The organism is Streptomyces sp. NPDC053560 (genome assembly GCF_044544605.1).
In the GTDB taxonomy this organism is placed as follows: domain Bacteria; phylum Actinomycetota; class Actinomycetes; order Streptomycetales; family Streptomycetaceae; genus Streptomyces.
Window position 1 is genome coordinate 59,111 of the sequence record NZ_JBITXI010000011.1, and the last position, 46,204, is coordinate 105,314.

Genomic DNA, 46,204 nt, shown 5'->3' on the forward strand with positions numbered 1-46,204 from the left:
GGGCAAGAGCGGGTAGGCGCCCGGGGGCCCCATCCCCCTGCCCGGGCGGGGTCCACAGGGGCCCCGCCCCCCTCCACACGCCCCCGCCCCCCGGGGCCGCGGACGGGCGGCGGCTGTCCGCGAAGGGACAGCCGCCGCCCGTTCTTCTTCTCCTGTGGTCACCCGGTTCTCTTACGGGTACCCGGCCGACCGTCGGGAGTGATCGGCCGGCCGGAGCCTGCGTACAGCCGCTCAGCCCGCCATCGGCAGCGAGTCCCCCTGGACCGCCTGGATGTCCAGCTCCACCCGGAGGGTGGTGCCGATGGCGGCGATGCCTGCCGCGACGACCTGGTTGTAGTTCATCTTGAAGTCCTCGCGGCGCAGCTCGGCGGTGGCGCTGAACGCCGCCCGCGTACCGCCCCACGGGTCCGGGCCCGTGCCCAGGTACGAGAGGTTCAGGTCCACCGGCCGCGAGACGCCGTGCAGCGAGAGGTCGCCATGCACGGTCCAGCGGTCCGGCCCGGCCGCCTCGAGACCCGTGGAGCGGTAGGTCAGCTCCGGGTAGGTCTCCACGTCCAGGAAGTCGGCGTTGCGCAGGTGGCCGTCGCGCATGCCGTTGCCGGTGTCGATCGACGCGGCCTTGATGACCGCCTCGACGCGCGACTTCTCCAGGTCCTCCGAGATGTCGATGCGGCCCGCGAACTCGGTGAACCGGCCGCGCACGCTGGAGATCCCCAGGTGCTGCGCGGACGCCGCCACGGACGAGTGCATCGGGTCGATCGTCCACGGTCCGGGCGGGGGCAGCTCGGCGCCGCCCTGGCGGGCCAGCGTCAGGTTGCCGACGTCCATCCGGCCGCTCGCCGTCACGATCGAGGTCGAGGCGACCGGCGTGTAGCCCACGGCCGTCACGATCACCGTGTAAGGGCCGGGCTGCAGCGGCGTCGCGTCGCGCACGACGCCGTCCTCGTCGGCCGTTGCCCGCAGGACCTGCGTGCCCGTCATGTCCGTGACGGTCAGCACCGCGTGCTTGACCGCCCAGCCGTCGCGTGTCCGGACCTGTGCCCGAACGCCCGCGCCTGTCGAACTCATACCCACTCCCGATGTCGTGCTTGGTACATGTGGGCCCCGGCCGGCGGCGAGCAGGCCGTCCCCTGCCTTTGATGCCCGCCGCCGCCGGGGCCCTGTGGTCCGGTCCGGGGCGCGTCTCCGCTCAATGCGCGCCCCCGACCGGGGCTGTGCTCACGGGGCGAGATGCCCCGGCCCCCGTTGGCTCTATCGCCGTGGTGGTGTCAGTCGCCCGGGTGGGCGAGTTCGACGTCGTAGCCGTCGGCCCCGCTCGCGTCCACCGACAGCGCGTTGGCCACCGGCGGATAACCGCTGGCGATCACCGTGTAGTCGCCGGTGTCCAGGTCGGTGAAGGCGTACGCACCGTCCTCACCGGTCGTGGAGGTGGCGACCACGTTGCCGGCCGCGTCGACCAGCGTGACCCGCGCGTCCGGCAGCGGACGGCGGTCCGCACCGGCCCGGACGATGCCCTGGACACGGGCGCCGGACTGCAGCGCGATCTCCAGGCGGGTGATGCCCTGGCCGCTGACCTCGACCGGCTGTGCCGTCGGCCGGAAGTCGGTGGCGTTGACCGCGACGGTGTACGTACCGGCGGCCAGCTCGTCGAAGGCGAAGGAGCCCTCGGTGCCGGTCTTGCCGGTCGCCAGCACCTCACCGCGGATGTCCGTGACCACGACCATCGCGCCGTCCACCGGCTCGCCGGTGACCACGCTGCGGACCAGGCCGCGCAGGCCACTGGTGCCGCTGAGCAGGATGTCGTAGCCGACCGGCTGGTCACCCACGACGACCGTGGACGCCTGCGGCTGGTGGCCGTCGGCGGCCGCGATCAGGACGTACGAGCCGGCGCCGGGGGCGTTCAGCACGTACGAGCCGTTGGCCTGGGCCACCGAGCGGCCCAGCTGGCGGCCGCTGAGCGAGATCAGCGTGACCGCGGAGCGCGCCACGGGCCGGCCGTCGGCGTTCCGGACGAAGCCGGTGATGGCCGGGCCCTCCGGGGTGCCGGGGTCGCCGGCGGAGGCGTACGCCGCCAGGCGCTGACCCTGCGCGGCCGCGGCCGGCTGGGGCTGGGCCCAGGACGGGGCGTGCTCGTCCGGGGCGACGGACGGGGCGCCGACCAGGGCCGGCTCCAGTGCCTCGGTCGAGGCGGCGGAAGCGGCGGCCGGGGCCGTGGCGGCAGCGGCGTCCGTGGTGGCGCCGGACGCGGTGGCGTCCGAGCCGTCGTCGGAGGACTGGGCCAGTCCACCCTTGGTCTTCAAGGCGACCTCCTTGATGAAAAGCGTCAGAAGGAAGGCGAGCAGCGCGCAGGGGGCGGCGATCAGGAAGATGTCGGCGACAGCGTGCCCGTAGGCGCTCTCCATGACCGTCCGGAGGGGCGCCGGGAGGGCGTCCAGGTCCGGGATGCCCCCGCCGCCGGCACCGGACTGAGCCGCCTTGGCGGCAGCCGGTCCGAGGTCGGCCAGGCCGTCCTTGACGTAGTGCGTGACTCGGGTTGCCAGCACCGCGCCGAGCGCCGAGACACCGACCGCACCGCCGAGGGAGCGGAAGAAGGTGACGACGGACGAGGCGGAGCCGAGGTCCTGCGGGGCGACCTGGTTCTGCGTGCAGAGGACCAGGTTCTGCATCATCATGCCGATGCCGAGACCCATCAGGGCCATGAAGATCGCGACGTGCCAGTACTCGGTGTCGTACCGGATCGTGCCCAGCAGGCCGAGACCCGCGGTCACGAGCACACCACCGGAGACCAGCCAGGCCTTCCACTTGCCGGTCTTGGTGATGACCTGGCCCGACACGGTCGACGAGATGAACAGACCCGCGATCATCGGGATGGTCATCACGCCGGACATCGTCGGCGACTTGCCGCGCGCCAGCTGGAAGTACTGGCTGAAGAACACGGTGCCGGAGAACATCGCGATACCGACGAACAGCGAGGCCAGCGAGGCGAGCGTGATCGTCTTGTTGCGGAACAGCCGCAGCGGGATGATCGGCTCGGCCGCCTTGGTCTCGACCAGGACGAAGATCAGCGCGAGCACCACGGCACCGCCGACCATGGCAGCGGTCTGCCAGGACATCCAGTCGTACTTGTCGCCGGCCAGGGTGACCCACACCAGCAGCAGGCAGACCGCCGCGCTGATGAAGAAGGCACCCGCCCAGTCGACCTTGACGCCCTCGCGCTTGACCACGGGGAGCTTCAGGGTCTTCTGGAGCACGATCAGCGCGATCACCGCGAAGGGCACGCCGACGTAGAAGCACCAGCGCCACCCGAGCCACGAGGTGTCGGTGATGACGCCACCGAGCAGCGGCCCACCAACGGTGGCAACGGCGAAAACAGCACCGAGATAACCGCTGTACCGTCCCCGCTCACGCGGGGAGATCATCGCGGCCATCACGATCTGGGCCAGGGCGGAGAGACCGCCCACGCCTATGCCCTGCACGACACGGCAGGCGATCAGCATGCCGCTGTTCTGCGAGAGACCGGCGACGACGGAGCCGCCGACGTAGATGACGAGCGAGAGCTGCACCAGCAGCTTCTTGCTGAACAGGTCGGACAGCTTGCCCCACAGCGGGGTCGTCGCGGTCATCGCCAGCAGCGAGGCCGTCACGACCCAGGTGTAGGCACTCTGCCCGCCGTCCAGATCATGAATGATCTGCGGGAGCGCGTTCGACACGATGGTCGAAGAAAGAATGGCGACGAACATACCGAGCAGCAGCCCGGACAGCGCCTCCATGATCTGACGGTGCGTCATGGGGGCTCCGGCGGAGGCGGCACTGCCGCCTCCGTGCTTGGCGTGGCCGCCCCGCACACCGGCTGGTGTGGTTGTAGCCATGTAATTCCTTCTCATCCTGCTGGTGTACGGGTGGTGTGGTCGTGTCCCGCCCGGGTGCGGCAGTCGCCGAAACTCTCGTGCAACTTCGCGAGCAGCTCGTTCAGCCGGCCGACGTCGTCGTCGGACCAGTCGTCGAGGTACCGGGCGAGGGAGTCTGTGTAGCGGACGGCCAGCTCGGCGAGGAGCTCCCGTCCGCGGGGTGTCAGTCGAAGCAGCCTGGACCGCTTGTCCAGAGGGTCGGGCTCCCGCTCGATCCAGCCGCGCTCCGCGATGTGGGCGACGTGCCGGCTGGTCACCGACATGTCGATCATCAACAGCTCGGCCAGCTTGCTCATCCGCATCTCGCCGTACCGGTCGAGGATGGTGAGCACGCCTACCGAGGCGGGCGGGCAGTCGTGGGGCAGGATGCGCCCGAGCTCGCGTTTCACGGCACCGATGGCGCTGAGTTGCCTGGCCAGCTCCTGGTACTGACCCTGCGCTGCCATGGGCACCTCCACACATCTTTTGTTGCTTGAGGCAACCATAGAAGCATTTGGTTGCCACAGGCAAACGAATCTTGGGTTCACGAGGTAAAGGAAACCAAAAAGATGTACCGTGCATGAGTCAAGGGTGTGGCGGTACTCCGTAAACCCGCAGGTCAGGGCGGTGTGTAGACGCTTTCACCGGGGCATACGGAGCCCCTCGCGCACCCGCGACACTTTTGCGGCGCTCCGACCGGCTCCATCCCCCGTCCCTCTCCTTCAAGGAAACGGCCGCACTCCGGTTGGCTGGGGGTGTCCCCCTACCCACCGGTTCGCTAGGGTCTCGGCCTATGGCGAACAACCCGCAGACGCCCGACGGCAACCACGACCCGGCCGGCAGCACGCAGATGTTCCGCGCCTTCGTCGACGAAGGCGCCCCCCAGTCCCCCCGCGCCGCCGCGGCCACCCAGCAGACCTCCTCGGGCCCCCGCGCGGGCATCATCATCGGCGTGGTCGTCGCCGTCGTGATCGTCGCCGCGGCGGCGTGGCTGGCCCTGGCCTGACGCCTCGTCCCCGAGGGGCTTGCGCCCCTGCTCCCACCGTCCCCCTCTCCGCCCCTGTACGACTTCAGGGCTTCTCCCGGACCAGGCGCCCACCTCGGCCCCGGTCCGGGAGAAGCCCTTACGCATCTGCCGCAGTCGCCCCGCGGGCCTCCCTCAGTCGAACTCCCCGTCCCGCACCCCGCCACAGAACGCGGTCCACTCCTCCGCCGTGAACCGCAGATCCCCGCGCTCCGGATGCCGCGAGTCCCGCAGCGCCACCGCCCCACCCGCCACCTCCGCGACCTGCACGCACGCCCCGTCGGCCAAGCTCCTACTGCTCTTCCGCCACCGCACGTCCGTCAGGTCCAGCCCATACAGCTCATCCTTCGCGGCACTCACCGAACTCGCTCCTCTCGTAGCCCCCCTCCCTTGACCTCACCCTGACCCGCCCTGCCGGGCCGCGCACCACGACAGGGGCCGTTCAGCAGCCCCTCCGCACGTTGCGGCTACTGCGGCGTCCGGGGCAACCGCCCACCCTGGCTCTCGGCAATCCGCAACGCATCCCGCAACGCCTCGACCAGCCCGTACGCGAGGCACCGCAGCTCATTCGGCCGCGCCCGCCGCTCACGCCCCACCGCACCGAGCACGTCCTCGGCCCGCTCGACCAGTCGAGCCCCCATGGCAAGCTGCACAGCCTCCACCTCATCGGCCAGCCGCGCCACGTACCCACTCCCGTCCGCCCCGGTCGACAGATAACACCGCCGCCCATCACTCCCGGCCCAGGGCAGCAGCCGTAGCTGTTCCGGCTCGCTCATGCGGCGTACGCCGCGTACACGGAGAAGCCGCCGTCATACGCGAAGAGCCGAGCGGCCCGCTCCCGAGCCTGCCGCTCACAGGCCACGAGGTACGGCCGCACGAGGCGGGCCGCGTCCCCGTCGATCAACTCGTCGTGCCGCCTCGGTGGTTGCGAACGCGGGGGAGGAGGGCTGGCCGTTCGGGAGTGGCTGACCGTCGTAACGGACCGGGAGAACAAATCTCCCAGCCACGCCACGGCCCGGACGATACGGTGACGCATGTCGGCGCTCCTCTTTCAGGCTTGGCGTTGACCACACCCCGGGGCTGTTGCCGCAGCCGCCGGGGCCTCGAGTTCTTAGCTCTGGTGCAGTCTGCTACCCCTAGCTCGCCTAGGCACCGTAGCTACGTCTCGCGTGGTATGGCGTGGACTGCTTACCTTGGTCCCGTGATGGAGTTTGCACCGGACGAGCCGCGATGGCGCCAAGTGGCAAGGATCATCCGCGCGCGCATAGAGGACGGCACTTACCCGCCCGGCACGCGCGTGCCGTCCGTCGCCGAGATGCTGGAGGAATTCGGCATCGCCACGTCCACCGGCCAGAAGGTCCACCGTGGACTGCGTGCGGAGGGCCTGATCCAGACCCAGGTCGGCATGGGCTCCTTCGTGACGAAGACGGCAATGGAGAAGCTGGCCGCGAGTCCCCAGGACGGATGAAGGCCGCCCCGAAGAAACGCTTCGGTACGCCCGGGCGAAGTACCGTCCGGCTGTGACGGACTTCGAACCGGGACGCCCCCGCTGGCAGCAGGTCGTCGACGTGATCCGCCGCCGCATCGCCGAGGGCACCTACGCCCCGGGCATGCGCGTACCGTCTGTCCTCGCCCTGTCGGCAGAGTTCGGCATCGCCAACTCCACCTCCCAGAAGGTGCACCGCGGCCTACGCGCCGAAGGCCTGATCCACACCCGGCACGGCACGGGCTCCTTCGTCTCGCAGCAGCTCCCGGAAGACGCATGAGCACCAGCCCACCGGAGTTCGACCTGACCCGCCCGAAGGGGGTACAGATCACCGAAGCGGTACGGCAGCGGATCGCGAACGGGGTGTACCCGCATCATCACCTGATCTCCGAAGTCCAGCTGGAGCAGGAGTTCCGCGTCGCCCGGGTAACCGTCCGCAAGGCCACCGCAGCCCTTCGAGCGGAGGGCCTGATCGTCACGACGCCCGGCATGGGGTCATTCGTAACCAAGAACTCGTGCGAGGAGAACAGGCCCGCCGCACGAGAGTGACGGCCATCTGAGCCAGGGCGTCACCGTGCCGGCGCACCGTCCGAGGGGCAAGCCGTGCGGGCCTCGGGCCGTCGGTGTTCCACTCCGGGCCCGGGCCGTCGGCCCGACCGCTAACGTATGGACGCACCCGCCGCACTGGAGGACACCGTGAGCGCGCAGCCCGACGGCCCGCACGGACCGCTGATCCCGATGCCTGACCACACGCCCGACGCTCTGCGGGCCGCCGTGTCACGCATCGCTCCGAGTCGGGTAGCTGCCCTCACCCAGCACCTCTTCGAGGCGACGACGAACGCACAGCAGACGCAGAGCCTCGCCCCTCTCCGCGCCTTCGTACACTCCTGGGCCGTCTTCATCGCGATCGAGCGGTACCCCGAACGCGCCGCCCGTCTCCATGAACTGGAGCGCATCGTCGATGCGGGGGACCAAGACCCCACAGAGGCCATCGCCGAGATTCGGCGGATCCGCGAGGCGGCGGAGAAAGAGGCCGGGCTGTGACCGGTGACTGGACGTGGGAATACAACCCGAGCAAGGACTACGTCGCCGGTGGCCTACCGCTTGGTGCGACAGCAGAGGTGGAACGCCTGGCGACCGAACTCGCCGCGCTCGGGCGCGACGCGGTCAAGGTAGGCAGGCCCATCGACCGCGAGGGCGGCCTGCGGGAGTTCGACATCCTCGGCGGCCGCGGCTTCATCAGCTTCCTCGCCGTACCCCGCCACGAGCGCATCTACATCTGCAACATCACCTGGTACGGCTGACGCCCCACCGCTCTGCCACACGCGCAGCGAATACGAGCGCCCCAGAGGAGCGCGCACCAGCCGCCCCCGCTCGACCGTCATTCATCCTTCATGCCGGCCAAACCGATTGCCCCCACGCGGTCTCGAACTCCCCGTGCTCGATGATCTCCGCAGCGAACTCACTCTGCCCCGCCACGTCCTCGATCCTTCCAACCGGGACCTCGCTCAGGCCGATCTCACCGGACTCATGCAGGCAATCCGCCTTCAACCTGCGCCTTCCGCACTTCATACCCATCATCCCCCGCCTCGCTGTAGAACACGACAGCCTCATCCGCAAACTTGTAATCCCAGCGAACCTTCCATTGCTCCACGCGCTCAACCCTGTCCGGGGGTAACACCAGCGGCCGCTTTCTGGCTTGCTCCTGGGTTTTTTCGGGTCTTGTTCGCGCCTAGGTGTTCCCGCGCTGTGATTCGCTCGCGAATGCCGTCAGTTCTGAAGGAGATCGTCGATGTAATCGCTCAGCTCAACAGGAATTTTCGCACGGTCAATTTCTCGCAAGCGCTGGATATTGTCTACGCTCAACAGGCCGGTTGAGCCAAGTTCCAGAATCGCGTGGAGCTGGGCCTCCAGAGTTTCGTAGTTCTCTTCTGAACTGGCGCAAAGCGAGAGAACTCCGGCCAAGATCTGTACCTCTGTGCGCGAGTAAGACCCTACGAGATCGGTGACCGTGTCCGCTCCATACTCTCGCAGCTGCGGATCATTGGCGCAGACATTGCGCAGAATGTCCAGCATTTGTGACGCTTGAATGGTCATTGACGTCTCGCTGTCTTTCAATACGGTAGAGGGTACTGAGTGGGCCAGGGGATGTGAGTGCCGTTGGCGGCTTCTGCATTGTAGTTCGGACTGTTGGGATTGTGTACTTGCCGGTGGTACAGGTTCCCTTCGACGTCCTGGTATTTTCCGCCGATGGATATCCTGTAGATGTCCCCGTTGGCTGCATGTGAACCTTCTGGCGCTTTCCCGTCAGGTCCATGCACTCGCATTCGTACAGTATTTCCTGTTTCAGGATCCTTCCATTTGTACTCTACCCCCTCTTGTGCACCGCCGTTCGGGTCCGGAGTGAGCTCACGAATGTGGGCATCAGATGGAACGACGTCCATAGGATTCCTGTCACGCAAATCCCAGCCACCGTTCGGCTTGCGCTCCGGTGCTTCTGATGCTTTCTTCGGACAGTCGTCAGGGGAGAGCCCCAGGCTGTCGCTCCAAATATGAGGATTATGGACGTAGGTATCAGGATTGGGTGCCGGAGTCAGGCCCAGCGGATCTGACGTGACGTACCGGGCAGTCGTCGGGTCGTAATAGCGGTAACAGTTGTAATGCAGCCCGGTTTCGGGGTCGAAGTATTGACCTGGGAAGCGGAGGGGGGTGTACGCAGTCGCGTTTGCGTTCCAGGTTGTGGTGCCCCAGAGGGTGGTTCGGGTGTGCCAGGCTATTTCGCCTTCGGGGGAGACCAGTTCGGTGGGGGTGCCGATGAGGTCGGTGATGATGGCGAAGAAGCGGGAGTCGATTTCGGATTGGGGGGCATCCGCCGCGCTTATTCGTTCGGTCTGGGCGATGGGGGCGAGGCCGTTGTGGTCCCAGGTGAGGGTGATGGGCGGGGTCGACGGCCCGCCTGAGGTGGTTTGTTCGGTGAGGGTGGTGCCGTCCCAGGTGAAGTCCACCTGTTCCAGAACGGCGGTGCCGTCTGAAGACAGGCGCTGCTTGGACGTGCGGCGGCCGAGCGGGTCGTAGTGGTAGTGCCAGATGGTGCCGTCGGGGGTGGTTACCGAGGTCAGGCGGTCCTCGGTGTCCCAGGTGTAGTGCCAGGATTCGCGCTTGCCGGAGAGGTGGCGTTTCTGGCGCAGGGTCAGGCGGCCCGCGGCGTCGTGTTCGTAGCGGATGCGGCCGGCCTGGGTGAGGCGGGTGCCGGTGTAGGTGCGGGCGCCGGTGGCTTCCGAGTTGGCGTGCGCGCCGGGCCATTCGGCGGATGTCTGGTTGCCGGCCTCGTCGTAGGCGTAGGTCTCGGTCCAGTTGTGGGCGGAGACCGCGGTGACGCGGCCGACGGGGTCGAGGGTGAAGCGGCGGGGGCCGTTCAGGAGGTCGTCGTTGCCGGTGAGGTAGCCGTCGGGGCGGTAGGTGTACGACCGGTGCTGGAGCGGGTTCGTTTGCGCGGTCGCGCCATCCGCAGCGGCACCTGATGGCGTCGACGTGCCTTCCGCGGAGGCACCTGGCGGCGTCGCGCCGTACAGGGACTGGGACGACAGGCGGCCCGCCGGGTCGTACGACTGGTGGAGGGTGATCAGGCCGTCCGTGAGGCTGCGGGTTGTCTCCTGGCCCGCGGCGTCGTGGGTGAAGTCGAGGGTGCGGCCGGAGGTCGTCAGGGACGTGCGGCGGCCGGCGGCGTCGTAGGTGTACGAGGCTTCGGCGCCGGTGGGCGTACGACGGTGGGTGCGGCGGCCCAGCGGATCGTACGTGTAGGAGATGGTGCGGCCGTTGACCGTTTCGGCGGTGATACGGCCCAGGGGGTCGCGGGCCCACGCCACCTCGCTGTCCGGCGCTGTCGCGCGGAGGAGGCGGCCGCTCGGGTCGTGGGTGTAGCGGGTCGTCGTGCCGTCGGCGGTGCGCTTGGCTGTCGTACGGCCGAGCTTGTCGTACTGGTAGACGGTGGTGTGGCCCAGTGGGCTGGTGCGGGCGGCGAGGCGGCCGGCCGGGTCCCGTTCGTACGTCACCCGGCGGCCGTCGAAGTCCGTCTCGGCGGCAAGGAGACCGGCGGGGTCGTAGGCGTACGACCACTCCAGACCCTGCGGGTTGGTGACCTTGGTCAGCCGGAGCTGTGCGTCGTACTCGAAGGAGTAGCGCACACCGTTCGGCTCGGTGCGGGCTGTGAGCAGGTCGAAGTGGGTGTACTCGTAGCGGGTGACGCCGCCGTTCGCGTCGGTGTGGGTCAGGCAGTTGCCTTCGCCGTCGTACGTCCAGGACTCGGTGGAGCCGTCGGGGGCCGTGCGGCGAGCAAGGCGGCCCTCCACGGTCCAGGCCAGGCGGGTGGTGGCGCCGAGGGGGTCGGTGTGTGCCATGACGCGGCCGAAGGCGTCCCGTACGTAGGTCGTCGTGCCGCCGAGCGGGTCGGTGATCTGCTCGGGGAGACCGCGGGAGTCGCAGCGTACGAGGGTGGTGTGGCCCTCGGCGTTCGTGATCGAGGCGAGATGCCCGCGGTCGTCGTACGTGAATGTCGTGACGGCCCCGGACGGGTCGGTGGCCGACGTGCGGCGGCCGGCCTCGTCATACGTCTGGCGCCAGACGGCACCGTCCGGATCGGTGACCTCGACCGGCAGACCGAGGGCGTTGTAAGTGGCGGCCGCCCGGGTGCCGTCGGGGCGGACGACGCTCGTCAGTTCGCCGCCGGCGGTGTAGTCGTACGCGGTGGTGCTGCCCAGCGGATCGGTGACCGACAGCACTCGGTTGTGTCGGTCGCGCTCGGTGCGGGTGACCGCCCCGGTGGGGCTTATTTCGGCGACGACCTGGGTGCGTTCGTTGATCAGGAAGCGGGTGGTGTGGCCGAGCGAATCGGTGACCGAGGTGACGCGGTGCCCGGTGGCCTCGTCGGTCTCGTCGTAGCGGAAGGTGTTCCGCATGTGGCCCGCCACGCCGGACTGGAAGACACAGCGGTGCCGGTCGTCGTACTCGTAGTCGAAACGGGAACCGTTCGTGTCCGTCCAGGACGTGATGCGGTGCCGGTCGTCGTAGCCGAAGCGCAGCGGGGTACCGGAGGAGCCGGTCACCTCGGTGAGGTCGCCGTCCGTGTAGCCGTAGCGAACAACCTCGACGTCACTGTCGGACGCGTCTTCGGCGCCGGCCAGGTGCAAGGCGGTGATGCGACCGTCAGCCGTGCTGACGCGCACTCGGTAGCCGCCGCTGTGCGCGATCTCTCTGGGGGTACCCGCGGCGTCGTATGTGAAGGTGATCCAGTGGCCGCCGCGATGGGAGATTTGTTCGAGCAGGGCGACGCCGTCCTCCGCACCGTCGGCGGGCGGGGAGAAGAACCAGGTACGGCCGGTGCCCGGGTCGGTGACCAGGTAACCACCATCGGCCTCCCGCTCCAGCGCCCAGCCGTCGCCTTCCTCGGACTGCGTGGCGACGCCCGGGACCGGGTGCGGGTAGGACAGCAGGGAGCCGTCCTCGCGTACGAAGACGACACCCCGGGTGTCGATCTCCAGGCGCACGTCCACGGTGGAGGCCCACGACGGGCCGAACCACCGGCCGGCACGATATGACGACTCGAAAGTGCGGCGGAATACCAGCGGAAGGCCGGCGGCCGGGAGACTCAGGTCGGTCTGCGGCAGCACCGTCCGGCCGGTGGCCATGTCGACCGGGTCCTCCCGGCAGACCTTCTGGTCTTCGGCCCGCTCGGCCGCGCCCTTCTCGGCCTCGTCCGCCTGCTCGCGCGCCGTGCGTTCCCCCGCGCCCTCCACCGCATCCCGCCCCTCGCGGCGGAGCGCGCCCTCTCCGACGTCGTCGGCGAGCCGGGCAGCCTTCGCCGTCCGGGACCCCGCGCTCGCCGCCGCGCCCGCGCCGCCCGTAGCGATGTCCAGGGCGACGTCGAAGAGGAGTCGCCCCTTGGCCTCCGACGCGTCATGGCTCCAACCCGTGCCGACGATGGCGGCCGGGAGGCGTTCCGGGTGGTTCGCCATGCCGACCAGGCCCGCGGCCGTGGAGTTCAGCGTCATCGCGTACTCGGCCGGGTGCGAGACGTTGTACGAGTCCATCGGGCTGATCGAGCGGGCGAAGGACAGCAGCCCGAACGCGCCCTTCGTGAAGCCGCCCGCCGTGTGCAGGAGCTCGGTCGGAGCTCCCTGGACCTTGTCGTACGCCTCCATGCCCAGCCGGTCGGTGAACTCCGGCTCGGCGGGGGCGTGGGCCAGGGCGGCGTCCACGTGGGTCACCGCGTGGGCACCGGCCGTGTTCCGCTGCTTGCGGGCGTGCTTCAGTTTGTCCCTGGCGGCGTTGCGCAGCGCCTCGCCGGGATCATGGGTGAAGTCGCCCGGATCGGTGGGGCGCTTGCCCGGATCCTTGCCCGCCTCCTGGGCGTCCTTGTAGGTCTGGAGGTCCTTCGCGTACGCGGTCACGTCCCTCGCGTGCGCGGCCCGCGCCTTGTCGGTCGCCTCCTGGCCCTTCTTGTACTCGTTGATCGCCACCTGGGCCTGCTGCTGCGCCCAGTGCACGGTCTCGGCGAAGTCGGACAGGGCCTTCGACGCCTTTTCGCAGGCGTCGGCGGCGTGCGCCCACTTGGCCGGGTGCATGGCGAACTTCTTGCGGAAGGCGTCGGCGGACTTGCCGCGCCACTCACCCGAGTCCAGCTGCCGCATCCCGGAGGCGACCTTGTCGAACGCCTTCTGGAAGTCGCTGAGGTTCTTGGCCGTGGCGCGGATCTTGTCGGCGCTGCCGTGCACCAGCTTCTTGGGGTCCTCGGTCTGGCCGAGTTCCCACTCCTGGACCTCCGCGCCGAGATGGTTGGCGACCGAGTCGCCCTTGCTGCGGACCCAGTCGGCACCGCTGCCCCAACCGGCGTCGTCCATGGTGTCCGCCAGCCGGCCGCTGTAGTGGTCGATGCCCTGGCCGATGGCCTTCTGGCCGTCCTCGTACGCGTCACCGACCTTGTCGGCGACATCGTTGACCCCGTCCTTGACGCCGTCCGGTATCCAGTCGTCCCAGCCCATCAGCTGTTGCTTCCCCCGTGCTCGGTGCGGCCCTCGCCGCGCTCGCCGCTCTCCCCGTGCGTGCTGCCGCCGTCGGCCTTCCGGTCCGGGCCGAAGGCTTCGTCCGCCGCTGCCTGGTACTCGTCCCCGTAACCGGCGAGCTGCGCGAACGCGCTGTGCTGGCCGCCGATCATCCCGTCCGTGGTGAGGTCGTGCGCCGTCGCCTTCCAGGTGCCCTCGGCGTCCTGTCCGGCCTGCAGCATGGACTTGGCGCTGTAGTCGGGGTTGGCGAGGTTGTGGATCGGGTTGTCCTCGAGCGTCTGGCCCCAGCCGCGCTTCTCGGCGTCCTCCTCGGACAGGTGAGGGTTGCCCATCGCTGCCGTCCAGCCGACCTTCATCGTGCCCTGGACGTAGCCGTCCGCCTCGTGCAGCAGGCCCGCCGAGAGGCCCACCCCCTCGGCGAGGTCCAGGGCCTCCTTCACGAGGGAACGGACACCCCACTCCCAGCGCTCGCAGAACGTCTCGAACTTCGCGGTGAGGTCGGCGTAGCCGGTTTCCATGCCGGTCAGGGCGAGCTCGGAGAAGCCGCGGCCGACCTCGGCGGCGCCCGCCTGACCGATGGCCTGCAGCTCGTCGATGGCACCGTTGATGCCGCTGGTGATCTTTTTGATGGCCGAGGGCGAGACATGGAGGTCCTTCAGCTCGTCGCTCATCCCGGGCTGCTCGCCGCTCATGCCGTGGCCTCCCCCGGTGCCGTCGCGAGTGCTTCACCGTTGGCGCCGTCCACGGCCGCCTCGTCGGGGACGATGCCGCGTACGGGTGGGAACAGCACGCAGCCGCCCGTCTCCGCGTCCGCGACGTCCAGAGCCACGCCCGTCGGCTCACCGGTCGCCGGGGCCACCACGTCCAGCAGCCGGGCGCCGTACACGGTCAGGAACTCCAGGCCGTCCGCGGGCGGCGGCTCCCAGCCGGCGGCGACGGCAAAGCGGGCGAGGGCCTGTCTGTCGCTGAAGGCGTAGACCCAGCGGATGCCGCCGTAGACCGCGGTCATCAGGTCGCCGTCGAGCGTCGGCACGATCACGGCCGTACGGCGGAACCCACCCAGCCGGGCGGCGAACGCCCGCTGCTCACGGGCGACCGCGTTTTCGTCTTCGGCGTCGGGGGCGACGGCAGGGCTGATGTCACGGTCGGTCGGTGCTGCCGCCGTCGGCGCTTCGACCGTACGGACCGCTCGCTCCTCGCTCGCCTGCCGCTCCCGCGCTTCCGCCTCGGCTTCGGCCTGCCGCAGCAGGTCCTCCAGGCGCGTACGGCCGTCCCCACCCGCAGCACCCGAGGTTGCCCCCGCCCCACTGGTACTCATGCATCACATGTTCGCATTCGCGCCTGACAGCCGACCAGAACGGCCTGGCGAGAGCTGCCTTGTGGCATCACTTCCAGGTGGCGTCGGCGTCTTTTGTGGTGATGTGCATGCCGAGCGGCACTCGCCACGCGTCCACGCACACCTTCCACGTGTGCTTCTTCGACTCACCACCGGCGATCGGGACCGGGAGCTCGCGGGTCGACTTCCGGGTGTCCCAGTCGATTCCGAGGCCGCCGATGATGTGCGTGGCGAAGGTGATGGTGCCGGCCGTCACCGGGCGGCTGCCGGTGTTGTGGAGCTGAACGGTTACTCGCTCGCACCAGCGCACGTCGGTCTTGGCGAGGGCGGGGATGCCGACTTCCAGGTGGGCGGGGCTGTTGTCGGGGGGAGTGGGGGAGGGCGAGGAGGGCTCGGTGTTCGGGTCGGCCGGGGCGTCGCTGTCGGCCGGTGCGTCCGGCCCGTCCGGCCCGTCCGGCCCGTCCGGTGCATCCGGTGCATCCGGTACGTCCGGGATGTTGCCGGAGGGCGGCTGCGGGGGGGTCGGGCGTTCTGGTGTGCCGGCAGGGGGGACTGTGCCGTCCGGCGTGCCGTCAGGGCGTTCGCCGTACCGTCCTTCGGGGGCAGTGGTGCCGGTGTCGGTGTCCGGGCCGTCCAGCGGGATCAGGGTGACGTTGTCCGTGGGGGCGACGGGCTTGTCGGGGGCTCGGCCGTCCGCCGATCCCGTCGCGATGTACCCCGGGCCCTCCCCGCCGCCGCAGGAGGCGAGCGGCGTACCCAGTAACAGCAGTGCACCCGCTGACGCGCCAACTGTCCTCCGTCGCATGGTCGGCAGTGTGACTGACGGGACGTCAGATGTACAGGCATGCGGCAGGGAACGGGGGAGAGCGGGCATGGCAATGCCCCGGGCCGGGAGGGACCCCTGGTGCCCGGGGGTGCGTCGCGTCGTCAGTCCGTGGTCAGGCCGTCACGGAGTTGGGCGAGGGTGCGCGTGAGGAGGCGGGAGACGTGCATCTGGGAGATGCCGACCTCCTCGCCGATCTGTGACTGGGTCATGTTCGCGAAGAAGCGGAGCATGATGATCTGGCGTTCCCGCGGGGGGAGTTTGGCCAGGAGGGGCTTGAGGGACTCGCGGTACTCGACGCCCTCCAGCGCGCTGTCCTCGTAGCCGAGGCGGTCCGCGAGGGAGCCCTCGGTGCCGTCGTCCTCGGGGGACGGGGAGTCGAGGGAGGAGGCGGTGTAGGCGTTGCCGACGGCGAGGCCGTCGACGACGTCCTCCTCCGATACGCCGAGGCACGCCGCCAGTTCGGAGACGGTGGGGGAGCGGTCGAGCTTCTGGGACAGCTCGTCGCTGGCCTTCGTGAGTGCCAGGCGCAGCTCCTGGAGGCGGCGCGGGACCCGTACCGACCAGGAGGTGTCGCGGAAGAAGCGCTTGATCTCGCCGACGACGGTAGGCATGGCGAACGTCGGGAATTCGACGCCGCGTTCGCAGTCGAACCGGTCGATCGCCTTGATCAGGCCGATCGTGCCGACCTGGACGATGTCCTCCATGGGTTCGTTGCGGCTGCGGAAGCGGGCAGCGGCGTAACGCACCAGCGGGAGGTTCAGCTCGATGAGCGTGTCGCGGACGTACGTACGCTCCACGCTGTCCTTGTCGAGCGTGGCCAGCCGCAAGAAGAGGGAGCGGGAAAGCGTACGGGTGTTGAGGGCGTCGTCGTCATGCACTTGCGGTGCTGGTGCGGGAAGCACCTTCGAGCTGCCCAGTTCTACGGACATGCCACCCCCTTGAGGTCGCGGTCGGGTCGCCGCTGCGCCTCTTCTGCCCCATGCGGAGCGAAGAGTTCAGCCTCCACCTGAATACCGGAGGCGGCGCCACGGCAAACGCGGTTCCTGCAGAATGTCACATGTCGGCAACACGCTGTAGCGCCAAGTCGACATATCCCCGCAGGAAGGAGTGGCGTTACCGGGGTGGTCGTACCTCGTCCCGGTGAGGCATCGATCCTGTTTGCGGATCTAGGCGTCGATCCTGTTTGCGGATCTCAGCCGGGCGAAGCTCCGGGAGAGCAGCCGGGAGACGTGCATCTGGGACACACCCAGCTCGGCGCTGATCTGGGACTGCGTCAGGTTGCTGTAGTAGCGCAGCAGGAGGATGCGCTGCTCCCGTTCGGGGAGCTGGACCAGGAGGTGGCGCACCAGGTCGCGGTGTTCCACGCCGGCCAGCTCCGGGTCCTCGTAGCCGAGGCGGTCCAGCAGGCCCGGCAGGCCGTCACCTTCCTGCGCGGCTTCCAGGGACGTCGCGTGGTACGAGCGGCCGGCCTCCAGGCACGCGAGGACCTCCTCCTCGCCGATCTTCAGGCGCTCGGCGATCTCGGCCGTCGTGGGGGACCGGCCGTGCAGCACGGTGAGGTCCTCGGTGGCGCCGTTCACCTGTACCCACAGCTCGTGCAGGCGGCGCGGTACGTGGACCGTGCGGACGTTGTCCCGGAAGTACCGCTTGATCTCGCCGACGACGGTCGGCATGGCGAAGGTGGGGAACTGCACGCCGCGGTCCGGGTCGAACCGGTCGATCGCGTTGATCAGGCCGATGGTGCCGACCTGGACCACGTCCTCCATGGGCTCGTTCCGGCTGCGGAAGCGCGCGGCCGCGTAACGGACCAGGGGGAGGTTCGCCTCGATCAGCGCGTCCCGCACCCGGGCGTGCGCGGGGGTGCCCGCCTCCAGGCCCGCCAGCTCGGCGAAGAGGACTTGCGTGAGCGCCCGGGTGTCCGCACTCCTGCTCTGGCGGGATGGCGCCTTCGGCGCAGTACGGGCCGTCACGGTTCACGCCTCCCCTTCGCAGGACTGGGCTTTGTGTCGGACTGGGCTGTGCTGAAGCGGATGTATCCGGCAAAAGCGGTCATAGCATCACAAGACATGTGCAGTGTGTGCAAGCACCGCATAACGCCGTGTTGAGCGGCAGTTGATACGGCGAGGGGCAGGTGGGGGCCGCGGGGAGGGGATGAGGAGTGGTCGGCGGCGGGCGGTGCGGGGGTGCCGGGGAGCGGCCTCTCGGAGCCGCCGGGAGGCGGGTGGACATGAAGAAACCCCTCGCCCGCTGGGGCGAGGGGCACTGTCGGCCCGTGGCGGGCCGGCGTCGGCGCGACCCGGACGCGGCCGGGCGGTGCCGTGGTCCGGACGCTGCCGGACCGGCGGATCAGATCTCGTAGTCGGCGATCACCCAGGTGGCGAACTCCGCCCACTGGCGGACGCCCGCCTGGTGGGCGGGGTGCTCCAGATAGCGCGTCAGGGCGTCCTTGTCGGCGACGGCCGAATTGATCGCGAAGTCGTACGCGATCGGGCGGTCGGTGACGTTCCAGCCGCACTCCCAGAACTCCACGTCGGGGATGAGGCCGCCGAGCTCCTGGAACGCCTTCACGCCGGCCGCGACGCGCGGCTCGTCGCGCGCGACGCCCTCGTTGAGCTTGAACAGGACCAGGTGGCGGATCATGGGCGGGCCTCCGTGAGTGCGTACGTACGGGCGTGCGGGCCCGCTGGATCGTTTCTGCCGGACTGGCGGCGGGCGCCCGGCCCCTGTGCGGACGGGCCGGTGCGAGGGGCTCTGCCGGTCGGCTACTGGATCAGCGAGGTCATGAACTGACCGACGCCCTGGGCGGCGTCCGAAATGCCCTCGAACCCTATCTGGACGAGATCGGCGGCCCGGGTGGGGGACGTGACGATCGTGTACAGGACGAAGACGACGACCACATACAGCGCGATCTTCTTCGTTTCCACCATTCGTCCCCGTCTCCCCTACGGCCTTTGCCGACAGCTCCCGCCCGGTGCGGTCGGGCGAGTGTAACCACACCGGCCCCAACGCAGCAGCCGCGTCCGGGGCGGCCCCCTGGCCCCGGGGTCGCTTTCGCGACGACTCCACGCCGCCCTCACCGGCGCCCGAGGACGAAAGTCCCGGTGATCGGGGGCGTTCGGCGGACTGTCGGGCCGGGGGGCGGCCGCAGGCCGGACGGTGCGCCCGCGGGCCTGGCAGGAGTCCGCGGGCGGGACCGGGCCTCGCTGCGGGGTCCGCACCGTGCTCCTCCCGGCCGCGGTGCGGGCCAGAGGCCCGGATACGACGAAGGGCCCGACTCTGCTGAGTCGGGCCCTTCGTGCGAGCGGTAGCGGTGGGATTTGAACCCACGGAGGAGTTGCCCCCTCACGCGCTTTCGAGGCGCGCTCCTTCGGCCGCTCGGACACGCTACCGAGGCAGAGCCTAGCCCATGAGGGGCCGTGTGCCGAAATCGGTTCCGGGAGGCAGGCGCGCGGACCTCCCGGAACCGCGCTCAGCAGCGGTTCGCCGTACCGCCGAACCGCTCTCAGCGGCCGCGGAAGAAGTCGGTGAGGAGCGCGGCGCAGTCCTCGGCCAGGACGTCGGTGATCACTTCGGGGCGGTGGTTGAGGCGTCGGTCACGTACGACGTCCCAGAGCGAGCCGGCCGCGCCCGCCTTCTCGTCGCGGGCGCCGTAGACCACCCGGTCGACCCGGGACAGCACGATCGCGCCCGCGCACATCGTGCAGGGTTCGAGCGTGACCACGAGGGTGCAGCCGGTCAGCCGCCAGTCGGTGGCGCGGCGTACGGAGGTGTCGTCCTCCCCGGCAGTCCTGCTGTGATCCTCCCCGGCAGCGGAGATGGGGGCCTCCGCGGCGGCGGCCGCGTGGGCCTCTTCCTGGAGCGTGCGGGCCGCCGCCCTGATGGCGAGCACCTCGGCGTGGGCCGTCGGATCGCCGGTGGCCTCGCGTGCGTTGTGGCCGGTACCGATCACCCGCCCGTCCGCGGACAGCACGACGGCGCCCACCGGGACGTCTCCGGTCCCGGGGGCGAGCGCGGCCTCCGCCAGGGCCTGCCGCATGGGCGCGGCCCACGGGTCGCGCAACGGATCGGGTGCGGGGGCCGGGGCGGACTGTGCGTCGGTCATGACAACAGTGTCGGCGACCGCGGCGGTGCCGAGGACCGGCGGAGGCGGCCCCGCGGCGGGCGGACGGGGAGCGGCCGCGGTGCGCCGCTCCCCGTCCGTCACCGCACCGCCTCCAGTACGTCCGTGCAGCCCAGCGCGTCGGCGATCTCGCCCAACGCGTCACCGTTGCTGTCGAACGTCAGCAAGTCCTTGCCGGTGACGCCGAGGTCGTCGAGGAGGTCGACGTCACCGAGCGGCCCGGCCGGCAACCGTTCGTCGGCCTCGGCCTCCTCCGCCTCGTCCTCGGCGCCCTCGGGCTCACCGTCTTCCGTACCGTCCAGATTGGTCAGATCGTCGAGGTCCTCCGGGGCTTCCTCGTCGCGGCCGATCAGTTCGTCGGTCAGCATGGCGCCGTACGAGCTGCGGGACGCGGCGGTGGCATCCGAGACGAAGACGCGCGGGTCGTCCTCGCCGTCCACCCGGACGACGCCGAACCACGCGCCCTCCTGCTCGATGAACGCCACCACCGTGTCGTCGTCGACCGCTGCCTGCCGGGCCAGGTCGGCCAGGTCGGCAAGCGTCTCCACATTGTCGAGCTCTGTATCGCTCGCTTCCCACCCGTCTTCGGTGCGCGCGAGCAGTGCGGCGAAGTACACCGTGACTCTCCCACTGGTCAGAGGCGTATCCGGGCCGGGCGAGGGCGGCGCGTGAGCGCCCGGAGTCCCCGCCCCAATCGGAATCGTGGCAGAAACAACGCGTTCGCGCGGGGTCTTCGACGCTGCGTCGTGCCCGGGTTCTGCGAGATCCGGTCCGTGAAGGGGCCGGATGGGTGCCGTATCGGGGCCGGATCCGCCCCTCGGAGGGCCGGACGGGACCGGATGCGGGTGACGGAAGCAGCGCCCGAATGGTGGCGCGTAAACGGTCCATATGTGGCGCGCGGAGGCCCTTGTGGCGGCGTGCACGGCGGGCAGGTGGCCCTGCGGTGACGCGTACGGGGCTTCGCGGTGACGCCCAGGAGCCCCGGTCGCGGCGGGTCCGGGGTGGCGGCGCGGACGGGTGGAGGCGGTGGGCGCGGGTCCGGTCGGGTGGTCCCGCGCCGTTGCGCTACCAGCGGAACGTGCGCATGCGCATCGCCTGCCGCATCCGGGCGGCGCGGGCGCGCCGGGGCTGGACGCGGTCGCGCAGCTCCTTGGCCTCGTTCAGCTCACGGAGGAACTGCGCCCGGCGCCGGCGGCGGGCCGCGTCCGGCTCGCCCTCCCCGCCGGCCGCCCGCGCGTCCATGGCCACCTTCTGCGCCGTGTCCTCGGGGCGTGGGGCCTCGGCGGCCGCCGGGTCCGGCGTCCCGCCGGGCGGTCCGGTCTCCCGGCCGCCCGTGGTGCGCCCCGCCGGGCGGTCGGGTCTGGTACCGCCCCCGTCGCCTCTCGCCGCACCGCGCGCGGCACCGGACCTGCGCGCGGCCGGCCGCGGGGTGCGCGAGCCCCCGGAAGGGCCGGGCGGGGACAAACTTCCTTCGGGCCGTGCGTCCTGATGGTTCTGGTGCGGCTGAGTGTTCTGGCGCGTCTGACCGCTCTGGCGAGTCTGGTGGTTCTGGCGAGTCTGACGGTTCTGCCGTGCGTCCTGACGGTTCTGCCGTGCGTCCTGACGGTTCTTCTGGTCGGGCATGAGCGACACCGCCTCGGGCCGAGGTCCTCGCCCGGAGGCCGGCCGGCGGTCCGGGCGTCTGTGCCCACTTTCCCCCGAAGTGCGGGGTTGATGCGAATCGATTGACGTTGGCCGAGGGGCCGGGCGTGGATGGCCGGTCTCCGTACGGACACCGGCGGGCGCCTCGGGGTCCCGGCCTCGGTTACTGTCGATGTCATGCGGATCCATGTCGTCGACCACCCGCTGGTGGCGCACAAACTCACCACTCTGCGCGACAAGCGCACCGATTCCCCCACGTTCCGGCGTCTCGCCGACGAGCTGGTCACCCTGCTCGCGTACGAGGCGACCCGCGATGTGCGCACCGAACAGGTCGACATCGAGACCCCGGTGACGGCGACCACCGGCGTCCGGCTCTCCCACCCCCGCCCGATGGTCGTGCCGATCCTGCGCGCGGGCCTGGGCATGCTGGACGGCATGGTGCGGCTGCTGCCGACGGCCGAGGTCGGCTTCATGGGCATGGTCCGCAACGAGGAGACGTACGAGGCGCAGACGTACGCCACCCGTATGCCGGAGGACCTCTCCGGGCGGCAGATCTACGTCGTGGACCCGATGCTCGCCACCGGCGGCACGCTGGTCGCGGCGATCAAGGAACTGATCCAGCGCGGGGCCGACGACGTGACGGCGCTCTGCCTGCTGGCCGCGCCCGAGGGCGTGCAGGTCATGGAGAAGGAGCTGGCCGGTACGCCGGTGACGCTGGTCACGGCCGCGGTCGACGAGCGGCTGAACGAGGACCGCTACATCGTCCCGGGCCTGGGCGACGCGGGCGACCGCATGTACGGGACGGCCGGCTGAGGCCAGGATCCGGCCGGGCACGGGCCCGGCCCGGGCAGGCCGGGAGCACGCCGGAGGCGCGGGCGCCGCGGGGCGCTCAGCAGCCCGGCGTGCCCGGCTTCTCCTTCGGCGGGGCGGTCAGCGCGGCGAGCGCGGCCTCGGCGTCCTTCTCCTTCGCCAGGGCCTTGAACTTGTTGCCGATGATCAGGTCGACCTCGCCGCCCTTGCGGCCGTCGGTCTTCCGCTCGACCCCGGCGGCCACCTGCGTGCCCAGCACCTTGAAGGAGCTGTCCGTCGCGGCCGGCGCGCCGAGGAGCAGGCCGGTGCCCTTGACCTTCTTGTCGTAGGCGGCGGGCGCGTTGCCCACCTCGCCGATCGTGAAGCCGCGCTTCTTGAGCGCGTCGGCGGTGCTCTTGGCGAGCCCGCTGCGGGTGGTCGCGTTGAGCACGTTGACCTTGACGGCCCTCGGCTTGGGCAGTGGCTTCGCCGTGCTGCGCGGTTTGGCGCCGTCCTGGCCCGCGGGGCACTTCGGTTTCTCCTGGGCGGCCTGCGCGGTGCCGCTCTGCCCGGTGAAGACGTCGATGAGCTGTACGGCGCCCCAGGCGCCGACGGCCAGCACGCAGGCGGAGGCCACGACTGTCATGGCGATCCTGCGGTCACGGCGGGGACGGCGCATCCGCGGATACCTGTCGCCCGTGATGCGGTACTTCTTACCGCCCATGCCGGGGGGCGTCAGCATGCTCATGTCCGCAGCGTAGTGCGGTGATGGCGCTCTGCCTATTAAATGATCTGTTCGTGGCGCGAGACCTGACCCGAAAGGGCCAATACCGGGCGCCACGGCTACGTTCCGTGAAGCTCGGGGCCGGTCTGCCGCCGGGCTCCGGCGCGCGTCAGTCCAGTTCGAGGACGCGGGCGTGCAGTACCTGGCGTTGCTGGAGGGCCGCCCGGACCGCGCGGTGCAGCCCGTCCTCCAGGTACAGGTCGCCCTGCCACTTCACGACGTGCGCGAACAGGTCGCCGTAGAAGGTGGAGTCCTCCGCGAGCAGCGTTTCCAGATCGAGCTGCTGCTTGGTGGTCACCAACTGGTCAAGGCGTACCGGGCGCGGGGCCACATCCGCCCACTGGCGGGTGCTCTCCCGGCCGTGATCGGGGTACGGCCGCCCATTTCCGATGCGCTTGAAGATCACACGGAAAGCCTACCGGTCACCCGGCCTCGGGCGCAGCCATGTCGCACGGGTGCGAAGTGGTGGTAACCGGCGCAAGAGGAGCAATGCGCCCGGTGTCGCCCGAGTACGGCGGAGCGTTCCGCCGGGACGGGCCCGGCGGAACGCGGCGGTACGGGGCCCGGCCGGAGATCGGGGGGCGTTCCCCGGCCGGGAGCTGTCACCAGAGGAGGGCGTCGGCCGGGTTGTCCTGCCAGTACGTCACCTTGGCGGCGCCCGGCTGGATGAAGACCGGGCCGCCCTTGACGGTGACGGACTTCAGGGCGGTGTCCCGGTTGACGGCCACCTCGATCCTGCTGGTCTTGAAGCCCTTCTCCGACGAGTCGGCGGCGGAGAGCGTCAGGCCCGCGTAGGCCGTCTCGCCGGGCGCGATGGTGACCACGGCCTGCGGCTGCGAGTCCTCGACGACCGGGGTGACCGCCTGCTGGTCCTTGTGGAGCCGCAGGAGCGGGTAGGTCTCGGCCGAGAAGTCGCAGGTCTTCTTCGAGGTGTTGGTCGCCTTGATCAGGACGTGGTTGATCGGGCGGCTGACGGTGCCGGCCTCGAACTTCAGCGCCGACGCCGCGCAGGGCGCGATCTTGGCGGGCGCCGGGCGGGCGGTCTGCGCCAGGGCGGGGCCGGCGGTCGCGGCCAGCGCGCCGGCGGCGATCAGGGAGGCGACGGCGACCTTGGCTGTCTTCTTCATGGTGGGTTCCCCCGTGACTGGTGACTTCGATGGCTGGTGGTGGTGCGCCGGCTGGTCCCTCCGGCACGACAACCACTCTGCCCCCGGGCGCTATTGGTCCGCTAACGTCCGGCTAACGCCGCCTATCCACTGCCAAATAGGATGAAGGCGGGCGGGAGTACGGAGAAACCGGGCGGGGCCGCGTGCGACGAAGCCGGGTGGCCGACGGACGGCCACCCGGCTTCGCGGGGGGCGGACCCCTGGACCGCACGGTCCACAGGTCCGCCGTCGGGGATCACATCGTGGAGACGTCGATGACGAAGCGGTAGCGGACGTCGCTCGCCTGCACCCGCCGGTACGCGTCGTTGATCTCCTCGGCGGAGATCACCTCGATCTGCGCGCCGATGCCGTGCGCCGCGCAGAAGTCCAGCATCTCCTGGGTCTCGGGGATGCCGCCGATGGACGAGCCGGCCATCGCCCGGTTGTTCTGGATCAGCGCGAAGGGCGACGTGCGGAGCGGCTGCTCGGGCGCGCCGACCTGGACCAGCGTGCCGTTCGTGCGGAGCAGGCCCAGGTACGCGCCCAGGTCCAGGTCCGCCGAGACGGTGTTGATGATCAGGTCGAAGGTGTTGGCCAGCTCCTCGAAGGTCGCCGGGTCGGAGGTGGCGCGGTAGTCGGAGGCGCCCAGCTTCAGGCCGTCCTCCTTCTTGCGCAGCGACTGGCTGAGGACGGTGACGTCGGCGCCCTGGGCCGCGGCGATCTGCACGGCCATGTGGCCGAGGCCGCCGAGTCCGACGACCGCGACCTTCTTGCCGGGGGCCGCGCCCCAGCGGGCGAGCGGCGAGTACACGGTGATGCCGGCGCACAGCAGGGGCGCGGCGACGTCCAGCGCGAGGCCGTCGGGGATGCGGACGGCGAAGTCCTCGGTGACCACCACGTGGGTGGAGTAGCCGCCGTAGGTGGGCTCGCCGTCGCGGCCCGTGGCGTTGTACGTCATCACGGGGCCGGAGCCGGTGCAGTGCTGCTCGAATCCGGCCTTGCAGTTGTCGCACTCCCGGCAGGAGTCGACCATGCAGCCGACGCCGACCCGGTCGCCCACCTGGTGGCGGGTGACCTCCGGGCCGGCCGCGGCGACCACGCCGGCGATCTCGTGGCCCGGGACCATCGGGAAGGTGCCCGGACCCCAGTCCGAGTCGACCTGGTGGATGTCGGAGTGGCAGATCCCCGCGTATTTGATCTCGATCAGGATGTCGTGCGCGCCGAGCTCGCGGCGCGGGATGGTGGTGCGCTCCAGGGGTGCCTTGGGCGCGGGTGCTGCATACGCGGTGACAGAGGTGTGTGTCATGACATCGAGCCTGCGGCAGAACGGAAAGCGGAGCCAGGCCACCCGTTTACGTACGAACGCCGTTGGTACCAATGCCAGTGACACCCTCGCCGTACCGCCGCGACCTGCGGTTTCGCAGAGTTGTCCACAGGCCACCGCGCGTTGTCGCCGAGATGCGGATACTTGGCCGTATGGACCAGCGCACCGAATTGAGCGAGTTTCTGCGCACCCGCCGTGCCCGTCTTCAGCCCGAGGACGTCGGACTGCCGCGGCACGGCGGGCGGCGACGGGTGCCGGGGCTGCGGCGGGAGGAGCTGGCGCAGCTGGCCGGCGTGAGCGTGGCGTACTACGTCCGCCTGGAGCAGGGCCACGGGCAGAACGTCTCCACGGCCGTCCTCGACGCGATATCCGGCGCGCTGCGGCTGAACGCCGCGGAGCGGGCGCACCTCAGCCACCTGGTCAAGCCGAAGGCCAAGCGTGCGCGCGGGGCCGGCCGCCCGCAGCGGGTGCGGCCCGCGCTCCAGCAGCTGCTGGACGCGATGGAGGGGATACCGGCGTACGTCGCGGGCCGCCGCCTGGACGTCATCGGGTGGAACCGCATGGCGTGCGCGCTGCTCGGTGACTACGGCGCGATGGAGCCGGAGCAGCGGAACGTCGCCTGGCAGGTCTTCCTGGACCCGGCGGCCCGCGACTTCTACGTCGACTGGGAGCGCAAGGCCGCCGACATCGTCTCCTACCTGCGGCTGGACGCCGGCTGTCACCCCGACGACCCCGAGCTCGCCTCGCTGATCGGGCGGCTGTCGCTCAAGAGCGAGGAGTTCCGGCAGCTCTGGGCCACGCACGACGTGCAGGACAAGGGCTTCGGGGTGAAGCGGCTGCACCATCCGGTGGTCGGGCCGCTGACCCTGTCGTACGAGACGCTGCGGCTGCCCGCCGACCCGGACCAGCAGCTGATCGTCTACAACGCGGAGCCCGGCTCGGCGTCGGCGGAGTCGCTGCGGCTGCTCGGCAGCTGGGCGGCGGAGGGCCCGGCGGACCGCTCATCGGCGGACCGCTCGCCGGTGAGCCAGGACTCCGCCGAACGACAGGACGCGGGGGGCTGACCCGGGGGAGCGGGAGGGGCGGCGGCCGGCCGGGAGGGCTGAAGCCGCCCCCGGGGGCAACACCGGCCGGTCCCTCGGGGAGAGCGCCGGACCCGGGCCCTACTTCGCCGCCGCCTTCTTCGCCGCCCGCTTCATCTCCTGCTTGTAGGCGCGGACCTCGGCGAGGGATTCCGGGCCGGTGATGTCGGCCACCGAGCGGCGGGAGTCCTCCTCGCCGTACGCGCCCGCTGCCTCGCGCCAGCCCTCGGGGCGCACGCCGAACTGCTTGCCGAGCAGGGCCAGGAAGATCTGGGCCTTCTGCTTGCCGAAGCCGGGCAGGTCGTTGAGGCGTTTCAGCAGCTCGGCGCCGGTGCCCGCGTCCCGCCAGACGGCTTCCGCGTCGCCGTCGTAATGCTCGACGAGGTACTGGCACAGCTGCTGCACCCGCTTGGCCATGGACCGCGGGTAGCGGTGCACGGCCGGCTTGCGGGCCAGCAGTTCCTCGAACGCTTCCGGATTCTGGGCCGCGATGGCGGGCGCGTCCAGGTCGTCGCCGTTCATCCGCCGGGCGATGGTGTACGGCCCTGTGAACGCCCACTCCATCGGCACCTGCTGGTCCAGCAGCATGCCCACCAGCGCGGCGAGCGGACTGCGGCCGAGCAGTTCGTCGGCTTCCTCCTGCTGTGCGACCCGCATCCTCACGTTCATGTGTTGATGATCCCTTCCGGCGCCGGACGTCGCATGTCCGGGCAAGCGTTTTCGTGCGACGATCCCCTGCATGCCGACCTTGAGCGAACTGATCCCCGCCGAAGCCGTGCGGCTGGACGTGGCGGCGGCGGACTGGCGGGAGGCCGTACGGGCGGCCGGCGATCTGATGGCCGCGACCGGTGCCAGTACCGGTGAGTACACCACGGAAATGATCGAGAACGTGGAGGAGAACGGGCCCTACATCGTTCTGGCGCCCGGCTTCGCCTTCGCGCACGCCCGCCCTTCGCCCGCGGTCCTGCGGACCGGTATGTCGTGGGTGCGGTTGGCCGAACCGGTGGAGTTCGGGCACGAGGCCAACGATCCGGTGACGCTCGTCGTCGGGCTCGCGGCGCGGGACTCCGGCGCGCACACCGACGCGATGGCCGCGCTGGCCCGGCTGCTGGCGGACCCGGAGAGCGAACGCGCGCTGCGCGAGGCGCCGACGCCCGAGGCGGTGCACGCAGTACTGGCGAGTCTGGACGCCCCGGAGCAGTCCGCGCCGTCCGCGGAATCGCCGGAGTCCGAGCGGTCGGCGGAGGCCGGGCCGTCGGCGGAGTCCGCACCGTCGCCGGAAGCCGAGCGGGCGGCGGAGCCGACGCGCCCCGAGGAGCGGCAGCCGGCCGGTGGCGGCGTCCCGCACAAGATCCTCACCGTCTGCGGCAACGGCCTGGGCACCAGCCTCTTCCTGAAGAACACCCTGGAGCAGGTGCTCGACCGCTGGGGCTGGTCCCGGTACGTCACCGTCGAGGCGACCGACACCATCTCCGCCAAGGGCAAGGCCGGCGAGGCCGTCGCCATCCTCACCTCGGGCGAGATCGCCAGAACGCTCGGCGACATCGGCGTCCCCGTGAAGGTCGTCGAGAACTTCACCAGTACGGGTGAGGTCGACCGCATCCTCCGCGACACCTACGACGTCCAGTAACGAAGGAACGCACCATGGACTGGCTCGTATCGATCGCCAAGTTCCTCGTCAACGAGGTCCTCAGCCAGCCGGCGTATCTGGTCGGCCTGATCACGGCCACCGGCCTCGTCGCCCTGAAGAAGTCCGCCGGTCAGGTCGTCGGCGGCGCCATCAAGGCGACGCTGGGCTTCCTGCTGATCGGGGCCGGCGCCGATCTCGTCGTCACGGCCCTCGCTCCGCTGGGCGAGATGATCCAGGGGGCGACCGGCGCGCACGGCGTCATCCCGACCAACGAGGCGATCGTCGGCATCGCGCAGCAGCAGTTCGGCGCCCGGGTCGCCTGGCTGATGATCGTCGGCTTCGGCGTCAGCCTGCTGCTGGCCCGCTTCACGCCGCTGCGGTACGTCTTCCTCACCGGCCATCACATGCTGTTCATGGCGACCCTGCTGACCATGGTGCTGGCCACCGCCGGCCAGTCCTCGGCGGTCGTGGTGCTGGCCGGCGGCGTGCTGCTGGGCATCCTGCTGGTCTCGATGCCGGCCTTCGCGCACCCGTGGACCAAGCGCATCACCGGTGACAACACCATCGCCATCGGCCACTTCGGCACGGCCGGGTACGTCGCCGCCGGCGCGACCGGACAGCTGGTCGGCGGGCGCAGCCGCAGTACGGAGGACATGAAGCTGCCCGAGGGGCTGCGCTTCCTGCGCGACTCGATGGTGGCCACCGCGCTGTCCATGGTGCTGATCTACGTGATCCTGGCGATCCTCTTCCTGGCCAAGGCCGGCCGGGAGACCGCGTTCAAGGCGTTCGGCTCCGACGGCGGCGCCGCCGCGACCGGCATCGGCAACTACCTGATGCAGTCGGTCATGCAGGGCCTGCAGTTCGGCATCGCCGTCGCGATCATCCTCTTCGGTGTGCGGACGATCCTGGGCGAGCTGGTCCCGGCGTTCCAGGGCATCGCCAAGAAGGTCGTGCCCGGCGCGCTGCCCTCGCTGGACGCGCCGATCGTCTTCCCGTACGCGCAGAACGCCGTCCTCATCGGCTTCCTGTGCAGCTTCCTCGGCGGCCTGGTCAGCCTCGGACTGCTGTCCGCGCTCTTCCACCCGTGGTTCGGCCTCGCGCTCGTCCTGCCGGGCCTGGTGCCGCACTTCTTCACCGGTGGCGCGGCCGGCGTCTACGGCAACGCGACGGGCGGCCGGCGCGGCGCGGCCCTCGGCGCCTTCGTCAACGGCGTCCTCATCACCTTCCTGCCCGCGCTGCTCCTGAAGGTGCTGGGCGCGTTCGGCGAGGAGAACACCACCTTCGGCGACGCCGACTTCGGCTGGTTCGGCTCGCTGATCGGCAACGCGGCGAAGGTGGGCGGCGCGGGCGCGGTCGTCCTGATGCTGGCCATCGGGGCGGTGGTGCTGGCCGGTGCCGTGGTGGTGCAGAAGCGGGTGGTGGAGACCGGCTGGGACCCGGGCGCCCGCCGGGACGCCGTACTGCCGCGGACCGGGGCGCCCGCGGCAGCGGCCCCGGCCACCACCACGACCGCGTACGCGAAGATCGCCCCGCCGGCCGGCGCGCCCACCCCGCCCCCGCCGCCGGAGTCCGACTGAACGACGAGGCCGGACGACCGCCGCCCGGCCGGGTGTCCGGTGTTCTCCGTTCAGCTCGTGTGTTGTTGCTCCAGCGGGCGCATCAGGAGCAGCATCGCGTCGTCGCGGGCGCGGGAGTCCCGGTGGCGCGCCAGGTCCGCTTCGAGCGTGTCCAGGACGACGGTGGGTTCGTGGCCGCAGAGTGAGGTGAGGCGCTCGGCGAGGGGGTAGAACTCCCCGTCCTGGTTCCGGCATTCGGCCACTCCGTCCGTGCAGAGCAGCAACCAGTCGCCGGGCGCCGGGCGCACCACCGTGGTCGGGCAGCGGTCCGCCACCATCCGCATCAGGCCGAGCGGGGCCGTCGCGTCCAGGCCGTCGAGCCACTGCGCCCGGCCGGCGCGGATCAGCAGGGGCGGCGGGTGGCCGCAGTTCAGCAGCTCGATCCGGCCGTCGTCGTGCACGTTGATGAGCAGCGCGGTCACGAAGCCTTCGCGGTGGTGGATGCGGGTGACGGAGGTGTCCATCCGCAGCGCGATGCCCGCCAGGCTGGGCTCGTGGTGCGCGAGTTCCCGCCAGATGTGCAGCGTCTCGGCGGCCGTCGCGACCACGTCCAGGCCCTTGCCGGACACATCGCCGATGAGCAGCCGTACGCCGAAGGGGGTGCGCTCGGCGCCGCAGATGTCGCCGCCGACCGTGGCACCGGGGGTGGCCGCGAGGTAGCGCGCCTCCAGCCGGACCCCGCCGACCCATTCGGGCGGCCGGGGCAGCACCGCCGCCTGGGTCACCTGGGCGAGCCGGCCGAGGCAGGCGATCTTGGTCTCCTGGCGGCGGCCGCGGCGGGCGGCGGCCCGGACCAGCGCGGTCACCGCGAGGACGCCCGCCAGCGCCACGGCGACGTTCAGCGGCCGGGCGCCCCAGCCCAGCGCCGCCACGCCCGCGAGCGCGGCGGCGCCCGCCCACAGCACCGACCGCCCGCTCGGCCGTCCGATGGCGGGCAGCGCGGCGACGGCGGGCATCAGCGGGAGGAAGAGCGGAGCGAGGTCCCGGGTGCGGCCCACTGCGACGCAGAGTGCCGCGAGTAATAGCGGAAACGTTCCTCGAACCAGCCTCACGGGTCTTCCGGGCGGCGGTGCGGCCGGAACGCAGGGTGGGACGCGTTCGGCCGGCGGAAGCTTCGGCATGACAGACCTGCCCGCTGAACGGCTGAAGCTCCTCAGCTTAGCCAGCGCACGATGCACGGGTCGTGCATATCGTTGAAATTGCAGGTGAGTGAGGTGCGTAAAGATCACTCGCGAGTCTCGGTGGGCGCGGCGCGGGCAGGAGCCGCAGGCGTCAGGAGTGGTTGACCGACCACGCCAGGAAGCGGTTCGTTACCGCGCGCTCCTCACCCGACCGGATCAGCTGCTGCCGGCCGTACGCCCGGGTCGCGTGCCGCATCCGGAAGGCGGTGGTCTCGGCGCCGTCAGGCACCGGCTCGATCAGCGACTGCCACGACAGGCCCGTGAAGGCCGCGGCGAGCGGACCGGGCGGCAGCCGGTGGTCGCCGCACACTTCCAGCGCGTGGGACAGCTCGAAGCCGCCGGGGAAGACGCTGCACCGCGCCCAGAGCAGCTGCTCCTGCGCCGTGCAGAGGCGGCGGCTCCAGCCGAGGGAGTCGCGCAGCGTCCGGTGCCGGCCGGGCAGGCCGGGCGCCGAGGCCGGCAGGTCGAGGGCGTCCTCGGGCCGGGCGAGGCAGGCGAGGACGTCGTCCGCCGAATGGTGCCCCAGCTGGTCCGCCGCGATGAGCACGGCCAGCGGCAGGCCCTCCATCAGCGCGCAGATGCGCCGGACCGTGCCGGGTGCCGGCTCGGCGCCCAGCCGGCGCGCGTGCGCCTCGAACAGCCCGGCCGCCGCCTCCAGCGGGAGGGGCGGCAGCGAATACAGTCCCGGCGTCTTCAGCGGGGTGCGGCTGGTGGCCAGGATGTGCAGGCCGGGGCAGGCGTCGATGAGTTCGGTGAAGACCTCGGTGCACGGCGCGGCCAGGTGCTCGCAGGTGTCCACGACCAGCAGGGCCGGGCAGTCGCCCAGCGTTTCGGCGAGAGCGCTCAGTTGGGGCTTCCCGGGACAGCCGTCGAGGCGCAGCGCCCGGGCCAGCCGGTGCGGTACCAGGTCGGGATCGCCGAGCGAGGCCAGGTCGGTACGGCCGACCACCGCCTCCGGGGCGAGCGCCGACCGCCGGGCCACCGCGCCGGCGAGTGCGCTCTTGCCCACGCCGCCGGGCCCGGTCACGGTCACCAGGCGGGTGTGCCGCAGCAGCTCCTCGACCTCTGCCAGTTCCGGCTGCCGCCCGGCGAACGTGAGCGGGCCGCTGCACTCCGAGTACTCCGATTCCTGCATGGGTCCCGCCTCCGAAGATGGCCTTCCGGAGGGCCGTCTCCGGAAGAGGAGGCCAGCCTCTCCGGCGGGGCGGGCTGCCGGCATCGGTGACCGGCCGGTGTAGGTATACCTATGGCGTCCGCCGCGGCATGGGGATCTCGAAGTGGACCGTCTCGACGCCCGGGCCGTGTTCGCCGGTCGCGCGGGCGTCGAAGACCTCCGTGGCCAGGCTGCGCCAGAAGGCGCCGCTGCCCTCGACCTTGACGTTGGTGTGCAGGTAGATCCGGGCATAGCCGGGGGTGCCGGCCACGAAGTCGCAGGCGTGCCGGACCATCGTGCGGGCCAGGCCGTGGCGCCGGTGGGCCGGGTCGACGTAGACGCGGACGAGCTGGGCCGTGGAGCCGGACGGGTAGCGGTCGGCGAGCCAGCGGGGGTGCGGCGGGTGGGCGGGGCCCGCCGACCGGATGCCGGTGGTGCCCACCACCTTGCCCTGATGGACGGCGACCAGCAGCAGGTGGCGCGGGTCGTCGAGGTAGGTGCCGGGGATGTCGACGACGTCCTGGTGCCACTGCGGCACATAGCCGTAGTCGAATTCCCGGTAGAGCGTGTCGAGCATGACGCGGCGTGCGCCCGCCACGTCGGCGGGTGTGGCGGACCGGATCGTGTACCCGGGGGTGTCGGGCTTCGCTGCGTGCGGGGTGACGGTGACAGTCATGGTGCTCCGTGCTTTCCGGTGGTCAGGGGGTCGGCAGGCCGGGGCCGGTGCAGTGCAGGTCGGCCGACGGTACGGTCCCGGCCTCCAGGTACGCGGCCGCCGCGCCGTCCACGCAGGCGTTGCCCCGGCTGGCGAACACCCCATGGGAGTAGTCGTCGTGCAGGGTCACCAGCCGGGAGCCGGGCAGCCGCCGCTGCATCGCGCGGGCGCCCGCGATCGGGGTGACGGGGTCGTGGTCGGAGGCGACCAGGAGGACGGGCGGCGCGGCGGGGCTGCCGAGCGCGGTGCGGTGGGCCGGCCGGTGGTGCCAGTACGCGCACACCGGGGCCTCCATGCCGGTGAGCACCGGCTGCGGGTCCAGGCGGCGCATCCGGCGCAGGTCGGCGATCACCCGGGCGGGCGTGGGCCCGGGCCCGTCCGCGCACTTGACGGTGCGGTTGGCGGCCTCGTACGTGCGCGATTCGGCGCCGCCGAAGGGGTCGGCCGGGCGGAGCCCCTCGACGCTCCGGTTCCGCAGGTACGCGCGGATGCCGTCGGCGAGATCCGCCCAGCGTTCGGTGCGGCCGAGCGCCCGGTACACGGTCCGGTCGAACTCCGCGGCGCCGAAGCCGGCCACGGGTCCGGCGGCGAGGCCGTCGCGGGCGCGCTGGTACGCGGCGCGGACCTCGGTGGCGCTGCCGCCCAGCCCGAAGCGCTTCTCGTGCGCGGCGGCCCAGCCGAAGAAGGTGTCGCGCTGGCGCAGCAGGGCCCGGCTCTGCCGGAGGTCGAAGTCGTACCAGTCCTCCGGGCCGACGACGCTGTCCAGCACCATCCGGCTTATTCGGTGCGGGAATTGCGCGGCGTAGGCGGCGCCCAGGTAGGTGCCGTAGGACACGCCGAGATAGGCGATGCGCCGCTCGCCGAGGGCCGCGCGGAGCGCGTCCATGTCGCGCGCCGTCCCGGTGGTGGAGAGGTGCGGGAGGGCGGCGCCGACGCCGGTGGCGCAGTCGTCGGCGGTGCGGCGGAGGGAGTCGAGGTAGTCGTGCTCGGCGGCGGGGGTCCGCGGCACGGGGTCCTGCCCCGGCGCGTCGAAGAGGCCGCCCATCGGACCGCAGTCGGCGGGTGCGCTGTGTCCCGTGCCACGCGGGTCGAACCCGATCACGTCGTACGAACGACGCACGCTCTCGGGGAGTTTGGCGCGCTTGGTCACGGCGTACGGGAGGCCGGAGCCGCCGGGGCCGCCCGGGTTCACGAGCAGGACACCGCGCCGCTCGTCGGCGGGCCCCGAGGCCGGTACGCGCGAGACGGCGATGCGTATCTGCCGGCCCTCGGGGCGGTCGTGGTCCAGCGGGACGCTCAGCTCGCCGCACTCGACGCGGTCGGGGGCCGGCGGGTCCGGCACGGAGTCGGGGCAGGCGCCGAAGTGCAGCCCGGATGACCGGGGGGCGGCGGCGTGCGCGGGGGCGGCGGGCAGCAGCGCGGCGGCGGTGGCCGCGAGGGCGCACAGCAGGCCGGAGCGGTGGACGGCGGTGGTCACAGGTCTCGCATTCAGGGCAGTGGCGGGGGCAGCGTCTCTTCGGGGATGACTTGAAAATGATTATCGTTTACAGTGTGGGGCGGTCAAGCCGGATGGCTCCGTCAGGACGCGTCCCGGGCTCGGCCGACGTCCGCAACGCACCGCCGGAGAAGGGGAATCGTGGCTCATCTGCTGATGGTCGAGAGCTGGGTCGGAGCGATGAGCAGGCTGCTGCCGCGCGCGATCCGCGAGGGCGGGCACGAGTTCACCTTCCTCACCCGCGACCTGCACCACTACCTGCGGAGCGCGCCCGAGGGCGCCGCCCATCCGCTGCTCGGCGCCCGCAACGTGCTGACCGCCGACACCAACGACCTGGACACGCTGCTGCCGTACGCCGAGCGGCTGCACGCCGCGCTCGGCTTCGACGGCGTGCTCACCTCCTGCGACTACTACCTGCCCACCGTCGCGCGGATCGCCGGGCACCTGGGCCTGCCGGGCCCGGCACCGGAAGCGGTCGAGAGCGCCTGCCGCAAGGACGCCACCCGCCGGGTGCTCGCGGACGCCGGGCTGCCCCAGCCACGGTTCGCCGTCTGCGCCGACCGGTCCGAGGCGGCCGCCGCCGCGGCGGAGATCGGCTACCCGCTGGTCCTCAAGCCGGTGGACCTCTGCGCCGGGATGTTCGTACGCGAGGTCGCCGACGAGGCGGAGCTGCAGCGCGCCTACCGCGCCGTCGAGGACTTCCCCGTCAACGCGCGCGGCCAGCGCCGGGCGCCCGTCGTCCTGCTCGAAGAGCTGCTCATCGGCCCCGAAGTCAGCGTCGAGACCGTGACGCACGCCGGCAGTACGCACGTCATCGGGGTGACCGACAAGAGCGTGGGCGGCGCGCCGGCCTTCATCGAGACCGGCCACATGTTCCCCGCGGCGCTCCCCGCCGCCGACGCGGCGGCCGCGGCCGACACCGCCGTCCAGGCCGTCAAGGCGCTCGGCCTGGACGACGTCGTCGGGCACACCGAGATCAAGCTGACACCCGGCGGGCCACGCATCGTCGAGGTCAATCCGCGCCCCGCCGGCAACCGCATCACCGAGCTGATCCGCCATGTCACCGGCATCGACGTGGCCGCCGCCTGCGTGGACGTCGCGCTCGGCCGGCGGCCCGACGCGACCGTACGGGACACCGGGCTGCGCAGCGCCGCGATCGGCTTCCTCGTGCCCCGGGAGGCGGGCGTGCTGACCGGCATCGACGGCGGTGAGACCGTGCGCGAGGCGGACGGCGTACTGGAGCTCCAGCTCGCCGAGGCGGGCAAGGACGTCAAGGCGGCCGGCAGCAACAACGAGTACCTCGGCCACGTCATGGCCGGCGACCCGGACGGGCCGGGCGCCCGCGCCCGCGTCGAGGGCCTGCTGTCCGCACTGCGCCCGCGGGTGGCGGCCCGATGAGCCCCGCCGCCGACGGCCCCTGTACCGCCGCCTCCTACGACGACCTGGTGGCCCGCGTCCTGGCGGGCGCGTACGGCCCCGACCCGGCCGGCCTGCGGATCTCCGTCGCCTTCAGCACCCGGCAGGCGGTACGCCACGCCGGGCGCAGCGGCGGCTACCGCAACGAAGTGCTCAGCCTGCGGCTCGGCGCGGCGGTCGGCTCGTGCGCGGTGGAGCCCGGCGCCCTGACCGACGCGGCCGTCGAGGCGTGCGTCGGCGCGGACCTCGCCGGGCTGCTGGCGCACGAGCTGCTGCCCGTACGGATCGCCGCCCTGGACGCGTACCTGATGCACGTCCTGCCGCACGAAGCGGCGCCCGGCGCCCGGCCCTTCCCGCTGCCCGCCGGCAGCTCGCTGGAGAAGTCCCGGGCCCGCGCGCGGGCCGTCGTCGAGCTGCTCGACGTGGCGCCCGGCGCCCGCGTGCTGGTCGTCGGCGTCGTCAACTCGCTGCTGGAGGCGCTGCGCGAGCGCGGCCTCACGTACGTGCCGTGCGACCTCAAGGGCGGGACGACCGAGTGGGACGAACCGGTCGCCACCGACGCGCTCGCCGAACTGGGCCGCTGCGACGCGGTGCTGGCGTCCGGCATGACGCTGGGCAACGGCACCTTCGAGGCGCTGCGCGCGCACGCCGCCGCGCACGGCACCCCGCTGGTGATGTTCGCGCAGACCGGCAGCGCCGTGCTGCCGCGGTTCCTCGGGGCCGGGGTGAGCGCGGTGTGCGCCGAGCCGTACCCGTTCTTCTGGCTGGACGGCGGCCCCGGCACCGTCCACCGGTACCGTGACGCCGGGGCCGCCGCCGCTTCCGGCCGCCGTACCGCCGGGGCCGCCGCATGACCACGGCCGTCCTGCACCCCACCGCCAACCCGCAGCTGCTCGCCCTGCTGGGCCGCTCCCCGCTGGCCCGGATCACCGCGGACCTGCCCTGCCCGCACCCCGGCTTCTGGGCCAAGCTCGAAGGGCTCGCCCCGGGCGGCATGAAGGCGCGGGCCGCCGTGTCCATGCTGCTGGGTGCCAAGGAGCGCGGCGAACTCCGGCCCGGCGCACCCGTCGTGGAGTCCACCTCCGGCACGCTCGGCGTCGGCCTGGCCTTCGCCGGACAGGCCCTCGGCCACCCCGTGGTTCTCGTCGGCGACACCGAACTGGAGCCGTCGATGCGGCAGTTGCTGCGGACGTACGGCGTCCGGCTGGAGCTGGTGGCCCGCCCGGCGGCCGAGGGCGGCTGGCAGGCCGCGCGCCTCGCCAGGCTGCGGGCCCTGCGCGCCGAACTGCCCGACGCGTACTGGCCCGACCAGTACAACAACCCCGACAACATCGCCGGATACGCCTCGCTCGCCGCCGAGATCGCCGCCGACCTGGACCACCTCGACGTCCTGGTGTGCAGCGTCGGCACCGGCGGCCACAGCGCGGGCATCATCGGCCCGCTGCGGCGGCACTGGCCCGGCCTGCGGCTGATCGGCGTCGACGCCACCGGCTCCACGATCTTCGGGCAGCCCGCCCGGCCACGGCTGATGCGCGGCCTGGGCAGCAGCATCCACCCGCGCAATGTCGCCTACGACGCGTTCGACGAGGTGCACTGGGTCGGCCCCGCCGAGTCCGCCGACACCTGCCGCCGGCTGGCCGCGGGGAACTTCGTCAGCGGCGGCTGGAGCACCGGCGCGGTCGCCCTGGTCGCGGCCTGGGCGGCGCGTGTCCACCCCGGCGCGGTCGTCGCCACCGTCTTCCCCGACGGCCCGCAGCGGTACCTCGGCACCGTCTTCGACGACGACTTCGCCGCCGCGCACGGGCTCGACCCGGCCACCGCCGCCACCCGCCCCGTCGAGATCCCGCACCCGCGGGCCGCCGAGGCCACGGGGTGGACGCGCTGCCGGACGGTCGCCGATCCGCTCGCCGCCCCGCTCCCCGCCATCCGACCCGCCCCCTGGGAAGGGACCCCGTGAAGTTCAGCCAGCGCACCGTACGGCTCCGGCTCACCGAGCCGCTGCGCATCTCCCGCTCGACGATGGCGGCCCGCGACGCCGTCTGGCTCGCCGTCGAACACCAAGGACAGCGCGGCTACGGCGAGGCCGTGGCCAGCGTTTACTACGGTCTGGACGCCGCCACCATCGGCCGGCTGTTCCGCGAAACCGCCCTGGAACTCGCCCGCTTCGACAGCCCCGAGGCGGCGCTCGACGCGCTCCGCGCCGGGGAGCTGCCCGCGCCGGGCACCCCGCCCGCCGTGACCGCCGCCGTCGAGTCGGCCCTGCTCGACCTCGTGGGCAAGCGCGCCGACGTCCCCGTGCACCGGCTCCTCGGGGCCCGGGAGGCGCCCCGGGCCGCGACGGCGCGCACCCTCGGCATCGGCTCCCGCCGGCAGGCGGCGGAGGAGGCCGGCCGGCTGGCCCGGCACGGCTTCTCCGTCCTCAAGGTCAAGGCCGGTTCGCCCGACCCGGAGGACGACCTGGAGCGGGTACGCGCGGTGCGCGAGGCAGCCCCGTACGCCCGGCTGCTGCTCGACCCCAACGGCGCCTGGTCCGCCGAACAGGCCCGCGCCCTGCTGCCCCGGTACGCCGACCTCGGCGTCGAGGCCGTCGAGCAGCCGCTCGCGCCCGGCGATCCCGAGGCGCTGGCCCGGCTCGCCGAGCGGTCCCCGCTGCCCGTCATCGCCGACGAGGACGCGGTCTCCTTCGAGGACGCCCGGCGGCTGGCCGGGCGGGTGCACGGCATCAACGTCAAGCTCGCCAAGTGCGGCGGCGTGCACGCGGCCCTGCGCATCGCCGAGCTGATATCCGGCAGCGGCACCGGTCTGATGCTCGGCTGCCTGACCGCCAGCTCTCTCGGGCTCGCCCCCGCCGTCCACCTCGCCGACCGCGCCCGCTGGACCGACCTCGACGGCCACCTGCTGCTCTCCCACGACCCCTGGACCGGCCTCGGGGGCACGGACGGCACCGTACGCGCGGGCCGCGGCCCCGGCCTGGGCGTCCGCCCGGTACCCGGCGCCGACCTGCCGCACCCGGCCCCCGGCCCGGACGGCCTGCTCGCGGAGGTGCCCCGGTGACCAAGATCTGGCACGAGATGCGCGGCTTCCCGCTCGCCATCCGCCTCCTGCTGGTCAACCAGCTCGGCGTCAACACCGGCTTCTACCTGCTCATCCCGTACCTCGCCGTGCACCTGGGCGAGGACCTGGGGATGTCGGCCGCGGTCGTCGGCATCGTGCTCGGCGTCCGCAACCTCAGCCAGCAGGGCCTGTTCCTCATCGGCGGCTCGGCCGCCGACCGGCTCGGCGCCCGCGGCGTCATCATCGCGGGCTGCGCCCTGCGCACCGTCGGCTTCGCGCTCTTCGCGCTCGGCGACGGCCTGGCCGTGCTGCTCGCCGCCTCCGTCCTGAGCGGACTGGCCGGTGCGCTGTTCAATCCGGCCGTGCGCGCCTACCTGGCGCAGGAGGCGGGGGAGCGCAAGGCGGAGGCGTTCGCGCTGTTCAACGTGTTCGCGACCACCGGCGCGCTGGTCGGCCCGCTGCTCGGCTCCGCCCTGCTGCTCGTCGACTTCCGGGCCTCCGCGCTCACCGCTGCCGCGATCTTCGCCGTACTGACCGCTGCCCAGGCAGCCGTCCTGCCCGCCCGCTCCGTCGTCCCCACGAAGAACTCCGTCCTCGGCGACTGGCGCGAGGTCGTCGGCAACCGCACCTTCCTGGCCTTCGCGCTCGCCATGGTCGGCATGTTCACCATGGAGAACCAGCTGTACCTGCTGCTGCCCGACGGCGCCCGCCGGGCCACCGGCTTCGACGGCGCCGCCGGCATCGTCTTCCTCGTCGGCACCGTCGCCAACCTCACCCTCCAACTGCGCCTGACCCGCGCCCTGAAGGAACGCGGCAGCCGAGCCCGCTGGATCGCTGCCGGACTCGGCCTGATGGGCCTGGCGTTCGTCCCGCCGATGGCCGTCGCGGGGCTGTCCGGGCCGCCCGGCTCCCTCGGCGCCGCCGCGCTGCGCGCCCTGCCCGTACTGCTCGGCGCGCTGCTGCTCTACCTCGGCGTCATGGTCGCCCAGCCGTTCGTGATGGAGCTGATCCCCGACTTCGGCCGCGCCGAACTGACCGGCACCTACTTCGGCCTGTTCTACGTCGTCTCCGGCATCGCGGCCGCCGCCGGCAACGCCGTCGTCGGCTGGGCCATGGACACCGGCGGGCGTACCGGCGCCGACTGGCTGGCCTGGGCCTGCTGCCTGGCGTTCGGGCTGCTGTCCGCCGCCGGCGTGGCCTGGCTGCACCGGCTGCGCGGACTGCCCGCCCGTACGCCCGCCGCACCCGTGGCGGTGGCCGCGTGACCATCCTGGAAGGAACCACCGTGAGCAGCGGCATACCGGTGGCCGACGCCCCGTCGGCCCGCAATCTCCTGACCGACAACCCGGAGCTGTACGAGGCCCGGTTCCCCGACGACGAGCGGCTGGCCGGCCGCTGGACCGAGGACTGCCTGCTCCGCCACGGGGCGGGCCCGCGCGTCCTGGACATCGGCTGCGGCACCGGACGCGACGCCGCGCACCTGTACCGGGCCGGGCGGTCGGTCGTCGGCGCCGACCTCTCCGAGGCGATGCTCGCGTACGCCCGCACGCACCACCCCGGGCCTTCCTACGTACCGGCCGACCTGCGCCGCTTCCGCTTCCCCGCGCGCTCCTTCGACGCCGTGGTCTGTCTGGACAGCGCCCTGCTGTACTGCCACACCAACGACGACCTCGACGGCTTCCTCGCCTCCTGCCGGCGGAGCCTGGCGCCGGGCGGCCTGCTCGTCGCGGAGATGCGCAACGGCGCGTTCTTCCTCGGCCGCACCGAACTCCTCGACACCCCGGCCACCACCGGCTTCACCTGGCAGGGCACCACCTGGACCGCGACCACCACCCTCACCGTCGACCGCGCCGCGCAGCTGTTGCGCCGCACCCGCGTGTGGACCGCCGACGACGGCACCCCGCCGCACGAGCAGCGCTCCGCGTGGCGGCTGCTCTTCCCCCAGGAGCTGCGCCACTTCCTCGCCGCGCACGGCTTCGAGGTACTGGCCCTGCACGACGGGCCGGGGCCGCGCACCGAACCCGCCTGGCTGGAGGGCGACGGGCCGGGGCGGCGCCTGGACGCGGACCGGCTGCACGTCGTCGCCCGGCTGACACACCCCGCTTGATGCCACCGCGGCTGACGCACCCCGTCTGGTGCACACCACCTGACCGCATCCGCCCGTACCCGTACGTCGTACCGCGCACCTCGTACCCGAAGGACACCGTCATGCCCCCTGCCCCCCTCGACGACTCCCGCTTCCCCGGCCTGCGCCGCCGCGGATTCCTCGCAGCCGCCGGCGGCGCGGCCGGGCTCGGCGCGCTCGCGCTGGCGGGCTGCGGCGGCCCCGGCGGCTCCGGTGCCGCCGCGGGCGGCGACGGCAAGCCCCGGCGCGGCGGCACGCTGCGGGCCGCGTTCGCCGGCGGTGGCGCGAGCGAGACCCTCGACCCGCACCGCACCAACCTCTTCGCCGACGCCGCCAGGGCCAAGGCCCTCTTCGACAAGCTCGCCGACTACGGCAACGACCTCTCGGCACAGCCGCGGCTGGCCGCCTCCTGGGAGCCCAACGACGGCCTGGACCGCTGGCGCGTGAAGCTGCGCAAGGCCACCTTCCACGACGGCGGGCCGGTGACCGCCGCCGACGTCCTCTACAGCTATCGCCGCATCGCCGACCCGAAGGAGGGCTTCCGCGCCAAGGCGTCCCTGGAGCCCATCGACCTCAAGGCGAGCCGGGCCGTCGACCGCCGCACGGTCGAGTTCGTCCTGAAGCGCCCCACCGCCGAATTCCCCAACGTCCTTGCCGCGTTCGGCGCGTACATCGTCCCCGAGGGCGCGACCGAATTCGACAGGAAGCCGGTGGGCAGCGGCCCGTTCCGCTTCGTCTCCTTCACGCCCGGCCGCTCCACCGTCGTCGAACGGTACGACGACCACTGGGACGGCGCGCCGCACCTGGACCGGCTGGAGTTCCTCGTCGCCAACGAGGAGTCGGCCCGCGTCAACTCCCTGCTGGGCGGGCAGGTCGAGTACGCCCACGAACTGACCCCGACCACCGCCCGCGCCCACGAGGGCAAGGGACAGATCGAGATCATCAGGCTGCGCAACAGCGCCATGCAGGCGTTCGCCATGAAGACCGACCGTGCGCCGTTCGACGACAAGCGCGTCCGCGAGGCGTTCTTCCTGATCGCCGACCGCAAGGAGCTGGTCGAGGGCGCCCTGTCCGGCGCCGGCGAGATCGGCAACGACCTGTTCGGCAAGGGGTACGAGTACTACGCCGACGGCCTGCCGCAGCGCACCCAGGACCTCGACAAGGCCCGCCACCTGCTGAAGAAGGCGGGCGCCGACGGGCTGAAGGTCACCCTGGACACCTCCGACGTCGCTTCGGGCTTCACCGAGGCCGCGTCGATCTTCCGCGACCAGGCCGCCGAGGCCGGGGTGCACGTGAAGGTGCGCACGGGCAGCAAGGACACCTACTGGGCCGACACCCTGGACTCCGGGACGCTCGCCAGCTACCGCTCCGGCGCCATGCCCATCGAGTCCCACCTCTCCCAGCGCCTGCTCACCGACTCCACCACCAACGCCACCCACTGGCACCACAAGGACTTCGACGCCCTCTACCAGCAGGCCCAGTCGACCAAGGACAAGAAGGAACGGGCGGCCGTCTACGGACGCATGCAGCGCCGCCTGTACGCCGAGGGCGGCTTCCTGGTCTGGGGCTTCGCCGACTGGATCCTCGGCACGGCGAAGAACGTCCGGGGCGTCACGCACGAAGCGCCCGCCAACACCCTGGACTGGGCCCGCTTCGACAAGGTGTGGCTGGCGTGACCGCCACCGGAGCCCCGAGGGCCGCGCGCCTCGCCAAGGAGGCGCGCGGCAGCGGCCTGCGGTCCTGGGTGATCCGCAGACTGCTGCTCGGCGCCGGCCAGACCGTCGCCGTCGTCCTGCTGGTCTTCGCCCTCACCGAGGCCCTGCCGGGCGACGCGGCCGTGGCCCTCGCCGGCGACCAGCCCGACCCGGCGCGCATCGCCGCGATCCGCGAGGCCCTGCACCTGGACCGGCCCGCGCACGAACGCCTCGCCGCCTGGGCCGCCGGCCTCCTGCACGGCGACTTCGGCACCTCCCTCACCTCGGGACGCCCGGTCGCCACGTACCTCGCGAACGGCGTCGGCCCGACCGTGCTGCTCGCCGGCCTCACCGTCGCCCTGCTCGTACCGCTCTCCGTCGGCCTGGGCGTCCTCGCGGCCCGCCACGAGGGCCGGTCCGCCGACCGCGTCATCAGCGCGGTGACGCTGGGCATCTACGCCGTACCGGAGTTCGCCTTCGGCGTCCTCCTCGTCACGGTCTTCGCGCTGCGCCTGGGCTGGCTCCCGCCGACCGCCGTCGGCTACGGCAGCGACCTGCTCGCCCACCCCGCCGCGCTCGTCCTTCCGGTCCTCGTCCTGCTCGCCCGGCCGGTCTGCTCGCTGGTCCGGCTGGTCCGCGCCGGCATGATCGACGCGCTGGCGTCGCCGTACGCCGCACAGGCCCGCCGGTACGGCATCGCCGGCGCGCGCATCCGGTACACGCACGCCCTGCCCAACGCCGTCGCGCCCGCCGCCCAGCAGCTCGCCCGCACCATCGACTGGCTGCTGTGCGGCGTCATCGTCGTGGAGGCCCTCTTCGCGATCCCCGGGCTCGGCACGGTCCTGATGAACGCCGTCGCCGAGCGCGACGTCCCGGTCATCCAGGGCCTGGCGGTGGTCTTCGGGCTCACCGCCGTCGTCCTCAACCTCGGCGCGGACCTGGTGGCCCGCCGGTTCGCACCCCGGGCGGGGGTGGCCGCGTGAGAACGCCCGTACGTCGCCGCACCGCCGAGCGGACCATACGTACCCTCCGCCCGGGCCGCTTCCTCCTCGGCCTGCTCCTCGTCGCCGTCCCCCTGCTCCTCGCCCTCCTCGGCCCGCTGCTCGCGGGCGAACCGGGCCCCCGCGCCGCCTCCTTCACCCTCGGCGCCGGGCACTGGGCCGGCACCGACTTCGTCGGCCGGGACGTCTGGCGGCAGGTGCTGCTCGGCGGCCGCACCGTCGTCCTCACCGCGCTTTGCGCGACGGCACTGGCGTACGCGGTGGCCCTGCCGCTCGGCCTCGCCGCCGCGCTGACCCACCGCAGCCGGCTCGAAGACCTCCTGATGCGCCCGCTGGACGTGCTCCTCGCGATCCCGTCCCTGCTGCTGATCCTGCTGGTCGCCGCCGTCTTCTCGCCCGGCGCCGTGGGCCTCGCGCTGCTCGTCGCGCTGGTCAACATTCCGGACGCCGCGCGCATCATCCGCGCCACCGCGGCGGAGGCGGCGGCGCGCCCGGCGGTCGAGGCGCTGCGGATGCAGGGCGAGAGCTGGTGGCGGATGGCCGTGGGCTACGTCGGCCGCTCGGCCCTGCGCACCCTCGCCGCCGACGCCGGCACCCGGCTGACCGGCGTCCTCTACCTCGTGGCCACCGCCGCCTTCCTCGGCGTCGGCGTGGCCCCGGACGCCGCGGACTGGGCGGTCATGGTCGACCGCAACCGCACGGGCCTGTTCGTCCAGCCCTGGGCCGTCGTCCTGCCCGCCGTACTGATCGTCGCCCTGACCATGGGCACCAACCTGCTCTTCGACGCGGCACTGACGGGCCGGGCCCGACGCCGGACGCCCCTCCGCGCCCTGCCGCGGCCCCGGAAGGAGAAGCACGCGTGAACGGCACCGAGCCCACCTCCCTGTACGCCGCGGCCACACCGGTCGCGGAGATCGTGAACCTGCGGGTGGCGATGCCGGAACGCGGCACGGCCGACGGGTACGGTCCTGCTGACGCGGGAGGCGGCAGCAAAGGCACTTCGGCCCGCTCCGCCCGCCCCCTCGTCGACGGCGTCTCCCTCCGCCTCCACGCCGGCCGGATCACCGCGCTGGTCGGCGCCTCGGGCAGCGGCAAGACGACCACCGGGCTGGCGCTGCTGGGCGAATACCCGGCGGGTGCGCAGGTGACCGGCGAGGTCCGCGTACCGGACGGCCTCGTCGGCTACGTCCCCCAGCACCCGGCCGCCGCCCTCAACCCCGCGCGCCGGGTCGACGCCCTCCTCCGCGACATCGCCCGCGCGCAGGTGCGCGACCTGCCCCGTCGCGACCGCCGTGCGGCCGTCACCGAACGGGTCCTGCGCGCCTGCGCGGACGCCCAACTGAACGACGCCAAGGACCTGTTGTGCCGCTACCCTCATCAGCTCTCCGGCGGCCAGCAGCAGCGCGTCGTCCTCGCCCAGGCGCTCCTCACCGGCGCCCGGGTGGTGATCGCCGACGAGCCGACCACCGGCCAGGACGCGCTCACCAAGCGCCGCATCGTCGATCAGCTCGCCGCGGTGGCCCGCCGGGGCATCGCCGTACTCCTCCTCAGCCACGACCTGGACGTCGTACGGGCCCTGGCCGACGACCTCCACGTCCTGCGCGCGGGCCGCATTCTCGAATCCGGCCCGGCGGACCGGCTCCGGCAGGACCCCCAGCACCCCTGGACCCGCGAACTCCTCGCCTCCGAAGCCACTCCGGCCGACACCTCGGTGGACGCCGCGACGGCAGGCCCGGCCAACGCGACCTCAGAGGTCCTCCCGGCTCCCGAAGCCCCCCTTCTCCACATCTCCTCACTCACCGCCCGCCACCACCGCACCCCCGTCCTCCGCCTCCCCGGCCTCTCCCTCCGCGCCGGTGAGTGCCTGGCCGTGGTCGGCAGATCGGGCAGCGGCAAGACGACCCTCGGCCGCTGCATGGCCGGACTGCACCGCACCTACGACGGCGAGATCCGGCTCGACGGCGAGGTCCTGCCCCACAGCCTCCGCGCCCGCACCCCCGCCCAACTGGCCGCCGTCCAGTACGTCTTCCAGGACGCCCGCGCCGCCTTCGACGAACACCGCCCCGTACTGGACCAGGTGGCCCGCACGGCCGTCCGGCTGCGCAACGTTCCCACCGCCGAGGCCCTGACCGAGGCGGACGACACCCTCGCCGCCCTCGGCCTCCCCGCCGACCTCGTCCGCCGCCGCCCCCAGCGGCTCTCCGGCGGTGAGCTGCAGCGCGCCGCCCTGGCCCGCGCCCTCCTGGCCCGCCCCCGCGTCCTCATCTGCGACGAGATCACCTCGGGCCTGGACACCCTCACCCGCCGGTCGCTGCTGGCCCACCTCACCGGCCTGCTCCGCACCCGCCCCGACCTGGCCCTGGTACTGATCACCCACGACCGCGACACCGCCGCCCTCGCCACCCACACCGCCGTCCTCGACAACGGCCGCCTGGCCGAACACGGCCCCACCCCCCACCTCCTGGATTCCCCCACCCACCCCACCACAGCAGCCCTCCTCCAACCCCCGGACAACTGGGCGGCGGGGGTGTCCGTATGACCGCCCCGCCGTCCGCTCGTGGCGAGGGGCCCGCACCTCATGGTGCGGGCCCCCCGCCCCCGGGGGGGCCGGCCGCGACGGGG

General features: G+C 72.1%; 48 protein-coding genes and 1 tRNA gene. 20 read left to right on the forward strand and 29 right to left on the reverse strand.

Annotated features, from left to right (window positions below):
• Window positions 1–231: 231 nt before the first annotated feature.
• The 3 genes from ACIGQF_RS25910 to ACIGQF_RS25920 form a co-directional block, all read right to left on the reverse strand.
• Complete coding sequence (locus ACIGQF_RS25910; protein ID WP_361553022.1) at window positions 232–1,068, reverse strand: YceI family protein; 837 nt, start codon at window positions 1,066–1,068, stop codon at window positions 232–234.
• Between the two features lie 200 nt (window positions 1,069–1,268).
• Entirely contained in the window at window positions 1,269–3,869 is a 2,601-nt protein-coding gene (locus ACIGQF_RS25915; RefSeq protein WP_399714589.1) for an MFS transporter, read from the reverse strand.
• Window positions 3,870–3,880: 11 nt separating this feature from the next.
• Window positions 3,881–4,354: a MarR family winged helix-turn-helix transcriptional regulator gene (locus tag ACIGQF_RS25920; RefSeq protein ID WP_399714592.1), complete on the reverse strand. Its 474-nt coding sequence runs from the start codon at window positions 4,352–4,354 to the stop codon at window positions 3,881–3,883.
• A gap of 326 nt (window positions 4,355–4,680) precedes the next feature.
• Between ACIGQF_RS25920 and ACIGQF_RS25925 the strand changes: the two genes are divergently transcribed.
• Entirely contained in the window at window positions 4,681–4,893 is a 213-nt protein-coding gene (locus tag ACIGQF_RS25925) for a hypothetical protein (protein WP_399714594.1), read from the forward strand.
• Between the two features lie 153 nt (window positions 4,894–5,046).
• Here ACIGQF_RS25925 and ACIGQF_RS25930 read toward each other — a convergent pair whose 3' ends face one another.
• Window positions 5,047–5,271, reverse strand: a complete 225-nt coding sequence (locus ACIGQF_RS25930) for a DUF397 domain-containing protein (RefSeq protein ID WP_399714596.1) — start codon at window positions 5,269–5,271, stop codon at window positions 5,047–5,049.
• A 107-nt stretch (window positions 5,272–5,378) separates the two neighbouring features.
• Window positions 5,379–5,594 carry a hypothetical protein gene (locus ACIGQF_RS25935; RefSeq protein ID WP_399714599.1) on the reverse strand — a complete coding sequence of 72 codons (216 nt, stop codon included), beginning with the start codon at window positions 5,592–5,594 and terminating at the stop codon, window positions 5,379–5,381.
• Window positions 5,595–6,115: 521 nt separating this feature from the next.
• Here ACIGQF_RS25935 and ACIGQF_RS25940 point away from each other — a divergent pair.
• The 5 genes from ACIGQF_RS25940 to ACIGQF_RS25960 all read left to right on the forward strand — a co-directional run bounded on the left by ACIGQF_RS25940 (window position 6,116) and on the right by ACIGQF_RS25960 (window position 7,701).
• A complete protein-coding gene (locus ACIGQF_RS25940; protein WP_399715092.1) occupies window positions 6,116–6,379 on the forward strand; it encodes a GntR family transcriptional regulator in 264 nt (87 codons plus the stop codon).
• Window positions 6,380–6,431: 52 nt separating this feature from the next.
• The gene (locus ACIGQF_RS25945; protein ID WP_399714600.1) at window positions 6,432–6,677 is read left to right on the forward strand and encodes a GntR family transcriptional regulator; all 246 of its coding nucleotides are present in this window, start codon (window positions 6,432–6,434) and stop codon (window positions 6,675–6,677) included.
• Window positions 6,674–6,946 (forward strand): GntR family transcriptional regulator, encoded by a 273-nt coding sequence (locus ACIGQF_RS25950; RefSeq protein ID WP_399714603.1) that lies wholly within the window; start codon window positions 6,674–6,676, stop codon window positions 6,944–6,946. The genes ACIGQF_RS25945 and ACIGQF_RS25950 overlap by 4 nt, the downstream gene beginning before the upstream one ends.
• Before the next feature lie 147 nt (window positions 6,947–7,093).
• On the forward strand, window positions 7,094–7,441 hold the full coding sequence (locus ACIGQF_RS25955; RefSeq protein ID WP_399715095.1) for a DUF6247 family protein: 348 nt from the start codon (window positions 7,094–7,096) through the stop codon (window positions 7,439–7,441).
• Window positions 7,438–7,701: a hypothetical protein gene (locus ACIGQF_RS25960; RefSeq protein WP_399714606.1), complete on the forward strand. Its 264-nt coding sequence runs from the start codon at window positions 7,438–7,440 to the stop codon at window positions 7,699–7,701. Before ACIGQF_RS25955 ends, ACIGQF_RS25960 begins: the two co-directional genes overlap by 4 nt.
• A gap of 88 nt (window positions 7,702–7,789) precedes the next feature.
• On the opposite strand, the gene ACIGQF_RS25965 is transcribed toward ACIGQF_RS25960, so the two are convergent.
• From ACIGQF_RS25965 to ACIGQF_RS26035, 15 genes are all read right to left on the reverse strand, one after another.
• A complete protein-coding gene (locus ACIGQF_RS25965) occupies window positions 7,790–7,978 on the reverse strand; it encodes a DUF6881 domain-containing protein (RefSeq protein WP_399714608.1) in 189 nt (62 codons plus the stop codon).
• Window positions 7,926–8,051, reverse strand: coding sequence for a DUF6881 domain-containing protein (locus ACIGQF_RS25970; RefSeq protein ID WP_399715131.1), 126 nt, complete (start codon window positions 8,049–8,051; stop codon window positions 7,926–7,928). The genes ACIGQF_RS25965 and ACIGQF_RS25970 overlap by 53 nt, the downstream gene beginning before the upstream one ends.
• Before the next feature lie 116 nt (window positions 8,052–8,167).
• Window positions 8,168–8,515, reverse strand: coding sequence for a hypothetical protein (locus tag ACIGQF_RS25975; protein WP_399714611.1), 348 nt, complete (start codon window positions 8,513–8,515; stop codon window positions 8,168–8,170).
• On the reverse strand, window positions 8,512–13,434 hold the full coding sequence (locus tag ACIGQF_RS25980) for a putative T7SS-secreted protein (protein ID WP_399714614.1): 4,923 nt from the start codon (window positions 13,432–13,434) through the stop codon (window positions 8,512–8,514). Before ACIGQF_RS25980 ends, ACIGQF_RS25975 begins: the two co-directional genes overlap by 4 nt.
• On the reverse strand, window positions 13,434–14,147 hold the full coding sequence (locus ACIGQF_RS25985; RefSeq protein ID WP_399714617.1) for a hypothetical protein: 714 nt from the start codon (window positions 14,145–14,147) through the stop codon (window positions 13,434–13,436). The genes ACIGQF_RS25980 and ACIGQF_RS25985 overlap by 1 nt, the downstream gene beginning before the upstream one ends.
• Window positions 14,144–14,773, reverse strand: coding sequence for a hypothetical protein (locus ACIGQF_RS25990; RefSeq protein WP_399714619.1), 630 nt, complete (start codon window positions 14,771–14,773; stop codon window positions 14,144–14,146). The genes ACIGQF_RS25985 and ACIGQF_RS25990 overlap by 4 nt, the downstream gene beginning before the upstream one ends.
• 67 nt (window positions 14,774–14,840) lie before the next feature.
• Window positions 14,841–15,596, reverse strand: a complete 756-nt coding sequence (locus ACIGQF_RS25995; RefSeq protein WP_399714621.1) for a hypothetical protein — start codon at window positions 15,594–15,596, stop codon at window positions 14,841–14,843.
• Window positions 15,597–15,718: 122 nt separating this feature from the next.
• A complete protein-coding gene (locus ACIGQF_RS26000; protein WP_362212275.1) occupies window positions 15,719–16,546 on the reverse strand; it encodes an RNA polymerase sigma factor SigF in 828 nt (275 codons plus the stop codon).
• 237 nt (window positions 16,547–16,783) lie between these two features.
• Window positions 16,784–17,587 (reverse strand): RNA polymerase sigma factor SigF, encoded by an 804-nt coding sequence (locus ACIGQF_RS26005; protein WP_361552995.1) that lies wholly within the window; start codon window positions 17,585–17,587, stop codon window positions 16,784–16,786.
• Between the two features lie 376 nt (window positions 17,588–17,963).
• Window positions 17,964–18,257 (reverse strand): Dabb family protein, encoded by a 294-nt coding sequence (locus ACIGQF_RS26010; RefSeq protein WP_399714626.1) that lies wholly within the window; start codon window positions 18,255–18,257, stop codon window positions 17,964–17,966.
• A gap of 122 nt (window positions 18,258–18,379) precedes the next feature.
• Window positions 18,380–18,544 carry a hypothetical protein gene (locus ACIGQF_RS26015; RefSeq protein ID WP_181138704.1) on the reverse strand — a complete coding sequence of 55 codons (165 nt, stop codon included), beginning with the start codon at window positions 18,542–18,544 and terminating at the stop codon, window positions 18,380–18,382.
• A 375-nt stretch (window positions 18,545–18,919) separates the two neighbouring features.
• A tRNA-Ser gene (locus ACIGQF_RS26020) sits at window positions 18,920–19,006 on the reverse strand.
• 113 nt (window positions 19,007–19,119) lie between these two features.
• Entirely contained in the window at window positions 19,120–19,719 is a 600-nt protein-coding gene (locus ACIGQF_RS26025; RefSeq protein ID WP_399714629.1) for a nucleoside deaminase, read from the reverse strand.
• 98 nt (window positions 19,720–19,817) lie between these two features.
• The gene (locus ACIGQF_RS26030) at window positions 19,818–20,354 is read right to left on the reverse strand and encodes a hypothetical protein (protein ID WP_361552987.1); all 537 of its coding nucleotides are present in this window, start codon (window positions 20,352–20,354) and stop codon (window positions 19,818–19,820) included.
• Window positions 20,355–20,802: 448 nt separating this feature from the next.
• A complete protein-coding gene (locus tag ACIGQF_RS26035; protein WP_399715133.1) occupies window positions 20,803–20,979 on the reverse strand; it encodes a hypothetical protein in 177 nt (58 codons plus the stop codon).
• A 576-nt stretch (window positions 20,980–21,555) separates the two neighbouring features.
• Here ACIGQF_RS26035 and upp point away from each other — a divergent pair.
• The gene (upp, locus tag ACIGQF_RS26040) at window positions 21,556–22,191 is read left to right on the forward strand and encodes a uracil phosphoribosyltransferase (RefSeq protein WP_361552984.1); all 636 of its coding nucleotides are present in this window, start codon (window positions 21,556–21,558) and stop codon (window positions 22,189–22,191) included.
• A 76-nt stretch (window positions 22,192–22,267) separates the two neighbouring features.
• Here upp and ACIGQF_RS26045 read toward each other — a convergent pair whose 3' ends face one another.
• The 4 genes from ACIGQF_RS26045 to ACIGQF_RS26060 all read right to left on the reverse strand — a co-directional run bounded on the left by ACIGQF_RS26045 (window position 22,268) and on the right by ACIGQF_RS26060 (window position 25,402).
• The gene (locus ACIGQF_RS26045) at window positions 22,268–22,909 is read right to left on the reverse strand and encodes a LytR C-terminal domain-containing protein (protein ID WP_399715098.1); all 642 of its coding nucleotides are present in this window, start codon (window positions 22,907–22,909) and stop codon (window positions 22,268–22,270) included.
• Between the two features lie 151 nt (window positions 22,910–23,060).
• Window positions 23,061–23,357 carry a type II toxin-antitoxin system VapB family antitoxin gene (locus ACIGQF_RS26050; protein ID WP_004943146.1) on the reverse strand — a complete coding sequence of 99 codons (297 nt, stop codon included), beginning with the start codon at window positions 23,355–23,357 and terminating at the stop codon, window positions 23,061–23,063.
• 196 nt (window positions 23,358–23,553) lie between these two features.
• Entirely contained in the window at window positions 23,554–24,078 is a 525-nt protein-coding gene (locus ACIGQF_RS26055; protein ID WP_399714634.1) for a DUF4232 domain-containing protein, read from the reverse strand.
• Between the two features lie 274 nt (window positions 24,079–24,352).
• Window positions 24,353–25,402, reverse strand: coding sequence for an NAD(P)-dependent alcohol dehydrogenase (locus tag ACIGQF_RS26060; protein ID WP_399714637.1), 1,050 nt, complete (start codon window positions 25,400–25,402; stop codon window positions 24,353–24,355).
• A gap of 170 nt (window positions 25,403–25,572) precedes the next feature.
• Here ACIGQF_RS26060 and ACIGQF_RS26065 point away from each other — a divergent pair, with 170 nt between their 5' ends.
• Window positions 25,573–26,484 carry a helix-turn-helix domain-containing protein gene (locus ACIGQF_RS26065; protein ID WP_399714640.1) on the forward strand — a complete coding sequence of 304 codons (912 nt, stop codon included), beginning with the start codon at window positions 25,573–25,575 and terminating at the stop codon, window positions 26,482–26,484.
• Between the two features lie 99 nt (window positions 26,485–26,583).
• Here the strand turns inward: ACIGQF_RS26065 and ACIGQF_RS26070 are convergent, their stop codons facing one another.
• Window positions 26,584–27,171, reverse strand: a complete 588-nt coding sequence (locus tag ACIGQF_RS26070; protein WP_399714643.1) for an HhH-GPD-type base excision DNA repair protein — start codon at window positions 27,169–27,171, stop codon at window positions 26,584–26,586.
• A 70-nt stretch (window positions 27,172–27,241) separates the two neighbouring features.
• Here ACIGQF_RS26070 and ACIGQF_RS26075 point away from each other — a divergent pair, with 70 nt between their 5' ends.
• Window positions 27,242–28,132, forward strand: coding sequence for a PTS sugar transporter subunit IIA (locus ACIGQF_RS26075; RefSeq protein WP_399714646.1), 891 nt, complete (start codon window positions 27,242–27,244; stop codon window positions 28,130–28,132).
• Window positions 28,133–28,146: 14 nt separating this feature from the next.
• The gene (locus ACIGQF_RS26080) at window positions 28,147–29,709 is read left to right on the forward strand and encodes a PTS ascorbate transporter subunit IIC (protein ID WP_399714649.1); all 1,563 of its coding nucleotides are present in this window, start codon (window positions 28,147–28,149) and stop codon (window positions 29,707–29,709) included.
• 50 nt (window positions 29,710–29,759) lie between these two features.
• On the opposite strand, the gene ACIGQF_RS26085 is transcribed toward ACIGQF_RS26080, so the two are convergent.
• The 4 genes from ACIGQF_RS26085 to ACIGQF_RS26100 all read right to left on the reverse strand — a co-directional run bounded on the left by ACIGQF_RS26085 (window position 29,760) and on the right by ACIGQF_RS26100 (window position 34,274).
• The gene (locus tag ACIGQF_RS26085; RefSeq protein ID WP_399714651.1) at window positions 29,760–30,746 is read right to left on the reverse strand and encodes a PP2C family protein-serine/threonine phosphatase; all 987 of its coding nucleotides are present in this window, start codon (window positions 30,744–30,746) and stop codon (window positions 29,760–29,762) included.
• Window positions 30,747–31,020: 274 nt separating this feature from the next.
• Window positions 31,021–32,064 carry an ATP-binding protein gene (locus ACIGQF_RS26090; protein ID WP_399714654.1) on the reverse strand — a complete coding sequence of 348 codons (1,044 nt, stop codon included), beginning with the start codon at window positions 32,062–32,064 and terminating at the stop codon, window positions 31,021–31,023.
• 109 nt (window positions 32,065–32,173) lie between these two features.
• Entirely contained in the window at window positions 32,174–32,758 is a 585-nt protein-coding gene (locus ACIGQF_RS26095) for a GNAT family N-acetyltransferase (RefSeq protein ID WP_399714656.1), read from the reverse strand.
• A 22-nt stretch (window positions 32,759–32,780) separates the two neighbouring features.
• Window positions 32,781–34,274 (reverse strand): alpha/beta fold hydrolase, encoded by a 1,494-nt coding sequence (locus ACIGQF_RS26100; RefSeq protein ID WP_399714658.1) that lies wholly within the window; start codon window positions 34,272–34,274, stop codon window positions 32,781–32,783.
• 159 nt (window positions 34,275–34,433) lie between these two features.
• Here ACIGQF_RS26100 and ACIGQF_RS26105 point away from each other — a divergent pair, with 159 nt between their 5' ends.
• The 10 genes from ACIGQF_RS26105 to ACIGQF_RS26150 all read left to right on the forward strand — a co-directional run bounded on the left by ACIGQF_RS26105 (window position 34,434) and on the right by ACIGQF_RS26150 (window position 46,121).
• On the forward strand, window positions 34,434–35,690 hold the full coding sequence (locus tag ACIGQF_RS26105; RefSeq protein ID WP_399714661.1) for an ATP-grasp domain-containing protein: 1,257 nt from the start codon (window positions 34,434–34,436) through the stop codon (window positions 35,688–35,690).
• Window positions 35,687–36,562, forward strand: a complete 876-nt coding sequence (locus tag ACIGQF_RS26110) for a Rossmann-like domain-containing protein (RefSeq protein ID WP_399714664.1) — start codon at window positions 35,687–35,689, stop codon at window positions 36,560–36,562. Before ACIGQF_RS26105 ends, ACIGQF_RS26110 begins: the two co-directional genes overlap by 4 nt.
• Window positions 36,559–37,665 carry a PLP-dependent cysteine synthase family protein gene (locus ACIGQF_RS26115; protein ID WP_399714667.1) on the forward strand — a complete coding sequence of 369 codons (1,107 nt, stop codon included), beginning with the start codon at window positions 36,559–36,561 and terminating at the stop codon, window positions 37,663–37,665. The genes ACIGQF_RS26110 and ACIGQF_RS26115 overlap by 4 nt, the downstream gene beginning before the upstream one ends.
• A complete protein-coding gene (locus ACIGQF_RS26120) occupies window positions 37,662–38,762 on the forward strand; it encodes a dipeptide epimerase (RefSeq protein WP_399714670.1) in 1,101 nt (366 codons plus the stop codon). Before ACIGQF_RS26115 ends, ACIGQF_RS26120 begins: the two co-directional genes overlap by 4 nt.
• Window positions 38,763–38,779: 17 nt before the next feature.
• The gene (locus tag ACIGQF_RS26125) at window positions 38,780–40,027 is read left to right on the forward strand and encodes an MFS transporter (protein WP_399715101.1); all 1,248 of its coding nucleotides are present in this window, start codon (window positions 38,780–38,782) and stop codon (window positions 40,025–40,027) included.
• Window positions 40,028–40,047: 20 nt separating this feature from the next.
• Entirely contained in the window at window positions 40,048–40,869 is an 822-nt protein-coding gene (locus tag ACIGQF_RS26130) for a class I SAM-dependent DNA methyltransferase (protein WP_399714673.1), read from the forward strand.
• Window positions 40,870–40,970: 101 nt separating this feature from the next.
• Window positions 40,971–42,563: an ABC transporter substrate-binding protein gene (locus ACIGQF_RS26135; protein WP_399714675.1), complete on the forward strand. Its 1,593-nt coding sequence runs from the start codon at window positions 40,971–40,973 to the stop codon at window positions 42,561–42,563.
• Window positions 42,560–43,564: an ABC transporter permease gene (locus ACIGQF_RS26140; protein WP_399714678.1), complete on the forward strand. Its 1,005-nt coding sequence runs from the start codon at window positions 42,560–42,562 to the stop codon at window positions 43,562–43,564. Before ACIGQF_RS26135 ends, ACIGQF_RS26140 begins: the two co-directional genes overlap by 4 nt.
• The gene (locus ACIGQF_RS26145; RefSeq protein WP_399714681.1) at window positions 43,561–44,445 is read left to right on the forward strand and encodes an ABC transporter permease subunit; all 885 of its coding nucleotides are present in this window, start codon (window positions 43,561–43,563) and stop codon (window positions 44,443–44,445) included. The genes ACIGQF_RS26140 and ACIGQF_RS26145 overlap by 4 nt, the downstream gene beginning before the upstream one ends.
• Window positions 44,446–44,516: 71 nt before the next feature.
• Entirely contained in the window at window positions 44,517–46,121 is a 1,605-nt protein-coding gene (locus tag ACIGQF_RS26150; RefSeq protein WP_399715104.1) for an ABC transporter ATP-binding protein, read from the forward strand.
• Window positions 46,122–46,204 lie beyond the last annotated feature (83 nt).

Excerpts from the sequence above, each read along its gene's own strand:
- ACIGQF_RS25950 (WP_399714603.1), top strand. The coding sequence starts at position 6,674 with ATGAGCACCAGCCCACCGGAGTTCGACCTGACCCGCCCGAAGGGGGTA.
- ACIGQF_RS25940 (WP_399715092.1), top strand. The coding sequence starts at position 6,116 with ATGGAGTTTGCACCGGACGAGCCGCGATGGCGCCAAGTGGCAAGGATC.
- ACIGQF_RS26045 (WP_399715098.1), bottom strand. The coding sequence starts at position 22,909 with ATGCTGACGCCCCCCGGCATGGGCGGTAAGAAGTACCGCATCACGGGC.
- ACIGQF_RS26000 (WP_362212275.1), bottom strand. The coding sequence starts at position 16,546 with ATGTCCGTAGAACTGGGCAGCTCGAAGGTGCTTCCCGCACCAGCACCG.
- ACIGQF_RS26010 (WP_399714626.1), bottom strand. The coding sequence starts at position 18,257 with ATGATCCGCCACCTGGTCCTGTTCAAGCTCAACGAGGGCGTCGCGCGC.
- ACIGQF_RS25920 (WP_399714592.1), bottom strand. The coding sequence starts at position 4,354 with ATGGCAGCGCAGGGTCAGTACCAGGAGCTGGCCAGGCAACTCAGCGCC.
- ACIGQF_RS26055 (WP_399714634.1), bottom strand. The coding sequence starts at position 24,078 with ATGAAGAAGACAGCCAAGGTCGCCGTCGCCTCCCTGATCGCCGCCGGC.
- ACIGQF_RS26090 (WP_399714654.1), bottom strand. The coding sequence starts at position 32,064 with ATGCAGGAATCGGAGTACTCGGAGTGCAGCGGCCCGCTCACGTTCGCC.
- ACIGQF_RS26135 (WP_399714675.1), top strand. The coding sequence starts at position 40,971 with ATGCCCCCTGCCCCCCTCGACGACTCCCGCTTCCCCGGCCTGCGCCGC.
- ACIGQF_RS26080 (WP_399714649.1), top strand. The coding sequence starts at position 28,147 with ATGGACTGGCTCGTATCGATCGCCAAGTTCCTCGTCAACGAGGTCCTC.
- ACIGQF_RS25995 (WP_399714621.1), bottom strand. The coding sequence starts at position 15,596 with ATGCGACGGAGGACAGTTGGCGCGTCAGCGGGTGCACTGCTGTTACTG.
- ACIGQF_RS25985 (WP_399714617.1), bottom strand. The coding sequence starts at position 14,147 with ATGAGCGGCGAGCAGCCCGGGATGAGCGACGAGCTGAAGGACCTCCAT.
- ACIGQF_RS26150 (WP_399715104.1), top strand. The coding sequence starts at position 44,517 with ATGCCGGAACGCGGCACGGCCGACGGGTACGGTCCTGCTGACGCGGGA.
- ACIGQF_RS26115 (WP_399714667.1), top strand. The coding sequence starts at position 36,559 with ATGACCACGGCCGTCCTGCACCCCACCGCCAACCCGCAGCTGCTCGCC.
- ACIGQF_RS26035 (WP_399715133.1), bottom strand. The coding sequence starts at position 20,979 with ATGGACGCGCGGGCGGCCGGCGGGGAGGGCGAGCCGGACGCGGCCCGC.
- ACIGQF_RS26095 (WP_399714656.1), bottom strand. The coding sequence starts at position 32,758 with ATGACTGTCACCGTCACCCCGCACGCAGCGAAGCCCGACACCCCCGGG.
- ACIGQF_RS26125 (WP_399715101.1), top strand. The coding sequence starts at position 38,780 with ATGCGCGGCTTCCCGCTCGCCATCCGCCTCCTGCTGGTCAACCAGCTC.
- ACIGQF_RS26065 (WP_399714640.1), top strand. The coding sequence starts at position 25,573 with ATGGACCAGCGCACCGAATTGAGCGAGTTTCTGCGCACCCGCCGTGCC.
- ACIGQF_RS26025 (WP_399714629.1), bottom strand. The coding sequence starts at position 19,719 with ATGACCGACGCACAGTCCGCCCCGGCCCCCGCACCCGATCCGTTGCGC.
- ACIGQF_RS26070 (WP_399714643.1), bottom strand. The coding sequence starts at position 27,171 with ATGAACGTGAGGATGCGGGTCGCACAGCAGGAGGAAGCCGACGAACTG.
- ACIGQF_RS25910 (WP_361553022.1), bottom strand. The coding sequence starts at position 1,068 with ATGAGTTCGACAGGCGCGGGCGTTCGGGCACAGGTCCGGACACGCGAC.
- upp (WP_361552984.1), top strand. The coding sequence starts at position 21,556 with ATGCGGATCCATGTCGTCGACCACCCGCTGGTGGCGCACAAACTCACC.
- ACIGQF_RS26110 (WP_399714664.1), top strand. The coding sequence starts at position 35,687 with ATGAGCCCCGCCGCCGACGGCCCCTGTACCGCCGCCTCCTACGACGAC.
- ACIGQF_RS26060 (WP_399714637.1), bottom strand. The coding sequence starts at position 25,402 with ATGACACACACCTCTGTCACCGCGTATGCAGCACCCGCGCCCAAGGCA.
- ACIGQF_RS25990 (WP_399714619.1), bottom strand. The coding sequence starts at position 14,773 with ATGAGTACCAGTGGGGCGGGGGCAACCTCGGGTGCTGCGGGTGGGGAC.
- ACIGQF_RS25925 (WP_399714594.1), top strand. The coding sequence starts at position 4,681 with ATGGCGAACAACCCGCAGACGCCCGACGGCAACCACGACCCGGCCGGC.
- ACIGQF_RS25980 (WP_399714614.1), bottom strand. The coding sequence starts at position 13,434 with ATGGGCTGGGACGACTGGATACCGGACGGCGTCAAGGACGGGGTCAAC.
- ACIGQF_RS26075 (WP_399714646.1), top strand. The coding sequence starts at position 27,242 with ATGCCGACCTTGAGCGAACTGATCCCCGCCGAAGCCGTGCGGCTGGAC.
- ACIGQF_RS25915 (WP_399714589.1), bottom strand. The coding sequence starts at position 3,869 with ATGGCTACAACCACACCAGCCGGTGTGCGGGGCGGCCACGCCAAGCAC.
- ACIGQF_RS26015 (WP_181138704.1), bottom strand. The coding sequence starts at position 18,544 with ATGGTGGAAACGAAGAAGATCGCGCTGTATGTGGTCGTCGTCTTCGTC.
- ACIGQF_RS25965 (WP_399714608.1), bottom strand. The coding sequence starts at position 7,978 with ATGATGGGTATGAAGTGCGGAAGGCGCAGGTTGAAGGCGGATTGCCTG.